The sequence below is a fragment of the Verrucosispora sp. WMMD573 genome (genome assembly GCF_027497175.1).
Classification (GTDB): domain Bacteria; phylum Actinomycetota; class Actinomycetes; order Mycobacteriales; family Micromonosporaceae; genus Micromonospora.
This window is the reverse complement of record NZ_CP114901.1, coordinates 5169889-5227559: the sequence shown is the minus strand read 5'-3', so window position 1 is coordinate 5227559 and position 57671 is coordinate 5169889. Positions and strand designations below refer to the sequence as shown.

The window sequence follows — 57671 nt, the reverse complement described above, 5'->3', positions numbered from 1 at the left end:
GGCTCCCGCCGGGTCCGGCACGGCCGACCCGGCACGGTCGGCGTCCTGGGTGGCGGAGTACGCCTGCTCGGCGAGTTCGATCCACTGCCGCAGCAGAGAGAGCACGGTCGTGCCGTCGGCCACGCAGTGCGGCATGGTCAGCAGCAGATCGTGCACCTCGTCGTCGGGCCTGCCGGTGCTGGCGGCCCGGGTGAGCACCACGGCCCGGCACAGCGGGCCGGCGCGCCAGTCGATCCGGTCGACGAGTTCGTACTCGTTGACCCGCCGCACCCAGCCTGGCGTCGCATCCGGCGAAACGGACCCCACGTCGGGTACCTGATGCAGCGGTATCGGCTGTTCGGCCGGCACGAACCGGGGGGACCGCCCGTCCGGCGCGGCGGTGATCGCCACTCGCAGCAGCGGATGCCGTCGGCGCAGGTGGTGCAGCGCGGCGCGGAGCACAGTGGCCGGTAGCGGCCCGCGTACCCGGACACGGGCGACCACGTTTAGCGGTGACACCTGGTCGGCGATCCAGTACCAGCGTTCGAGCGGGCTCAACGCCCGTCGTACCTCGGTCGTCGGCCCGATCATGTCGGGGTCGCCGTCGGGTCCGGGGAGCCGGGAAAGGTGAGCGCTATCTCGTTGCGCCGGTCGAGGAGGCGGTCGGGCAGCCAGCGCAGGTAGAGGCGGCGGCCCAGGTCGGCGATCGGGTGGGCCAACTGCTCGATCCGACTGAGCGAGTACGCTTCCCGGACCATCCAGCGGGTCCGATCCCGCCGCGCGGTCTCGTAGCGTCGCAGGGCCTGTGGCAGGTCGACCGCCTGACGGAGGCAGTGGGCGAGTACGACGGCGTCCTCCACGGCCAGCGCCGCGCCCTGGCCTAGGCTCGGCAACATCGGGTGCGCCGCGTCACCGAGCAGCGTCACCGGTCCATGGCCCCACCGTTCAAGGAACGGCCGGTCCCGGGCCGGCACGCTGATGATCGCCGACTCGGGCGTCTGGGCGATGGCGGCCCGGACCTCCTCGGCCCAGCCGGAGTAGACCCGCCCGATCTCGGCCTTGCCACCGTGCCAGTCACGGGCCACGGCCGGCGCCATGTTCAACGTGCCCCACCAGTAGACCCGGTCGCCGTCGAGTTGAATCAGGCCGAACCGCTGGCCCCGTCCCCAGTAGTGGGCGGCGTAGCCGTCACGGATCCTCGGGTGTCGCATCGGGAGGGTCGCCAGCCAGCAGATGTAGCCCGGTTCGCGGGGCCGCTCGGGTCCGGCAATCTGCCGGCGGACGGCCGAATGAAAGCCGTCGGCACCGATGAGCAGGTCCCCCTCGGCGGTCTGGCCTTCGTGGAAGTCGACCCGAACGCGGTCGCCGGTCACCTGGAACCGCCGAGCCATGGCGCCGAGCCGCACCGGTGGGTCGCCGGCGGCGGCGAGCAGAGCCCCGTGCAGCTCGGCCCGGTGGATGGCGACGTTCTGTGCCCCGAGTCGGTCACCGAGCCGCGCGAACGACACGGTCCTGATCGGATCGCCGGTGGCGGTGCACAGCCGCAGCGCCGGGTAGGCGCGGCCCCGCCGCTCGACGTCAAGGTCGAGGTCGAGGGTGCGCAGTGCGACGCGTGCGTTGGCGCTCAGCGACAGCGCCGATCCGCCGGGCCGCAGCTCACCAGCTCGGTCGTAGATCTCCACGTCGACACCGACGCGACGCAGGGTGGCGGCCGCCGCCAAACCGCCGATGCCCGCGCCGATGATGATCGCCTTGGGGCGTCGTCGCGCTGGGCGCCGCGTTCCGCCCGCTGCCGCGATCACCGGCCGCCGCCAACCGGACTGGCTCCGGTCTGGTCGGTCACCGGCGCGGTGGAACCGGCCAGCAGCTCGGCGATCCGGTGGGCCACGTCCACCACGTGTGGTGGGTCCATCAGGGCCAGATGGTCGCCGGGCACGTCGAGCACGTTGACCCGGCCCGTGGTCAGTTCACCCCACCCGTTGCGCGGGTCGAGGTGCAGCGACCCGGCGATGTCGTGCATGGGTTTGAGCAGCGGCGGCAGCGGTTCGGAGGCCCGCAGCAGGGTGATGTCCTGGTCGACGATGTCGGGACGGTAGGTGATGATGGCCTCCCAGTTGGCCTTGAACACCTCGAACAGCCGACGCACCGCCGCCGGCGAGTCGCCCGGACGTAACACTCCGGCGGCGCCGGCCCGGCGAGCGACGAAGTCCAGCCTCTCCTGCGGCGAGGCCAGATTTGACGGAATCGGCTCCAGCAGCGGCCGGTCCTGGTCGAGCGGCATCAGCTCCCAGAAGAACCAGTCGAGCAGCACGTCGTCGGTCACTGGCACCGGCTCGTCGGAGCGTCGAGCGATCGGGTCGATGAGGATCAGCTGTTCGACCGGACGGGCTCCGCTGGGGTCGAGCCGGCGGGCCGCTAGGTTGAGCTGGCGGGCCATCTCGAAGGCCACGACACCGCCGAACGACCAGCCGCCGATCGCGTACGGCCCGTGCGGCTGGATCCGGCGGATCGCCGTGAGGTAGCTGGCCGCCAGTGCCGGCACGGACCGCAGTGGCTTCGTCCCGGCGGTGATGCCGGCAGCCTGGAGCGCGTGGACGGGCTGCTCCCGGGGCAGGTGCCGGGCGAGCGGGAGGTAGCACAGCACGTTGCCGCCGATCGGATGCACGAGGAACAGCGGCGGTCGTTCACCACCGGCACGTATCGGCACCACCGGGTCGACCGAAGCCGGATCCGCGCCGCCCGCCCGAAGCAGTTCGGCGAGGCTGGACACGGTCGGGGCGGTGACGAAGGCGGCGACCGGCACGACCACTGCGTACCGCTTCTCGATGAGTGTGACCAGGCGCATCGCGGTGAGCGAGGTGGCGCCAAGCTCGAACAGGTTGTCATGGACGTCGACCTGCGGCAGGTGGAGCAGTTCCGCGACGATCTCCGCGAGGACGCGCTCGTACCGGTTGCGGGGCGCCGTTGGCCGCGGCGCTTCCACGCGCAGCGGAAGCTCGCGCAGCCGGCGGTCGTCGCGTTTGCCGCTCGGGGTCAGCGGCATCTCCGGCAGCCAGTGGAAGTGGGTCGGCACCAGCTGCTCGGGCAGCGTCTCCCGCAGCCGGCGACGCAGGTCGGCGAGGTCGACCCGGGCCGGCTCGCCGACGACGAAGGCGGCCAGGAAGGCATCGGCGTTGTCCGGGCGTCGCGCCACCACCGCGGCCTCGCGGATGCCCGGGTGGTGCGTGGCCAGCTTCATGAGCGCCAACTCGGCCTCCAGCGGCTCCACCCGGAATCCCCGGATCTTGGTTTGCGTGTCGGTACGCGCGAGCCAGACCAGGTCGCCGTCGGGCAGCACCCGGGCCAGGTCACCGGTGCGGTAGAGCCGCGCACCGGGCGTACCGAACGGGTTGGGCACGAACCGTTGTGCGGTCAGTCCGGGCTGGCGGTGGTAGCCCCGCGCCACCTGGACGCCGCCCAGGTACAGCTCCCCGGCGACTCCGGTCGGTACCGGACGCATCCGCCCGTCCAACAGGTACGGTTCGACCCCGGGAATCGCCGGCCCGATCGGTGGCAGACTGGGAAAACGCTCCGGGTCGCCGCTCATCGGGTACCTGGTGACCACGTGGGTCTCGGTCGGTCCGTACTGGTTCTCCAGGACCGCGCCGGCCGGCAGGGCCGCGATGAACCGGCGGATCTCGGCGGTCACCCGCAGCTGTTCCCCCGACGAGATCACCACCCGCAGCGCGCGGGGGTGGATCCCCAGGGTCACCGCGGCCTCGGCGAGCTGCTGGAGCATCACGTACGGCAGGGCGACCCGCTCGACGGATTCCCGGTCGAGCAGGCGCAGCAGCTCCGAGGCGTCCCGCCGCTGCCGCTCGTCGATGAGTTGGAGCGTGCCGCCGGCACTGATCGTGGTGAAGATCTCCTGGAACGACACGTCGAAGCTGAGCGGTGCGAACTGGAGGGTGACGCCTCCGGCCGCCGCGCTTGCCGCTTCCGTCTGCCACGCCTGGAGGTTGCCGAAGGCGGCGTGGGAGATGGCCACCGCCTTCGGGACGCCTGTGGAACCGGAGGTGAAGAGCACATAGAGCAGGTCGTCCGGCCGGATCCGGGGCAGCGGGGTCGGTGCGACGGCCCGCGGCGGTGCGAGCAGGTCCTCCACGACGAGCACGATCCCGGGTTCGCCCACCAGTTCGGCGTGCGGCCGGTCCGCGATGACCCGGACCGGGCGCGCCTGGGCGAGCATCGCCGCGATCCGCTCCGGCGGATAGGTCACGTCCAGCGGTACGCAGGCCGCGCCGGCGCGGGCGACGCCGTAGATCGACGCGATCATCTCGGGGGAGCGGCCCACCGCGATCCCGACCAGGTCACCCGGACGCACCCCGGCGTGGATGAGCGCGTACGCGATCCGGTCGACCTGCTGCCGCAACCGCGCGTACGTCCAGCGACGGGTGCCGGCGGCCACCGCCACGGCATCCGGCGACTGCCGCGCATGAGCGGCGAGGCGGCGGACGACGTCGCGGTGCGGCCCGGTCGTCGACGTGACCGGACCGGCCGTGACCACCGGCGTGGCCGGGGCCAGGAACCCGAAGTCCGGTGCGGCGTCCGGTTCGTCGGTGATCCGGGCGAGGATCCGCAGGTACGTCTCGGCGATCAGGTCGGTCTGCGCCCGGGTGAAGGTCCGGCGGTCGGCGTCGATCCGTAACGAGATGCGCTGCTCCGCCGGGTGGACGAGGACGTTCAGCAGCAACGCGAAGTTGGTCTCCTCCCAGGCGTCGAAGCCGAGCGGGGTGATCGAGGGAAGTTCGAGCAGCGGCGCCAGTACGTGCATGTGCACGTAGTTGAAGGCCAGTTCGAAGACCGGCCCGCCGCCCCGGTCGTGCTGGATGGCGTGCAGCGGGTAACGCCGGTACGGCTGACACTCCTGCTCCCGCTGGTGCACCTCGCGGATGGCTTCCCGCCAGGAGGGGTGCTCGGACCGTAGACGCAACGGCACCGTGTTGAGGAAGAGCCCTGCCAGCCGATCCGCCCCGTCCCGCTCGGGACGGCCGTGGGTGACCAACCCGACGGTCACATCCGTGGCGCCGGAGTACAGCCGCAGCGTCAGGCAGTAGGCGGCGAGAAACACCGACTTCAGCGGGAGTCCGTGATCATGGGCGAACGCGCGTAGCCGCCGTTCCAGACCCAACGGCAGCGGGACCGGCCGCGCCGGCGACTCATCGTCGCCCGGCGGCTCGTACTGCCGCCAGCCATCGAGCTGGGTCGGCTCGGCGCCGTCGAGCCGGTCGGCCCAGAATCGCCGGGCCGACGTCGAGGCGAGCGCGCGGCGTTCCTCGACGACGTACGCGGCCGGGCCGGGCAGCGTCGTCTCGACGACCGCATCGATTCCGGCGCCGATCAGGTGCAGGTAGTCGCGGAACAGCTCACCGACGACGGTGGCGACGCTCCAGCCGTCCAGCAGCACATGGTGGAAGCTGAACACCAGATCGACCACGCCGGAGGGGAGTACATGTGCCCGGAACAGGAACAGCGGCGGCCGGTCGAAGGCGTACCGGTGGCGGCGGCGCTGCCGCATGTGCGCCAGCACCTCGGCGCGGGCGGCCTCCGGATCGAGGGCACGCAGATCGGCGACGTCGAGGCCGCCGGCGATCCGGGTGTGCACGATCTGCAGCGGTTCGGTGCAGCCGCCCACGTCGAAGGCGGAACGCAGACCCGGGTGCCGGGCGACGAGCCGGTCGTACGCCGCGCGGAAGGCCTCCTCGTGCCACGGCATCCGGACCTCGTAGCGGAAGACGTCGTGGTAGGCGGTGGCCGTGTCGTGCTCACTGCTGTGGTACAGGAGCCCGAGTTGCAGCGCGGTGGCGGGGCAGGCGTCCTCCGCGTCGCCGAGCCGGGCCCGGTCGAGTGGGGACACGAGCGCGAACGGGGCCTCCGTAGCGGTCGGGATGGGCGGCAGGTCGGCCGGCGCGGCACGTCGGGCGTGCTGGGTCAGCGCCGCGATGGTCGGGTGTTCGGCCAGGTCGGCGAGGGTGAAGTGCAGGCCCTGCTGCTCCGCCTCGGCGCGGATGCGCAACGCCAGGATCGAGTCGCCGCCGATGGCGTGGTAATCCTGATGGATGCCGACCGACGGCAGGTCCAGCACCCGTGCCCAGATCGTGGCGAGCATGCGCTCCACGTCGTCGCGGGGCTCCTGCTCCGGCTCCTGATGCGGCCGTGCCACAGGTGCGGGCAACGCCGCGATGTCGAGTTTGCCGTTCGGGGTGAGAGGCATCCGGTCCAGCCGGCCGAAGAGGGCGGGCACCATGAAGTCCGGCAGGTGGCGCAGCAGGTGGCCGCGCAGCCGCAGCGGGTCGAGGTCCGCCTCCGCCACGTAGTAGCCGACCAGGTGGACGTCCCGACCGGCGGAGGTACGGGCGACGACTGCGGCCTCGCGTATCCCCGGGTAGCCGGTGAGCACCTGCTGGACCTCGCCGGGTTCGACACGGTTGCCCCGGATCTTCACCTGCCCGTCGATACGGCCGAGATACTCGAGATTGCCGTCGGTGAGCCACCGGGCGAGGTCTCCCGTGCGGTACATCCGGCCCTCGCCGCGCACCGGGTCGGTGACGAACCGCGTGGCGGCGTGCGGGTCGCCGTCGGTCCCCGTCGCGCCGGCTCCGGCGCGTCCCAGGTAGCCGCGGGCGACGGCGATCCCGGCGACGCAGAGTTCACCGGGTACGCCCACCGGCTGCGGCTGGTCGTCCAGACCGAGCACGTAGAGCCGGACGTTGTCGATCGGACGGCCGATCGGCACCCGTCGCGTCGGCCCGCCCGGATCGGGGTGGCACTCGTGATGCGTGACGTCGACCGTCGCCTCGGTCGGCCCGTACAGGTTGACCAGCCGGGGCCCGGCGGCGGCGGGGTCGGTGCCGGGCGGTCGGTGGAACAACCTGTGGAACTGGTCGACCCGTCGGGCGGGCAGTTCCTCACCGCTTGCGAAGACCAGCCGGAGCGGGTCGGCCTGCCGGCGCAGGTGTGGTGCCTCGGCCAGCAGGTCGAGGAAGGGCCCGAACATCGACGGCACGAAGTGGATGACCGTCACGCCGTGCCGCGCCACGGTGGTCAACAGCGTGCGGGGATCCCGGTGCGCCCCGGGGCGCGGCAGGACGAGCCGAGCACCCGCAAGCGCCCACCAGAACAGCTCCCAGACCGACACGTCGAACGATGTCGGCGTCTTCTGCACGAGCACGTCTTCGCCGTCGAGGGGGTAACGGCGCTGCATCCACGCCAGTCGGTTAACCACCGAACGGTGTTCGATCATCACTCCCTTGGGATCGCCTGTCGATCCCGAGGTGTAGATGACGTAGGCGAGGTCGGTGGGCCGGGCGGACGGTTCGACCGGGACGCTCGGGTAGGTCGCCAGCGTGTCGAGGCAGCGCACGGTCGGGCCCGGCGCGGCGTCCGGGCCACCGCGCGCAAAGGCCGGCTGCGCGACGGAGGTCAGCAGCACCTTCGCGCCGCTGTCGGCGAGCAGGTACCGGATCCGGGCGGGCGGATGGTCCGGGTCGATCGGAACGTACGCCCCGCCCGCCTTCAGGGTGCCGAGGATCGCGGCGATCAGCGACGCTCCGCGCTCGGCCAGGATGGCCACCCGGTCGTCGCGGCCGACGCCGTCGGCGCGCAACGCCTGCGCCACCTGGTTGGCGCGCGCGTCGACGTCGGCGTAGCTGAGCGTCTCGCCAGTACCTTCCACCACCACGGCGATCCGGTCGGGTGTCCGGGCCGCCTGCTCCTCGAACAGACCGTGCAGCGTCGCCTCGATCGAAGGGTCCGGGTCCCAGTCGCCGTGCGCCCCGGCGACCCGGTCGAGTTCGGCGTCGGTGAGCATCGGGATCCGGTTCAGGGGCGCGTCGGGCCGATCGAGCGCGTGGCCGATGAGGGTGACGAGGTGCCGGCCCAACGCCTCGGCGGTGAAGTCCTCGTCGAACACCTCACGGGAGTAGTCGAGGTCGACTGTCGACGTGCCGTCGTCGTACTCGTTGACGAGCACGGCCAAGGCATTCTGCTCGGGTACCCGACTGGCGCCCAGCGTCCGGTGGGTGATGCCGGGAATCGGCTCCGGACGCGGCCAGCGCAGCCAGGAGAGGGTCACGTCGTAGAGCTGACGGGGCCCGTGGGGTGGGATGACCTCACGCAGCAGTTCGCCCCGCGACAGGCGTTGATGGACACGCATCGAGCGCAGGGTCTGTTGCAGCTCGGCCGCCAGTGCGGGCATCGTACGGGTGCCGGACACCGTGACCGGCACCGGCAGTTCGTTGGCGAAGTGGCCGACGGTGTGCCGCTGCGCGTACGTGCTCCGGTTGAGCATCGGCACGCCGAGCACGACCTGCTCGGTCCGATGGACCCGGCCGAGGTAGACCGCGAGGGCCGCCGCGACGATGGTGAACGGCGACTGACCGGTGGCCCGGATTCGGTCGATGAGCCCCGGCCCCAGGGGGAAGCTGTGCCGGCCGGTCCGGTGCCGGCCGGTGCTCCGGCTGGCGAACAGGGCCGGGGTGATGCCGTCGAGGCAGCCGCGGAAGTGTTCCACGTCCCGCTTGCGCTGGACGGATCCGGCGTAGCCGGCCATGTCCCGCGCCAGGTCCAGGTAGGACGGGCGGGCGTCCGCGACCGCAGCCGTTCCCGCGACGGCCGTCGCGTACCCGGCGCAGACCTGCCGCAGCAGCAGCCGGGCGCCCCATCCGTCGACCACCAGGTGGTGGGCGTTGAGGTAGGCGTAGGCGACGGACTCGCTCTCCCGTAGCAGGGCCAGCCGGTAGAGCCGGGTGCGGTGCAGCTCGAAGGGTTGGGTGAACGCCTGTGCCATCCACGAATGGCACGCCTCGTGCGGTTCGGGGGCGCTGCTGAAATCGTGGACCTCGACCGCTGCCTGCTCAGGCTCCACCCACTGGAAGGGCAGTCCGTCCTTTTCGTCGAAGCGTAATCGCAGCGCGTCGTTGGACTCTATGGCCTGCCGCAGGCTGCGCAGCAGCAGCCCGTGATCGAGTGGACCGACGAACTGTTCCCATCCGCACACATTGAACTGTGGATTCTTCGGAGACAACCGACTTGCGACCCAGATGTCTGATTGGTATGTGGTTAACGGCGTAGCGCCCGGATTGATCATTGGTCACCTTTTCGCTCGCTACCGCACCGTCCGTAGATCGATGGCATTCGCAATCGTGCCCGGGACTACAGTGCGGATGGTGTCGCTGCGGTCGAGACTGGCCGCTACGGGCGAAGCGCGCGGCGGTGGAGGCCAGGTGAGGCCAGCCGCCTGTTCTTGGCGGCGGTTCCTGACGTGCGTGTGGCGAAGATTCCTGGCGTGGCTGTCGCGCCACCGCCTCTCCCGTTGATCACTTCGGGGCAGCGTAGCCGAGAGGTGGCGCCGTCTCACGGCATCATTCTGATGTCTGTCAACCTTCGGAAGCCGCGACTCATTCGCTCTACCGTATGGCTCGAATCGAGCAGCCGGACGCGGTCCCGGGCGTGATGATCGTTGCGTGCGCGGGTCGTTCCGCCGGATTTCAGGCGAGGGGATGAGGCGGGTGGACGCACCGGATTGGCGATCGGAGACAGGCATTTCACATCGGGCAGCGGGAGCGTGATGTCCGGGCCTGGAATCCTCCTGCGGTGGACGGCGCGACACGGCCTGCTACGGCTCGGCATCGCCGCCGCCGCACGTCGGGGCGACACGCAGGCCCGCTTCTTTCTCGACCCGGTGATCCGCGAGAACCCGTACCCGTTCTATCGCCAGATCCGCCAGACCGGTGCCCTCGTACGTGGCCGCCACATGTGGAGTGCCACCCGGCACGACGTGGTCACCGAGGTGCTTCGCCGCGACGCGTTCAGTGTGCATCCCGCCACGGTTCCTGCACCCCGTACACTCGCGCCGCTGCGCCGGCTGAGCCAACGGGGGATGCCGATCGGGCCGATCGATCCGCCCTCGATGCTCGTCACCGACCCCCCGGAGCACACCCGCTACCGTCGCCTCGTCGTCAAGGTTTTCACCGCCCGGGCGATCGAGGGTCTGCGGTCCCAGGTCGAGCGGCACAGTGCCGACCTGCTCGACGAGCTGGGTCGGGCGGCCCCGCGGCGCGGGTCGGTGGACCTGGTCGCGCACTATGCCAGCCTGCTGCCGGTCACCATGATCGCGGAGATCCTCGGCGTGCCGCCACAACTGCGGCAAAGCTTTCTGAGCTGGGGCTCCGCCATGTCGCCGGCGCTGGATCTGGGGCTATCCCTCGGCCAGTTCCGGCGCGTCGAGGCGGGGATCCGGCAGCTCAACACCTGGCTGCGGGGACACTTCGCCCGCCTGCGCGCCGACCCCGGCGACGACCTGCTGAGCCAACTCGTGCTTCAGGACAGCGACGGTGAACGGTTGACCGAGGACGAACTGGTCGCCCTCGCCGGCCTGCTGATGGCTGCGGGCTTCGAGACGACCGTGAATCTCCTCGGCACCGGCACGGCGCTGCTGCTGGCCCACCCCGAGCAACTCGCCCTGCTGCGCGTCGAGCCGCACCGGTGGCCGAACGCGGTGGAGGAGATCCTGCGCTATGACTCCCCGGTTCAAACGACCGCCCGGTACTGCCGGACCGACACCGAGGTGGCCGGGGTGCGGCTACGCCGGGGCGAGGTCGTGGTGCCGATGTTGGGCGGTGCCAACCGGGACCCGGCTGTCTTCGTCGATCCGGACCGCTTCGACGTGACCCGGGGCAACGCGCGTGACCATCTCGCCTTCTCCAGCGGGGCGCACTACTGTCTCGGCGCCAACCTGGCCCGACTCGAAGGTGAGATCGGACTGCGCAGCCTGTTCGAGCGGTACCCCGACCTGGCGCTGGACGGCGTACCGCGACGCCGGCCGACCCGGGTGCTGCGTGGCTACGACCACCTGCCGGTACGCCTGGAGCCATGATGCCGAGCCCGCAGCCACGTACCCGTGTCGACGTGTCAGGAGCAGAGGTGTCAGCAGCCGGGGCCGTGTCCCGCAGGCCGATCCTGTTTGCCAGCCCGTCCCATCCCGGACAGCTCAACCCGTTGCTGACCGTCGCCGCCGAGATGTCCCGCCGGGGCGAACCGGATCTGTGGTTCAGCGTCGACGTCGACGGCCGGCGCCGGGTCGAGGCGGCCGCGCTCGGCAGCCCGCTGCGATACCTGCCCGGTGCCGACCAGCCGGTGCGGATCGAGGGCGAGCTGTACGCGGCGATGGCCGGACGACCGCGTACCACCGCCGGCCTGGCGGCTCTCGCCCGGGCGGTGCGTACGGCCGACGCCACCGCTCAGGTCTACCGGCGCAATCTCGACCACATCGAGCGGGTCGGCCCCCGGCTGATGGTCATCGACGTGATGAACATCGGCGCACTCGACGCGGCGACCGCTGCGGGAGTGCCCTACGTGCTGAGCGTGCCGTATCCGATCAGCGCCGCCTATCTGAGCCGTCTGCCGTGGGACTACCCGACGCCGACCTCGGGGCTTCCGCGCCGGCTGACCGGGGCACAGAAGTTGACGAATGTGCTGTTCCGCCTACGGCTGCACATGGCGCTGCTGCGCGCGCTGACCGGGCCGACCTGGCGGCGCCGGGCCAACGGTATGGCCAACGCCTCCGGTGATCCCGCGGAGTACGCCGCCGCGGCGGTCGCCGTCTTCGGCTACACCGTGTTCGGGCTGGAGTACCCCTTTCCCGCGCCGGACCACCTGCGCCTGTTGGGCGCCATGGTGCCTGAGGAGCCCACGCCGCCCGAGCCTGGTAGCGACGAACTGACCGACTGGCTGGACCAGCAGACCAGCGTGGTGTACGCCTGCCTGGGTACCCTGGCCACTCTCTCCGCTGCCCAGCTCGACGCGTTCGCCGAAGCATTCGGCCGGATCGGTCCGGAACACCAGGTGCTGTGGAAACTGCCGCTCCGGCAACGGGGTGCGTTGACCAGGCCGCTGGCGGCGAACATCAGGGTCGAGGAGTGGATTCCGTCGCAACTGGCGGTGCTCGCTCACCCGCGCGTACGGGCCTTCGTCTGCCACGGCGGTGCGAACGGCTTCCACGAGGGCGTCCATTTCGGGCAGCCGATGCTGATCACCCCGTTCTGGCTGGACTGCTACGACATCGCCGCCCGGGCGGTCGACGCGGGTGTCGGGCTGGCCCTCGACCAACCACCCCGGGTGGACCCGGACGAGGTCACCGGCAAGCTGCGTCGGCTGCTGTCGGAGGACGGCTTCCGGCAGCGCAGCTGCCACTGGGGTGAGCAGAGTCGCAAGACGGGCGGGGTCGGCCGCGCCGCGGACCTGTTGCGCGACCTCGCCGGCCGCGACGAGCGGCCAGCGGGAGCTGTCGAACACCGGTGGCGGGGTGCGGTCGATCCGCAGCCCGCCACCGGGTCATCGATGGGTCAGGGGTTGGTGATGCCCAGCGAGTAGCTGCCGGAGCCGCTGTACGCGTGCACCTCGAAGCGGTAGTAGCCCGCCGTGCCGTTGTAGGTCAGCGACTCGTCCGGCCCGGGGCTGTAGGAGCCGGCCACGTCGACCCAGGCCGACCCGCTCCACTTCTGCAGGTAGAGGTCGAAGTCCACGCCGGTCGGCCCGTCCAGGCAGCCGCGGTGGGTGCCCGAGGAGGACGAGTAGTAGTAGCTGCCGTTGGGCTGGTACCGGCTCTGGCCGGAGGAGATGCTGCCGGTGTAGGTCGCCTCGTAGCCACTGCACCCGGTGGGCGGGGGCGGCGTCCCGCCACCACTGGTGCGCAGCGTCAGGCCGTACGCCGAGAGAATCTCGTTGACTGGCTGGAAGTAGGTGGTCCCGCCGGAGGAGCAGTTACCGGAGCCGCCCGAGGTCACGCCCTGGGCCTGCTGGCCGGACAGCCACGACCCGCCCGAGTCGCCCGGCTCGGCGCAGGCGTTGGTGCGGGTCAGCCCGCTGACCGAACCCTCGGCGTAGTTGACGGTCTGGTTCTTGGCCTGGATGGTGCCGCACCGCCAGCCGGTGGTCGAGCCGGAGCGGCAGACGGCCGCGCCGACGGCGGCCTCGGTGGAGCCGGCGACCGTCACGTTGCCGCCGGAGTAGTTGTTGACCCACGGCTGCGGCGTCCAGTTCGAGTTGGTCTGAACCCAGCCGTAGTCGTTGCCCGGGAACGACGACCCACGGAAGGTGCCCTGGGCCACCTGGTTGTAGCCCTGGGTGGCGGTGCCGGTACGGCCACAGTGCCCGGCGGTGACGAAGCCGCCGGTCACCGAGAACCCGACCGAGCAGCGCCCGCCCATGTAGTAGGCGTCGCCGCCACGGACGTCGTAGAGCAGCCGAGGAGCCTCGGTGGTGCTGACCACCCGGATCGCGGTGGCGTCGACGCGGCTCGTACGGACGAACTTTGCGGCCGCAGCGGTGTCACCGCTGGCGAGGACCACGACGGTGTTGGTCGTGACGTCGACATACCACCCGGGAACCGCGCCGGCCGGCGCCTTGGCGGCGTGGCGGTCCAGGGACGCCTTGATCCGATCCAGTTCGGCGCCGCTGCGCTCGACGATCGTCGCCCGTGCGCCGGCGGCCTTTACCCGGTTGGCTGCGGCCTTGCCGGTGACGGCGACGACCAGGCCGTCGGCGGTCATCCAACCACCGGCGTACGACGAACCCAGGGACCGGCGCAGACTGGCGTCCGTCCTGGTTCCCTTGTCGTCGCGGGCGATCCGGGTGCGCGCCTCGGTCGGGGTCAGGTCGAGGTCACGCTGCATCGCGGCGAGCATCTCCGACGATGCGGCGGCCACGGTGGCGGTGTCGGGGGTGGGCGTCGGGGCCGCTGCGGCGGGGGTTACCGCGACGGCGATGGCACCGACGGGCAGCAGGATCGCTGCTGCCGCGAAGGTGAGAACTCGTCTCATCTATTGCCTCCTGTGGAAACGGCGGCGCGGATCGGGGGTGCGCCGCGATCGGGGCGGGGGTCGTCCCGCCGCGCTCCGCCCTCGGGGTTTGGGCGACGGTGCTGCGGGTGTCGCAGCCCGTTGACCTGGCCGGCGCCGCTGCCGGGCGCCTCGGAGGAACGCCAGCCGGATCAGGTGGGCCACCGCCAACCTAACCGGAATCAATTGAGATGGATCTATACCAGTTAACTCATATTAAGGCGAGCGATGCTCGGTTCCCGGGCGACGTCGGCTGCTCAGTCGGGCTTGACCGCGTGCACGCGCTCGACGGTGCCGGCCTTCAACCGCTCGGCCTCGACGATCGTGAACCCCGTAGCCCGCACCAGTGGCAACTGACGGCGGGTGAGGTGCTCGCCGGCCGAACGAACCGTCAGCCGTTCAAGGAGCCACTGCGCGGCGTGAACCGGTGGCCACGTGCTACCGATGTGGTCCAGCAGGAGCAGCCGGCCGCCGGGCACGAGGACGCGCTTCATCTCGTCGATCGCTTGCGCCGGGTGCGGGATGCTGCAGAGTGAGAGCGCGCAGACCACGGTGTCGAACGACGCGGCGGTGAAAGGTAACGCCTCCGCGTCGCCCTCGCGCAGGTCGACCGCGCGGCCGAGGTCTGCGGCGCGTCGCCGCGCGATGTCCAGCATCGCCCGGCTCAGTTCGACGCCCACCACGGTCACGTCGGCGGGGTAGTACGGCAGGTTCCGACCGGTGCCGATGGCGACCTCCAACACCCGACCACGCGCGCGGACCCCCAGCCATTCGCGGCCACCAGCGAACTGGACCCGCTCGAAGAACGCGATCTGCTTGTCGTAGCTGGGTGCGGACCTGTTCCACACGCGTCGCTGTTTCGCGGTCGGCGTCTCGGCGGTCGTCCGCTGGGCGGGGCTGTTCATGATGATGGTCTTCCTGATCGCCGGGCGGCCGGGGTACTGGTGTGCAGCGGCAGATCGCGGTGACTTGACTGCGTCGTGGTGACCTGGCGCTCTGGACTCTTGTTGTTTCGCTCGGTCAAATCGTGACGGTGGTGGCCGTGCCGGGGGTGAGCCAGTGCAGGCTCTCCCGGACCGGGGACGGCGCGGCGGCGAAGGCGGCCTCGATTGCCGGTCGGCCCTCGCGGAAGTGCCCCCAGCCCTCGTAGTGCACGGGCAGCACCGTGTGGGCCTTGAGCAGCCCGCACAGTTCGGCGCCCTCGGCGGCGGTCATCGTGTAGCGCAGCGGCCCGGTGAGGCCGAACCGCACCGCCCCGAGGTGCAGCACCACGGTGCCGATGGCGAACCGGTCGGCGACCTGACGGACTCCGTCGTAGAGCACGGTGTCGCCGGTGATCCAGAGGGGACCGTGCCGCTGGCCGGGCCAACGCAGCACGAACCCGGTCACCTCGCCGACGACGGGCCGGCTCAGCGGCGGGCCGTGCCGGCACGGAGTCGCGATGACCTCGATGGTCGGGCGGCCGGGCGCGGTCAGCGTGGTGTGCTGCCACGGTGCCAGGCCGGTGGCGGCGGCACCGAGTCGCCGGCCGCCGGCCACGGTGGTGACGACCCGGCCCGCCGCCCGTGACAGGACCCGGCCGGTGTCGTCGAGGTTGTCGGCGTGGTGGTCGTGGGTCAGCAGCACCGCGTCGAGGTCGCCGAGCGACTCGGCGGCCAACGCCGGGCCGGTGAGCTTACGCGAGGCGGTACCCCAGCCGAACCGGTAGGTACGACCGGGCGCGTCGAAGGTCGGGTCGGTGAGCAACTGCCAACCGTCGACCTCGATCAGCACGGTCGGGCCGCCGACGTGCGTGATCCGTACGTCGGTCACGCCGCGTGCCGTACGGCCCAGTCGAGCACCTCGTCCGCGATCCGCTCCCATCCCTGCTGGGCCGGCAGCAGGTGGGCGTAGCCCGGGTACTCGCGGCGTTCGGTGACGGTGTCGGAGGTGTAGTGCTCCGCGTTCGATTTCTGCACGGCGGGCGGCATGATGTGGTCGGCGCCGCCGGACACGAACAGCAGCGGCGCGCGGTCATCGTTCTGGTAGTCGACCCAGGTGTCCTGGTGACCGGGCTGGAAGTTGGCCAGGACGCCGCCCCACACGATGCCGCCGGGGGCGGGAATGTGGTAGCGCTCGTAGAGCGCCCGCGACTCCTCGTCGGCGAACGTGTTGGTGAACGCGTACTTCCACTGGTCGAGGGTCAGGCCGACCGCCTTGTGCCGGTTGGCAGGGTTTCTGAGCACTGGGAACGTGGACTTGACCTGGGACAGGGGGACCACGCGTACACCCTCCGTGGGTGCCGAGTTGAGCGCCACTCCAGCCGCGCCGAGACCATGGTCGAGCAGGATCTGGGTGAAGGCGCCGCCGGCGGAGTGACCGATGATGATCGGAGGCTCCGGCAGCCCCCGCACGACCTCTTCGAGGTGGGCGATGATCTGTGGAACCGTCACCTGTGCGATCGGGGTCGGGTCGGCGTTGAGCGCCTCCACCTCGACCTCGAACCCCGGGTACGCGGGAGCCACCACCTGGTGGCCCTTGCTCTCGTAGTGGGTGATCCAGTGCTCCCAGCTGCGGGGTGTCACCCAGAAGCCGTGCACCAGGACGATCGGTCTCATGGCTGGTACTCCTCTGTAACACGTCCACAACTGCGCTTCATCGAACGCCGCACTGATGGAGAAACCCCGTCGTGCCGTTCGCGGTTGCGGCCCAGAGGCGAACGAGAAGACGAGGTTCAGCTCAGTATGCGCGTCGCCGAGGGGTAGGACAACGCCAACAGGGAGATTCAACATCTGCTATATATGGGAACGCTCCCAAGCTTGCCGCCACTTTGTCCTGGTGGAAGACATCTCCCTGGAGGGAACATGCGCAGCCTCCTTGCCACGTTGACCGCCCTGATGGCCGGCGTCACCGTCGGCACTGTCCCGTCCGACGCCGCGGATGCCTCCCACCGAGGCTCCTGCACCCGGCACATGCTCTTCTGCGAGGACTTCGAGCGCCTTCCGCGCGGTGGCGCCAGCACCCTGGACTGGGGCATCGACACGCGCAACGGCACGCTCACCGTGGAACGTGCCGGCCGGGGCAACCAGGTGTTGCACGTCCACACCGTCGACAACGGACGTGCCTTCCTGCGCGTCGACGATTTCGCCGCGCCGGGCAACCGTTTCTACGGTCGGATGCGGCTGCGCGTCGACGCCTTCCCCACCGGGCCGGACTGGGCGCACTTCACTCTGGTCGAGGCGACCGGCACCGGTAGTTCGGAGATCGTCCGTCCGGTCGGCGGGCAGTACGCACCCACGGTCCCCGGAATCTTCTGGGGGGTCGGCGCCGACGGCGGGCCGACCGGCGACTGGACCAACTGGCGCGAGTCCGCCCCGGTCGTCGAGGACACCTGGCAGTGCTTCGAATGGCAGCTCGACCCGGCGGACAACCGGGTCGCGGTGTGGATCGACGGGGTGGCGAACCCGGAGCTGACCGCCTCCACCACCGAACACGGCGGCAACGACGTGCCGTTCGTCCTGCCGACGGTGAACACCGTGAAGATCGGTTGGCAGCTCTACCAGGGCGGCACCACGCCTGGCGAGTTCGACCTCTGGATCGACGACATCGCGCTGTCCACCAGGCGCCTCGGCTGCTGACCCCCACGGCGGCCGACACGCCGCTCGGAGCCCGCGCGGGCGTCGCGATATTGGGCGGCGCGCGGCGACGAATCTCCCTACGGTCCACCCGATGGATGGCGTGCTGCCGACTGTGGTCAGCCGGCGATTGGGGAATGCGATGACGGGTCAGCTTGTCGCGGTGTGTTTCGACGCGAGCGGGCCGCTGCGGCTGGCGCAGTTCTGGGCCGGCCTGCTCGGCCGGGAGGTCGTTCACGATGCCGGCGGCGGTACGTTTCTCCCCGGCACGGACACACAGCTCGGCCTCCGGTTCGCGGAGAGCCGCGCAAGGCGGGTGGGGAAGAACCGGGTGCACCTGCATCTCACCAGCGCCAGCCTCGCTGACCAGCAGCAGACGGTGGCCAGGGCACTCGCCCTCGGCGCCGGCCACGTCGACGTCGGACAACGCCCGGAGGAAGGGCACGTCGTCCTGGCCGACCCGGACGGCAACGAGTTCGGTGTCCTGACCCCCCGATAGCTCGCCTGGCCTGCGACACGGCAGCCCGTCGACCGCCCGGAGATCGCTCCGGGTCACAAGTGGGTGGCGGACCTCACGGGGCGGTCGGCGGAGGCGGTGCCGCGGGTGGGGCGGCGGGTCAGGACCCGGGGGCCGGAATCCGTTATTGCGACCGTGTGCTCGGAGTGGGCGGTGCGGGAACCGTCCGCCGACCGGATGGTCCAGCCGTCCTTGTCGTACCTGATCTTGTCGGTGGAGTGGCAGAGCCAGGGTTCGATGGCGATGGTGAGGCCGGGTTCGAGTTTCAGGCCGCGACGGGGACGGCCGCTGTTGGCCACGTGCGGGGCCTCGTGCATGGTGCGGCCGATGCCGTGGCCGCCGAACTCGGCGTTGACCCGGTAACCGTAGGTTTGGGCGACCTCGCCGATCGCGGCGGAGACGTCTCCCAGGCGGCCGCCGGGCTGGGCGGTCTTGATGGCGGCTTCCAGTGCGACCTCGGTGGCCTCGATCAGCCTCAGGTCGGCCGGGTCGGGGGTGCCGACGACGACCGAGAGCGCGGAGTCGGCGACCCAGCCGTCGATGCCGACCGCCATGTCGATGCTGAGCAGATCGCCGTCGCGCAGGACGTAGTCGTGGGGGAGACCGTGCAGCACCGCGTCGTTTACCGACAGGCACAGCACGTTGCGGAACGGACCGCGGCCGAACGAGGGGGCGTAATCCCAGTAGCAGGACTGCGCGCCGCGTTCGTCGATGCGGCGACGAGCGTAGTGCTCGAGGTCCATCAGGTTGACGCCGACCGCGGCGACCCCGCTCAGTTCGGCGAGCAGCTCGCCGACGAACTGGCCGGTCACCGCCATCCGCTCGATCTCCTCGGCCGACTTGAGCTCGATCATGAAAGCCTCCCTCATCCCCCGCGGTATTTTTATACCACGTCACGATGGTGCTGCGCGGGAGGGGATATCCTGCTGGCATGGTTCGCCAACCGCTCACCGCCGAACAGATCGCCGCGGGCCAGCGTCTCGGAGCCGCCCTTCGGGCCGCCCGGGCCGGCCGTAGCCTCGTCGACGTGGCCCTGGCGGCCGGCATCTCTCCGGAGACGCTGCGCAAGATCGAGGCGGGTCGCCTCCCCGCGCCGGCGTTCGGCACGGTGGTCTGCCTCAGTCAGGCCCTGGGCGTACCCCTCGGCGACCTGGCCGAGGTCTGGCGGGCCGACATGCCCATCCGCCAGGCGTCCTAGGGTCGCTGTCGGACGCCGTGCGCTCGTCGAATGTCCGGCCCACGGTGCGCCTCGTCGTACGCTGCCTCGGTGGGTGACGAGCAGGGGGCAGAGATGGCCGGAACGCCGCTGACCGGGACGACAGTAACGCAGGTGATGGCTGAGTTGGCCGAGCTGGCGGACCCGAGGACGCGCGAGGTCAACGAGAGGCACGGTGACGACCACGGTGTGAACCTCAGCAGGCTGCGCGCCCTCGCGAAGCGGCTGAAGACCCAGCAGGATCTCGCGTGGCAGCTGTGGCAGACGGGTGACACCGCGGCGCGACTCCTGGCGATTCTGATCTGCCGTCCAAAGGCGTTCGAGCGCGACCAGTTGGACACCATGCTGCGCCAGGCGCGTCGACCCAAGGTGCACGACTGGCTGGTGAACTACGTGGTGCGGAAGAGCCCGCACGGTGAGGACCTGCGCCGGGCGTGGTTGGTCGATCCTGACCCGGTCGTCGCCAGCGCCGGCTGGGCGCTGACCACCGACCGGGTGGCCGCGAAGCCCGCGGGCCTCGACCTCACCGGGCTGCTCGATGCCATCGAGGCGGAGATGAAGGACGCCCCGGACCGCCTGCAGTGGGCGATGAACCACTGCCTGGCGCAGATCGGGATCGAGCACGCAGAGCACCGCGCCCGCGCGATCGGCATTGGGGAGCGTCTGGGGGTGCTCAAGGACTACCCGACCTCGCCGGGCTGTACCTCTCCGTACGCGCCGACCTGGATCACCGAGATGGTGCGCCGACAGCACGACAGTTGAGCACACCTCGTCGGGCGCGACGAGGCGGAAGAGACGTCCCGGCCAACGCGGGACCGAGGCGAGCCGCGGCGTGTGTGTCCCCGCACGGACCACTTAGGATGACCGGCGCATGGCGAGCAAACCGGGACGGCGCCGCCGACCGAACACACTTCGAGGTCTGGCTACACTCGGATCCGGCGCTCGATCCAGCGGTTCGACCGACCGCGATCTGATGTGGACGAGGAGACGAGCTGTGGCGAGTCAAGAGGCGGCACCGCCCGGGGTGGACATGAGTGTGCCGAGCATCGCCCGGGTGTACGACTTCATGCTCGGCGGCAAGGACAACTTCGCGGTGGACCGCGCTGTGGCCGAGCACGCGCTCAGGATCACGCCGGACGGCCCGCAGGCGGGCCAGGCGAATCGGGCCTTCCTGCGTCGGGCGGTGCGTCTCCTCACCGAGCAGGGCATCGGCCAGTTCCTCGATCTCGGCTCCGGTCTGCCCACCCAGGGCAATGTGCACCAGGTGGCCCTGCGCCACGATCCGCAGGCGCGGGTGGTCTACGTCGACAACGATCCGATCGTGCTGGCGCACGGTCGGGCGCTGCTGGCCGACGCCGGAACCGCGACGGTGGTCCAGGCCGATATCCGGTCGCCGGAGGCCATCCTGGAACACCCGGAGGTCCGCCGGTTCCTGGACTTCGACCGTCCCGTCGGGCTGCTGCTCTTCGCGATTCTGCATCACCTGACGGACGACGAGAACCCAAAGGCGGTGGCGGCGAGGCTGATCGACGCCCTGCCGTCGGGCAGCTTCGTCGCGATCTCCCACTTCCGTGATCCCGGTGACCGGCAACCCGATGCCTCCCGGAAGGCGCGCGAGGTCGAACGCATCTTCAACGAGTCCCTCGGCACCGGTCGGTGGCGTACCGACGAGGAGATCCTCTCCTTCGTCGAGGGCCTGGAGGTGCTGGAACCGGGCCTGGTGCCGGTGGCCGCGTGGCGACCGGACCCGGATGAGGCCGCGCCGGAGCAGAGCGACACTTACCACACCTTCGTCGGACTCGTCGCACGCAAACCGTGATGTCCCACTCGGGCCCACCTGCGGGTGGCCGCATCGACTGCGGCCGCCTACCTGGGTGCCGTCACCGCCACACGGTGACCTGACTGGCCACCAGTGCCTTCTGCCCTTCGAACGGGCGGTACGCCGTGGGGTCGGTCAGTTGGTGGCGGGTCGCGAGGCTGCGGTACGAGAAGCGGACCACCGTTCCCTCCATGCTCACCAACTGCGGCGGGGCCGCCTCCACCGCCTGCCGGGTCAGCACCAGCAGGGTGCGATCGGCCAGGTCGACATCGCGTACGACGAGCGCGCGCTCGTCGATGACCTGGTCGACGGTCGCCGTCACGGTCAGCGAGTCACCGACGTCGACCTTCGCGAGGGTGTTCGGCGGGCTGGTGCCGGTGGCGGGCGGTGGCGGTTCCGCCACCGGCTCGGGGGCGCAGCCGGTGACGGCGAGTACGGCCGCCAGCGCGGTGGCGACCGCCGCGTGCCGTACACCGGGCCGGGCGGCTCCTCGGCCGGCGCGCGCGGCCGGCTGGACTGCGGGGTCGTAGGCGGCGCGCAGACGCCGCGTGGCCCAGGTGGCTATAGGTCGGTCGCGCATGTCGTCGCCTCCTCGAAAGAGTGCCTGTTCCCAGAGATGCCCTGCGGGATGACGAGTGCCGCGCGAACGTGTGACGGTCACGTGACATCACGGATCGAGGCGCACCAACTCATTGACCAGGGGTTTTCCCGCCTGCGGCCGGGGGTAGCGCGATAGTCGACCAGGGCGGTGACCGGACACGATCCGCCGACGGACACCCCTACCGGGGGTGCGCGACCGGAGCGGGAGGTTGGGCTCGTGCGATGTCTGCAGCGGCGTTACCGGCTCGACGAACCGGTCGGCCGGGGTGGGATGGCCACCGTCTGGCGCGGCTACGACCTGCGATTGCAGCGTACCGTCGCGGTGAAGCTGCTGTCGGCGCCGCTGCTGGGTGACCCGGCGGCCCGCGACCGCATCCGCCGCGAGGCGCTGGCCGCCGCACGGCTGGACCACCCGGGCGTCGCCCGGGTCTACGACTACGGCGAGCAGCGGCACCTGACCCGCACACCCACCCCGTTCCTGGTGATGGAGTTCGTCGCCGGATCGACGCTGGCCGCTCGGCTGCGTGCCGCCGGCCCGCTGCCCCCGGTCGAGGCGGTGCGGATCGGTCGGGAGGTGGCGGCGGCTCTCGCCGCCGCGCACGAGCAGGGCATCGTGCACCGGGACGTCAAGCCCGGCAACATCATGCTCACCGAGAGCGGCGTGAAGGTCGTCGACTTCGGTATCGCGGCCGGCGCGGGTGACGACCCGGCGGAGCCGGACGGGCAGTTGTGGGGAACCCCGAGCTACCTGCCGCCGGAGCTGACCGCCGGAGCGGAGGCGGTGCCGGCCGGTGACGTGTTCGCCCTCGGCGTCGTGCTCGCCGAATGCCTCACCGGTCAGGCTCCTCGACGCTCTCCGAACGAAACGGTGGCCGTCCCCACCGTCGAGGGACTGTCCGACTCTCACGCGCAGCTGCTCGGTCGGTGTCTGGCCACCGATCCGAATCGGCGTCCGGAGGCGGCCGAACTTGCCGAGGCACTGGCCGGGGTGACCACGAACGTGCGGCCGGCGTCGGGCTCCACAGCCACTCATGTCGTACCCACCCGGGCGGTCGCCGGCCCCACCCGGCCGGCCGGTGGACGGTCCCGACGGTCGGCGGTCGCCGGGCGGCGCCGCGGGCTGCTGTTCGCCGCGCCCGCCGCGGCGGCAGCCGCGCTGGCCGGGGTTTTGCCGGGGCTGCTCACCGCCGAGGAAGGCTCGGCCGACCCACCGGCCGCCGAGGCCGGCTGCACGGTGCGGTACCGGGCACAGCAGGCGGCCGATGGTCACTTCCTTGCGCAGATCAACGTGACGGGAAGCGGGCAACCCGCGGCCGGGCAAGGGGCACTGACCTTCACCCTGCCGGCCAGTCAACACCTCCTCGACGTGCGCGGCGCCACCTGGACGCACGACGAGCAGCGGGTGACCCTCCGGCTGGCCGAGCCGTCGGAGCCGGGCACCGGCGTCACGGCAACCCTGCACGGCCGGGTCGAGTCCGGTGGGCACGAGACACCGGAGCGGTTCAGTCTGTCGGGTGTCGCCTGCGAGCATGCCGGCACGCACGTACGGACAGCGGTCCTGGCCTCCGCGTCGGCCGAGCCGGCGGCGTCGACGGAGCCGGCGGCGTCGAAGAAGGAGTCCTCCCGAGGTCGGTCGGGCACGCCGGACGGGGGCAGCCGGTCTCCGGACGGCGGCGGGGGCGGATCGGGTCAGCCCGATGCCCGGCCGTCGGGCGCACCATCGCCGACGCCATCGGGCGGGCCGACCAGCTCGACACCGCCCACATCCGATCCGTCGATCTCGCCGAGCCCGTCGGCGACGACCAGCCCCACGCCCGACCCGTCGGCGACGACCAGCCCAACGCCCGACCCGTCGGCGACGTCGAGTCCGTCGGCGACGTCGCGCCCACCCAGCCCGTCTGCGCCGCCCGAACCGACTGCGGCGCCGACCACGGAACCTGCCGAAACCACAGCGCCGACCCCCGAACAGACGCCGATCACCGCCTCGGTGACCTCCGTCACGCCGACGGCCGCGGACCAGGGTGGGGAAACCGACGACACGAAAGCCTGATCACTCGAAAACTTGATTGATTCCAGAAGAGTCGAGTAGGTTCGTCGGCATGACGGCCGACTTCGAGGCGCAGCTGCGGGCGGTCTCGTTGCGCGTGACCCGGCCCCGGTTGGCGGTGCTCGCGGCGCTGCGCGACCACCCGCACGTCGACACCGACACCGTGATCCGGCTGGTCCGCGCCGATCATCCCACCGTGTCCCACCAGGCGATCTACGATGTGCTGCGGGCGCTCACCGACGCCGGTCTGGTACGGCGCATCCAGCCCACCGGAGCGATCGCCCGCTACGAGTCCCGGGTCGGGGACAACCACCATCATGTCGTCTGCCGCTCCTGCGGTGTGATCGCCGACGTGGACTGCGCCGTCGGCTACGCCCCCTGTCTGACCGCCTCCAACGACCACGGGTTCGTGGTCGACGAGGCGGAGGTCGTCTACTGGGGCACCTGCCCCGACTGCGCGACCGCCCGCACCACAAGTGAACCGCCAGGTCGGAAGGAAGCACATTGAGCAACGCAGAGCACGACGCCCCGTCCAGCGCCCAGGGCGTGGACGCCAAGGCAGCCGCCGGCTGCCCGGTCGCGCACGACTCCGTGACCGCCCACGGCAGCGAGAGCGAGAACCCGGCGATCGACTCGCCGACCCCGAAGACCGGCGGTCGTCCGCGGACGAACCGGGACTGGTGGCCCAACCAACTCGACCTCTCGGTGCTGCACGCCCACTCGTCGAAGGGCAACCCGCTGGGGGAGGACTTCAGCTACGCCAAGGAGTTCGCCAAGCTCGACGTCGAGGCGCTCAAGCGGGACATCACCGAGGTCCTCACCACCTCGCAGGACTGGTGGCCGGCCGACTTCGGTCACTACGGCGGCCTCATGATCCGGATGAGCTGGCACGCCGCGGGCACCTACCGCATCGAGGACGGACGCGGTGGCGCCGGCGACGGCGGTCAGCGCTTCGCCCCGCTCAACAGCTGGCCGGACAACGCCAACCTGGACAAGGCCCGCCGCCTGTTGTGGCCGGTGAAGCAGAAGTACGGCCAGCAGATCTCCTGGGCCGACCTGCTCGTGCTCGCCGGCAACGTGGCCCTGGAGTCGATGGGCTTCAAGACCTTCGGGTTCGGCTTCGGCCGCGAGGACGTCTGGGAGCCCGAGGAGATCTTCTGGGGTCCGGAGGACACCTGGCTCGGTGACGAGCGCTACGTCTCCGAGAAGGAGATGTCGCAGGGCGTCGGCGCGACCGAGATGGGCCTGATCTACGTCAACCCCGAGGGCCCGCGCGGCAACGCGGACCCGCTCGCGGCGGCACACTTCATCCGGGAGACCTTCGCCCGGATGGCGATGAACGACGAGGAGACCGTCGCGCTGATCGCCGGCGGCCACACCTTCGGCAAGACCCACGGCGCGGGTGTCGCCGACAACCACGTGGGCCCGGAGCCCGAGGGCGCGCCGCTGGAGTCGCAGGGCCTTGGCTGGCTGAGCACGTACGGCAGCGGCAAGGGCGCCGACACCATCACCAGCGGCCTCGAAGTCACCTGGACCGACCGGCCGACGCAGTGGAGCAACCGCTTCTTCGAGATCCTCTTCGGCTACGAGTGGGAACTCGCCACCAGCCCCGGCGGTGCCAAGCAGTGGGTCGCCAAGGACGCCGAGGCGATCATCCCGGACGCCCACGACCCGTCGAAGAAGCACAAGCCCACGATGCTCACGACCGACCTGTCGCTGCGCGTCGATCCGGCGTACGAGAAGATCTCCCGCCGGTTCCTGGAGAACCCGGACGAGTTCGCCCTTGCCTTCGCCAAGGCGTGGTTCAAGCTGCTGCACCGCGACATGGGCCCGGTCAGCCGGTTCCTCGGACCGTGGGTGCCGGAGCCCCAGCTGTGGCAGGACCCGGTGCCGGCCGTCGACCACGAGCTGGTCGGTGACGCCGATGTCGCGGCGCTGAAGGCGAAGGTGCTGGAGTCCGGTCTCACCACCGCCCAGTTGGTGAGCACCGCCTGGGCCTCGGCCGCGAGCTTCCGGTACACCGACAAGCGCGGTGGTGCCAACGGCGCCCGGATCCGCCTCGAACCGCAGCGCAGCTGGGAGGTCAACCAGCCGGAGCAGCTCGCCACGGTGCTGAGCACCCTGGAGGGCATTCAGCAGGAGTTCAACGCGGCGGGCGGAGCCAAGATCTCCCTCGCCGACCTGATCGTGCTGGCCGGTTCGGCCGCCGTCGAGAAGGCCGCGCGCGACGCCGGTGTCGAGGTCACCGTCCCATTCCACCCGGGTCGTACCGACGCCAGCCAGGAGCAGACCGACATCGAGTCGTTCCGGGTCATGGAGCCGCGTGCCGACGGGTTCCGCAACTACCTGCGGGCTGGCGAGAAGACCCAGCCGGAGGTGCTGCTGATCGACCGGGCGTACATGCTCAACCTGACCGCGCCCGAGATGACCGTCCTGATCGGCGGCCTGCGTTCCCTCGGCGCCAACGTCGGCGACAGCCGGCACGGCGTGCTCACCGACCGGCCCGGCGTGCTCACCAACGACTTCTTCCGCAACCTGCTCTCCACGGGCGCGCGGTGGAAGGCGTCGGAGTCCGACGAGCACGTGTACGAGATCCGTGACGTGGCCACCGACCAGGTGAAGTGGACCGCGACCGCGGTCGACCTCATCTTCGGCTCCAACTCCCAGCTCCGGGCGCTCGCCGAGGTCTACGCCAGCGACGACGCCCGTGGCAAGTTCGTGGCCGACTTCGTGGCCGCCTGGACCAAGGTGATGGAACTGGATCGGTTCGACCTCGCCTGATCCGGCACCCGCACCACGAGCCCCGGGCGATCAGCGACGATCGCCCGGGGCTCGCCGCACCTGAGGTCCGCGCGGGTGCGCGTCAGCCCTTCAGGCCGGTGTGGGCCAGGCCCTCGATGAACTGCCGTTGCGCGATCACGAAGATGACCAGGATGGGAATGGCGGTCATCGAGGCCGCCGACAGCTGCACGTCCCACATCGGCCCGCCGTAGGCGTCGACGAACTGGGTCAACGCCTGCGGCAGGGTGAACTTCTCCGGTGTGGAGAGGAAGACGATCGGCTCCAGGTACAGGTTCCAGCTGTGCAGGAACGTGAAGATCGCCACCGCGCCGAGCGCCGGGCGGGCCAGCGGCAACGCGATGCGCCAGAAGGTGGCGAAGCGACCCAGCCCGTCCACCCGTGCCGCCTCCTCCAACTCGGCCGGGAGGGTGATGAAGAACTGCCGCATGATGAAGGTGGCCAGCACGCTCGGCGCGCCCAGGATCGGCACCAGGATCAGCGGCCAGTGGGTGTCCACCAGGCCCCAGGAGTTGAACATCCGGAACAGCGGGACGATCGTCACCTCACTCGGGATGAGCAGCCCGACCAGCACCACCACGAACAGCACCTGCTGGCCCCGGAAGCGGATCCGGGCGAAGGCGTACCCGGCCAGCGACGACACGGCCAGGGTGCCGACGGTGACCACCGCCGCGATGTACCCACTGTTGAGGTACTGCTGCGCGAACGGTTGCAGCTCGAAGACCCGACGGTACGCGGAGAGGCTGGCCTCGGTCGGGATCAGCGACGGCGGGAAGGCGAAGATGTCGCCCACCGGTTTCACCGACGAGGTGACCATCCACCAGGTGGGGAAGACGAACGGCAGGGCCAGCAGGCAGAGCGCGCCGTAGAGCGCGAGCCTGGCCCGTACGGAGAGCCTACTGTTCATGGAAGACCCACCTTCTGCGCATCCGCCACTGCACGACGGTGAGCACCAGCACGATCAGGAAGAGCAGCACCGACAGCGTGGCCCCGTAGCCGAACTGGTGGAACTGGAACGCCCGCTGGTACAGGTAGTAGACGAGCACCGTGGTCGAGGTGCCCGGTCCGCCCTGGGTGAGCACGGCGATCTGGGCGAACACCTGCAACGACCCGACCACCGTGATGATCGAGGTGAGCAGGATGGTCGGGCTGATCAGCGGCACGGTGATCCGCCGGAACCGGGTCCAGGCGTTGGCGCCCTCGACCCGGGCCGCCTCGTACAGCTCCGCCGGCACGCCCTGGAGCGCGGCCAGGAACAGGACCATGTTCAGGCCGACGTTCTTGACCACCTGCACCACGATCACCGACAGCAGTGCCGTCCAGTCGCCGCGCAGCCAGTTCGGCCCGTCCACGCCGGCCACGCCCAGCGCCCCGTTGACGCCGCCGTTGTCCTGAAGCAGGAACCCCCACACGATCGTCCAGGCGACAAGCGAGACGACCACCGGGGAGAAGAACAACGTCCGGAACACGACGGTGCCGCGCAGTCGCTGGTTGAGCAGCACCGCGAGCAGCAGGGCCAGGCTGAGGTTGAACATCACCAGGCCGACCGAGAACAGCGCGGTTACCCGTAGCACCGACGGAAGGTTGGGGTCGTCGGCCATGGCCTGGTAGTTGCCCGCGCCGACGAACTCGAAGGTGCCGGCGAGCACGTTCCACTCGTGCAGGCTGTACCAGACGACCAGCCCGAGTGGGATCAGCACGAACAGCACCGAGCCGGCGAGTTGCGGTGCGACGAAGAGTAGCCCGGCGAGCTGGTCGCGGCGGCGGGTCGTCCACCAGCCGCGCCGCCGGCGCGGTGCGGACTCGCCGGGGGCGGACCGGTCACCGGCCCGCCCCGTGGTGTCCCTGGTCAGGACCGACATGACACGGGCCCTACTTCGCCAGCAGCGGGTTGATCGCGGTGCAGACGCCGTCGAGTACCCCCCGCACGTTCGCGTCCGGCCGCCACAGCGGGTCCAGCGCGGCCCGGACCGCCTGGTTCAGCTCGGCCTGGCCGGTGTGGCTGGGCTTGACCACCCCCTCGGCGATCCCGTCGATCACCACCGCCTGCAACTGCTCCGGGCTCAGCAGCGGGTTGGTTTTCGCGAGCGTTTCGGCGGTGAGCAGTGAGGTACGCGGCGGCGGGAAGAACTGCGCCAGCTTCGCCGAGTTGGCGGGGTTTGTCAGGTAGGCCAGGAAGTCGACGGCGGCCTCGGCGTTGCGGCCCTGCTTGAGCACACCCATGCCGCCCTGGCCGATCACCGCGTACTCACCCTTCGGCCCGGCGGGCAGCGGCACCAGGTCCCAGCCGAACTTCTGCCCCTCCAGCAGGGAGGCGCGGGAGATCTGGGTGATGGTCATGCCGGCGTCACCGGCGAAGAAGTCGGCGGTGGTACCCGGGCCCGGCAGGGCCTTGTCGACGAAGATCCCCCGGTGCAGGACGGTCATCGCCTCGACCATCTCGGCCGAGTTGAAGCCGCAGGTGCGGCCGTCCTCGCTCCACGCCTGCGCTCCCCAACCGGTCCACACCGTGGACAGGAAATCCCAACCCTTGTAGTCGAAGTCGCGGACCACCAGACCCGCCTTGCCGGTCTCCGCCTGTACCGTCTTCGCGGTGGTCAGCGCGTTCTGCCAGGTCCACTGGCCGGCGGCGATCAGCTCGGCCGGGCTCTGCGCGCCGGAGGACTTCACCAGGTCGGTGTTGACGAACACCCCGAACGGCGAGGTGGAGAAGGGGTACGCGTACAGCTTGCCATCGGCCTGCCACAGCTTCGTCGCGGCCGGTGCCAGCTCGTCGAAGCCGTACCCCTCGGTGCCCTTCAGGGTGTCGTCCAGCGGTACCAGCGCGCCGGAGGTGACGAAGTCGGGCGCGGAGTTCTCCAGCACCCAGGCCAGATCGGGCGGGTTGCCGCCGGCGATCTGGGTGGTCAGGGTGGTGGTGTAGCTCTCGAACGGAATCGGGTCGAAGGTGATCCCGGCGACGTCCGGGTTCGTCGCGGTGTACTCGGCGGCGATCTCGTTGAACAGCTTCAGGTGGGCCTCGTTCGCCGACCAGGTGGTCATCCGCAGCGTGACCGGGCCGTCGGACTCGGCGGACTCGCCGCCGCAGGCGCTCAGGCCGAGCAGCGCGGTGAGCGCGACGACGGCCGTCAACCGGTTCCTCATGGGTTATGTCCTTCCTCAGTAGCCGGCGATGTCGGGCCAGCGCAGCTCGACACCGGAGTCGGCGAGGCGGTTCTGGAAGTCGGCCAGCAGGCCGGGGGTGTAGCGCACCGCGCGGGGGGTGATCCGCCGGGCCAGGCAGAAGTCCGCGAGCAGACCGGCGACCTCGCCGACGTTCCACTCCACGGGATGCAGGCGGTAGGAGCCGTTGGTGATGTGCGTGGTGCCGATGTTCTTGCCGGCGGGCAGCAGGTTCTCCACCCGGCGGGGGATCAGGGCGCCGAGCGGGATCTCGAAGGGGCAGGAGGCCACGTCGATGTAGTTGTCGCCGCCGGTGGAGGGGTGCAGGTCGATGCGGTACATGCCGACCCCGACCGAGTCGGCGTAGCTGACCGCGCCCTTGTCGCCCCGGATCTCCAAGGAGAGGTCCTGCTCGACGACCGTGTACTCGGCGCGGATGCGGCGCGACTCCCGGATGTAGGGCGCCTGGGCCAGGCCGCTGTGGGTGACGTCCCCGCCGGTGGCGGCGGTGCCGGTGCCGGTGACGTCGCCGCGTAGCCGCAGCCCGGGGAAACCGGTCCCACCGTCGGTGCGCGGTGCCTCGGTCTGGAGCCAGTACAGCACCGACAGGGACAGCTCCCGGGCCGCGGCGATGCCGGCGTCGGCATCGGGTACGTCGATCACCGGCCGCTCGAAGTAGTCGATCATCGGCCAGTTGACCAGGCAGATGTCGCTGTCGTACGCACCGGGGGCGAAGTTGCGCCGGGCGGCGATCCGGCGGAATGTCCACAGGTTCCCGTCACCCGGGTTGACCCGCTGGTCGGCCTGGACCAGCCAGGGGTCGTCGTCCGGATTCGGCGTGAAGCTGCGTTCGGAGATTGCCAGGGTACGCGGGTTGGGGGAGCGGAACGACAGCATCCGGTCGCCCCAGAACGGCGGCCGGTACGCCCGCCAGAAGTCGTACGCCGTCGGCTTGTCGATGGTGTGGTCGCCGTCGACGTGGTCGACCGCGAAGCACACCGACACCGCCTGCATGTTCGCCGGCTGTGCCTGCTCCGGCGCGCTCGGCTCACCGGTGTCGGCCCGCGATTCGAAGCCGGTGACGTACTCGGTGTCGGTCAGCGGCAGCAACTCGCCGGTCTCGGTGGCGTCCAGCACGTACGGCGCGGACAGGTGCACCCGCTCGCCGGTATGCCGGTGCGCCACGGTGACGCCGGTGACCCGGTCGCCGTCGGTGTCGGCCGCCACCGGCCGGTACGGCTGGAGCACCCGCAGCCGCCCGGATCCCCGGTACGGCCCCAGCATGGCCTCCAGCACCGTCACCGCGACCCGGGGTTCGTGGCAGAGCCGACTGACGTGCCCGGCTCCCGGGTTGAGCGCGGTGGTGCGCCGGGCCCGGTCGGTCAGCGGATACCACCGTCGGTAGTGCTCCCGGATGCCGTCACGCAGTGCCCGGTAGCTGGCGGTGACGCCGAAGCGCTCCACCCAGGAGTGCTCGTCCGGCGGTACGGCCTGGCTGGTGAGCTGCCCGCCGAGCCAGTCGTACTCCTCGGTCAGCAGCACGCTGCGGCCGGCGCGCAGCGCGGCCAGGGCGGCGGCCACGCCACCGAGCCCACCGCCGACGACAAGTACTTCGGCCTGCATTTCGGGCACGGTCGGTCCTCTCATGGAACGGTCCAGGGTCGCCGGGGCGGGCGTGGCGACCGGGGGTGAGCTGGGTCAGGGTCGGGGCGGCAGGAGGGTCACGCCGTCGACCGGCTGGCACGGCAGCAGCCGCTGGGTCACCGTGCCGGGCACCCCGGCGAGCAGCCCGGTGAGCACCTCGACGGCCTGCCATCCCATCTCGCGGCGGGGGATCCGGAAGCCGGTGAACTCCAGATCGCTGGTCGTCGGTCGGGTCGGGTCGCCGAGGGCGAGGATGGACAGGTCGGAGGGCACGGTCCGGCCGCGCTCGGCGGCGACGGCGGCCAGGGCAACGCCGTCGGCGTACTCTTCGACCACCACGGCGGTGACTCCGCTGGCGAGCAGCGCGTCGAGCAGCTCGGCGGGGGAGCGGTCGGTGGGTTCGTGCCGGGTCGGCAGTCCTGCCGCGTCGAGGGCGGCCCGGTATCCGGCGAACCGGTCGGTGTGTGATTCCGGGCCCGCGCCCTGGCCGAGGTACGCCAGCCTGCTGTGGCCGGCGTCGAGGGCGCGCCGGACCACGTCGGCGGTGGCGGTGGCGTAGTCCGCGCCGACGTACGGCACCGGTCCGCCCGCGTCGTCGCGTCGGCCGACGGAGACGAACGGGTGCCCCTCGGCGACCAGCCGGCCCAGCTCGTCGCGGTCCAGCGAGCGACCGAGCAGGACGCAGCCGTCGGCCAGTCGCAGCCGGTTGTCGTCGTGGAAGATCCGCCGCCGGCCGTCGGTGACCGGTGCGCTGGTGAGCAGCAGCAGGTCGCAACCGAGGCGCTCGGCGGACTCCTCGATACCGACCAGGAACGGGTGGTAGAAGTCGCCGGTGCCGGCCGGGAACACCGGCTCGTAGGTGAAGACGCCGAGGATCCGGTTGTGCCGGGCGGCGAGCCGCCGGGCCACCGGGTCGGCGACGTACCCGGTGGCCCGGATGGCGCCCAGCACCCGTTCCCGGGTCTCCGGGGCGATCCGGACGCTGCCGTCGTCGCGGCCGTTGAGCACCAGCGAGACCGTCGCCTGGCTGACGCCGGTCATCCGGGCGATGTCCTGCTGGGTCACCCGCCTACGCGATCCGGTCACTTTCCGTGTCCAATCGTTTCTGCGCTAATACGCATTAGCTACGTTGGTGTGAAATCCTGCGACCGGCAACCGCCTGCCGTCAACCCCCGTGGTCGGAAAATCTCTCCGGATAATCGGCGTGATAATTCGTATTAGCACCTTGACCCGGGCTCGTCGCCGACCGCAGACTCATCGATCACAAGGTCTGCTCCCTCATGGAGCCCGATCTCACGCACGGTCACCGGCAATCGATGCCGCGACCGCCGTTCACGCCGGCCACCACCGACCTGCCACGTCCCAGCCGGCAGCGCGTTCCCACCACCGTCCCCAGCTCCGCCATCGACGAGCGTCCCACGCACGATCGGAGACCCGCATGCACGACCGGTCCATACCCCGACCCGCCCCGGTGACCCGCCGTGGCCTGCTGCGCGGCGCCGCCCTGATCGGCACCGCCACGGCCGCCGGCACCGCGCTCGGCGGCACCCTCGCCGCCGCTCCCGCCCTCGCCGGCCCGGCCGGCTTCCCCAGCTACCGGTATGTCCGCGACGCGTTCGCCACGCCGCTGCGGTACAACCCCACCGGCGAAATGATCTTCCCCTGCGTACGTGGGGTCTACGACAAGATCTCCGGTGCCCGGGGGCGGTACTACCTCTACTACGCCCCGCACGACGCGCCCGGCGGCATCTGCCTGGCCTACGCCGACCGGCTCGAAGGCCCCTACACCGAGCACCCCGGGAACCCGATCGTCGACCGGGTGCTGCCCACCACGACGGTCAGCCACGTCTCCTCACCGCATGTGGTGTGGAACGCCTCCTCCAGGGAGTTCTTTCTCTACTTCCACGGGGAGAACTTCACCACCCGGGTGGCCCGCTCCCGCGACGGCATCACCTTCACCAACGAGACGCCGATCCTGAGCACCCGCCTGGTGCCGAACACCACCGAGACCTCGTACGCCCGGGTCTTCGAACACTCCGTCGCCGGGAAGAACAACAAGTACGTCATGCTCTTCATGGGGGCGCACACCGTCGGCCCCGGCACCCGCAAGATTTTCTGGGGTTGGTCACCGAACGGCTGGGACCAGTGGCAGTTCGCCCCGAACCCGTTGATCTCGCCGGCCGGCGACGGGTTGACCGACATCTCCAGCCCGCACCTGCTCAAGCGCAACGGCACCAGCTACGTCGCCTACCACGGCAACGACGGACGGATCCGGCTCACCGAGGTCGGCAACAACTTCGACCGGGAGGTCCACCTCGGGGTCTTCCACGCCCCGATCGCCTCGGACAACGGTCGGGTCGCCGCGCCGGCCTTCGGCACCGACGGCGGCGTCTCGTACATGATCTACGAGGCCGGGCCGAGGCTCGACGCCCGCATCTGCATCGCCCGCGCCGTCTGACCGGTGCGGGCTACCCCGCGCCGGCACCTCAGGTCCGCTGCCGGCTGGTCACTGCCGCCGAACGGCGACGAACCCACCGACCGCCGCGGCGGCGACGAAGGCGACGACCACGACCGATGCTTGACCCAGGGTGGCGCCGTCACCCTGGGTCCGCTCCGCGCCGCCGGCCAGCGGTGGCGCGGTGGTCGTCCCCGGCTGGGCGGCGAGCACGGCGTTGGTGGCGATCAACCGCGGTGCGGGATGATCACTGTCTGCCGTGATGTCGATCCAGTCGTACGAGCCGCCGTCGGCGCATCGTTGCAGCACCGGGAAGATGAGGGTGTCCCCGGCTCGGGCCACGATCCGGGCGGTAACGCCCACACTGGCGGTCTCCAGGCCGGGTCCGGTGAACGTGACGCGATCGCCGGCGACCGCGCCGGACCAGCCCTCCGGTGCCGCGACAGCGGACGCGGTCACCCCGTCCGGCAGGGCGACTACCAGTTCGGTGGTGGGGGAGTCGTCGCAACTGTGGTCGAAGCTGAACGTCAGGGTGGCGGTGCCGTCACCGTTCGGCCGAGCCTCCGCCACCTCGACGTGCGCGGCAGCGGGCACCGCGCCCAGTACGAGATAGCCGAGCACGCCGGCCACCGTCACGACCGCTGCCCTGGCCCACCGCCGTCGCCTCATCGAACGTCCACCGTGAACCGGGCAATCGGACTCTCGTACTTGGAGGTCCGCACGCTCGCCTGCACCACCCACGAGCCAGCGAGCGGCAGGTCGACGACCGCCTCGTAGCGCCCCGGACCGGTAGGCGTCAATGTCCGTTCCAGGGGGCCGACAGCCATCGCCGGCAGCAGGACCGTCAGCTTCGGCTCCGCCACCGGTACAACGGGCTGGCCATCGGCGTCGACGAGCTCCAGTTCCATCGAGTTGACACCTACCTCTCCGGGGGTGAACCGGGCGACCGCACGCCCGGAGCCCAGCGGCGCCTCCACCACGAGCGGGCCGCTGCCGGCCTCCACCGCCGGCTTCGGTGCGGTCTCGATGACCGGGCTCTGGGTGACCAGGATCCCGGTGGCGACAACAACACCTACCAGCAGCACGGCCTCGACCCGGACGGTACGCCGCAGCAGGCGCCACGCCACCACGGAACCATCGTCACGGTCAGCGGCGAGGACGCGGGGCACCAGGCGGAACCGGTTGTGGGCGGCGACGACGAGCACCACGATGGTCAGCCCGACCTTGGTGAGCAGGGCGAGGCCGTACGAGGTCGCCCACAACGGCTCCCAGGACCGCAGGATGCGCCACGCGACCAGCAGGCCAGCGGCGCTGAGCAGGCCGACGAGGACGGCGGCGGTACGGGAGAACGCGGCCACCGTTCGGACGGCCGCGTCGGCCGATAGGTCGGCGGACCGGGTCAGCGCCCAGGGCAGCGCCACCAGACCACCCAGCCACACCCCGGCGGTGGTGACGTGCAGGATGTCTGCCGGGACGACCAGCCAGGCCGGACCGTAGGTGCGGGTGTGCCCGACCAGCGCGACCGCCCCCCAGGCGAGGGCGACACCGGCGAAGGCCAGCGCGGCCAGCGCGGCGCGCCGGGCCGGCTGACCGGCGACGGCCGGCCCCGTCTTCGCCCCCACGGTCGCGGTGGCCCACAGCGCGGCGCCCAGCCCGAGGACGACAAGCACCGAACTCAGTGCCTCCTCCGACCGTAGACCGGTCAGCCACTGGGCCCCGTCGAAGATGGCGGTCAGTCCGCGCCCGTCCTGCCAGGCGGGGACGGCCGGCACCAGCACCAGCCGGGCCAGCACGGTCAGTCCCGCCGACCAGCCGGCGAGCCGCAGCAGCCGACGCCGCAGGACCGGTGCCTCGGCGCGGAGCAGGACGAGGAGGAAGACCAGTAGGCCCGCACCGACAAGCAGGCCCAGATAGGCCACCGCCTCGGCCCCCTGGCGCAGGAGGTCCAGTGCGCGGGTCGGACGACTCTCCGGTACCGCTACCGTCGCACTGCTCGGCGCGCCGACGGCGAAACTGAACCCGCCGGAGACGGGATGGCTGTCCGCGGAGATCACCCGGAACGCGACGATGTAGGTGCCATCGGCGAGGTCCGGTGGGACGGTCAGGACCACCGTCGTGTCCACCGACCGGCTGTCGGTGGACAGTTCGTCGCCGGCCGCGTCGAGCAGTCGGACCCCACCCGAACGCACGGTCACCGGTTCGTTGAAGGTCAGCGTGACCTCGGCCGGGACCGTCGTCAGCACCGCTCCGTCGGCCGGGTCGGTACCCACCAGCACCGCATGAGCGGCCGCCGGCGCTGCCGGGGCGACGGCAGCCAACAGGCCGAGCAGGGCGGCGAGCGCGGCGGCACACGCCCGCCGCGCCCACCCACCCGGGACCGATCGCGCTGCCGCCCGAGTGCCGCGCGATCTCACCCGCAAGGTCGTCCGCCCGTCAGCCGGCCTTGCGGGTACGCAGCAGCGCCAGCCCGCCGGCCACCAAGCCCAGCGCACCGAGCACCAGAGCGATCCACCCGACCACTCCGGTGCCGCCGGCGGGCTCCTCGGTGGTCTGCGACACCGGCTGCACGGCCGCCTCGGCGCCCTCGGCGTCGGCCTTCGCGGTCAGCACGAACGCCGGCGCCGGGTGTTCCAGTTCGTCGGCGTCCTGACCGGCGGCGGGCATCTCCACCCACGGCGTCTCACCCTGCTCGCAGGTCTGCACGGCGGGGAAGGCCAGCGTCTCGCCGGCCGCGTCCGGCAGCTTCAGCGACAGTTCGAACGTGTCCCGCAGGTCGGCCGGCAGCGGCGTCTTCGCGGTGTAGACCACCTCGGTGACCCGCTGCGTGATCTCGTTGCCGTGGCCGTCCTTGACCGGCGGATTCAGCTCCGCCATCACCTTCTGCACGGTCCAGTTCGAGTTGACCGTCGGTGTGACCGAGACGATCTGCTCCGGCATCTTGATCGACACCTTCGTGGTGGCCGACGTGTCGCAGCCGTGCGGCACACCGAACGTGAGGACGGTGTAGGAACCGGCGGTGGTGACCGACGGGCTGACCGTGACGTGCGCGGCGGCCGGCGCTCCGGTGAGCGCCACTGCGGCGGCGGTGAAGAGTCCGAGGGTGGCAGCCTGCGCGACCCTGCGGCGTCTGAGATCCAGCATTGCACGACCTTTCGGAGGGGCGGCCCGCGTTCTGCGCGGCACGTCACAGGTATGTGGTCGGCCGCCGGGGGTCCGAAGTTCCCGGGGACCTGTCATTCCCATGATTCGGACGAGGCGTCCGGCAGGTGGACGGCGCCCGAAGGTCCGGAGCGCGGACATACAGATGGTGGCCACCGCGCAGAACGAGCGGTGGCCACCACCGGAGCTACCTCACCGGCCCCGGCCTGTCAGCGTGGTCGGCCGACGTGGCCCGGGCCGGGTGTCACAGGTTGGCGCAGTAGCCGATGCTGAAGGTGCTGGCGCCGGCCGCCAGGGTCCGGTTCCAGTTCACCCCCTTGATCCGGTAGCTGCCGTCGACGAGCTGCTCCCGTTTGAAGTTCCAGGCGGTGTACATGTCACCCTCCAGGTCGACCACCGCGGTCCACTCGACGGGCTTGTCGCCGTTGTTGGTGGCGGTGATGGTGGCGCAGTAGCCGCCGCCGCTGTCGGAGTTCCACCGGGCGATCCGCTCCATCGCGATCTCCACGTTGGAACCGGCGACCAGCCGGCCCACGCCCCAGCGGGCGGTGGTCTGGTAACCCTCGCCGTTCTGTTCCGCCCAGTTTCGGATCGACGTGCGTGCGCCGTCGGAGGCGTCGTTGACCTGGAAGTCCAGGCCGTGGAACGTGCCGAGGCCACCGTATTCGAGCAGACTGATCGCCGCCTCGACGGTGTATCCGGTCTCGGTACGCACGGCAGCGCTCTCCAGTCGTCCGGCCTGGAACGCCTCGTCACCGGTGCCGAACGACACGACGTTGTCGGCGTTGATCCGGATCTGGGTGTCGTCGTAGCGGAACGGACCGTTCTTGGCGTTGCCGGCGTCGACGTAGATCTCGACCGAGTCCTGGGTCCACGGGTCGGAGCCGGAGACATCCACCACCGGGTCGGTGACCTCGGCCAGCACGTACAGCGTCTGGCCCTGCCAGAGGGTACGGACGTTCGCGGTCGCGCCGTCGGTGCCGGAAACCTGCTTGGCGGTGGTGACCGACGTGGCCTGGGACCAGCCGGCGTCCACCGTGCCGTCGATGACCGGCGCGGTGGCCGTCTCCCGTACCTCCAGGTATGACAGCTCCTCGACCAGGCTCAGGGTGCCCACGGCGCCCGGGGTGTTCCAGCCGGAGGTCGTGCCGTTGTCGGTCACCCGTACGTCGAGGGTGCGGGTGTCGCCCTCGGCGGCGTCGACCAGCGGCAGGTGAGCGACCAGGTGGTAGCCGCCGTCCCGCTCGGCTGCCACGGCCGGCACGTCGCCGCTGCCGTCGCGGGCGACCCGGTAGGTCTCGTCGCCGAGCGCGAAGGTGACCTGGTCGTCGTCGGACACCGCGGCGTCGTCGACCGTGACGTACGCGGTCAGGTGGTCCGGCGCCCAGCGCAACTGGAACCGGGCCGTGTCCTCGATCGGGTGCAGGGGCAGTTTGCGCCAGGTCAGGTCCTTCGGCGCGGCGGCCGTGAGGGCCAGGTCACCGGCGAAGACGTTGGCTGTACGCAGACGCGCCGGCAGGTCACCGTCGACCGCCCCGTAGTAGGCCGGCTTGGCCCGCAGGTTGTCGTCGAACAGCAGCGGCGCGTTGGCTGCCCGCCACGAGCGGCCGTCGGTGAGCCCCCACACCGTGACGGCGAACAGGTCGTCGGTGTGCTCCCGGAAGATCCGGAAGGCATCCCGGTAGAAGTAGCCCTGCTCGATGAGCCGCGCCTGGGTCACCGGGGTGCCGGTGGTGACGTCGAGTTCGGTGACGGCCTGGGTCAGCGGCAGCTCGGCGAAGGCGTCCAAGGTGGCCGCCAGGCTGCTGACCGGCGTGGCCAGCGAGACGTGGAACTGGTGCCCCACCCCGTCGATCGGCACGTCCCGGTCGACCAGCCGCTGCACCAGCGCCCGGTAGCGGGCCTGCTTGCCGCTCTGCTCGGTGTTGTAGTCGTTGATGAACAGGGTCACCGGGTCGCTGCCGGGTACGGCGTGTACGTCGTTGAACGCCTCGTGCGCGTACTCGAACGACAGGTCGATGAAGTTCTCGCCGAGAATCCGGTACCACTCGCTGCGGCGCAGGCCGTCGGCGTACTCGCCGCTGTCGCTGATCACCTCGTTGACGACGTCCCAGGCGTACAGCGGGTTGGTGGGAGAGCCGAACGGACCGTAGCGCTCGGACAGTGATTCGGCCACGTCGAAGATGTGGGTACGCAGCCGGTCGCGCAGCAGCTGCTGGTGTTCCGCAGACGTGGTGAGCGGCTGGCCCTCGGCATCCTGGAAGAACCAGGTCGGGGTCTGGCTGTGCCAGACCAGCACGTGACCGTAGACGCGCAGGTCGTTGTCGCGGGCGAAGTCCATCACGGCGAGCGCCTGCTCGTGGGGCCGGAAGTTGCGCTCGTCGTCGTACCAGGCCTCGGGCTTCATGTGGTTCTCGTGCGTGACCTGGTTGAAGTGCCGGTTCAGCAACTGTGCGGGGCCGCCGACGGTCTCCCGGGCGTCGATGGCCACGCCGACCGGGAAGTCGGTGGTCTCGTGAATGGGGGTGAGGTCCTCGATGACGGGCGGTTCGGGCACCCGGACGATGATGTCGTCGATCAGGAAGTCGCTGGTGTTGCCGGTCACGTCCGCGCCCTGCCAGCGGGTCTCGAAGTAGAGCAGGGCCTCGTCGGAGGCAGGCATGGTGAACCGGGCGCTCACCTCGGTCCATCCCGTGTTCGTGATGGACTCGAACTGGGCGAGGGTGCTGAACGACTGGCTGCCACCGGAGGTGCTGGCCAGGCTGAGCCAGATCTGGTCGGTCGGCTGGCCCTCGGCGAACCGCAGCCAGGCGCTGAACTCGTAGGTGACGCCGGCCTCGAACAGGCCGGCGACGTCGCGCCCGAGCCCGGCACCCTGGTTGACCCGGTCGGTGACGAGCGCCGCTGCCGTCCCACCGTGCGCGACGTCGCTGATCTCGACGGTCGGGGCGCCGGGACCGCTGTCGCGCGGACCCCAGCCGTCCAGTCCGTCCTCGAAGTCGGTGTCGATGACGACGGTGCCGGGTTCAGGTCCGCCCGGTCCGCCGTCCGGTCCGGTGATCAGCACGTCGTCGAGGAGGAACGGGGTGCTTTCCGCAGCCTCTACGTAGAGGGTGGCGGCGCTGAGCCCGTCGGGCAGCGTGTAGGTGCCGCCGATCTGCACCCAGCTCTCGGCGGTGGCGGGGACGTCGCCGCCGATCCAGGTGTAGGTGTTGTCTCCGCCGTCGGCCGGGGTCGCCTCGACGGTGAAGTGCACTCCGGCGGTGCCCTCGGTGCCGGCCGGCAGCTTCACCCAGGCGGTGACCGAGTACTGCGTACCGGGCCGGAACAGCGCCGTCGCGCTCGTCGCCGCGCCCTGCCAGTTCGCCGTACGGCCGGTGACCGACAGGCTGCTGTCGCTCTCGTGTCCCTCGTCGGCGATGGCGAGGGTGATGTCGCCGCGTGGTCCCCACGGCGCGTACGAGCCGGACTCGAAGTCGTTGGCGAGGACGGTCTCGGCGGCGGCTGCCGGTGCGGGTGCCACGGCGACCGCCGTGACGAGCGCTGCGGAGCAGAGCAGCGCGACGGTTCGGGATCGGCGTCGTGATCGATGGGAGAGGTTCCAGAGGCGCATCGAAATCCCTCTACTTTGTGTCGGTGCTGGCGGGGTGTGTCTGATGTGGCCCTTCGGACGGATTCAAGCGCGTGCATGTTATGTCGACAGCACAGCCCTGGCCACAACTTCCGGAAGTTTTCGGTAACGACGCAGCGGCGGCGGCTGGCGAATCAAACGGCGGCCGGCGCTACCGCAGTGGCTGGCCGGCCGGCCGGTGCGGTGCCGTCGGGCGGGCAGACGCGCCGGCCCGGTACCGGAAGACGTGCCGGTAGGTCTGCGGGGTCATTCCGCTGATCCGGCCGAAGTGCTGGCGCAGGTTGGCGCCGCTACCGAAGCCGGTACGGTGCGCGATCCGCTCGACCGGATCCTCGGTGGTCTCCAGCAACTCCTGTGCCAGCCGGACCCGCTGCTCCAACAGCCACTGCAACGGCGTCGTGCCGAGCGAGTCGCGGAACCGGCGGGCCAGGGTACGCGGGCTCAGGTTGGCCGCGCGGGCCAGGTCGTTGACCGACAGCGGCCGGTCGAGGCGTTGCCGAGCCCACTCCAGCACCGGGCTCAGATCGGCCGGGGACGTTCCGCGCACCGGCGGCGCCGGATACTGGGTGTGCTCGGCGCCCCGCTGCGGCGCCACCACCATCCGCCGGGCCACCTCGGCGGCCACCGCGGCACCGTGGTCCAGCCGCACCAGGTGCAGGCACAGGTCGATGGCGGCGGCCGTACCGGCCGAGGTGAAGATGGTGCCCTCCGCCACATAGAGCACCCGGGGGTCGAGGTCGACCAGCGGGAACCGGCCGGCGAAGTCCTGCGCGTTCATCCAGTGCGTGGTGGCGCGGCGGCCGTCGAGCAGGCCGGCTGCGGCGATCGGGTACGCGCCGGTACAGATGCCGACGATGCGGCTGCCCCGCGCGTACGCGGTGCGTAGCGCCTCGACCAGCTCTGCCGGCGGACTGGTCTGGATGGGCCGCGCGCAGCCGGGCACCAGCACGGTATCGGCCTCGACCAGATCGTCCAGGCCGTACGCGGGATCGAGCCACGAGCCACCCGTGGTACGCAGCGGACCCGGCTCGGCCGCGCACAGGCGCATCTCGTACCACGGGTCGACGATGTCCCGCCGGTCGGTGCCGAACACCTCCTGCGGGACGGCCAGCTCGAAGAGCGGCAGGTTGTCGGTCACCGCCACCGCGACGACGTGCGGACGCATGGCAGGAATCTAACGCAGCTCGGCATCAATCCTGCTGTCCCGGCCGGCCGGTCTGGACGACGGTGATCACATGACCCTGACCCATGCCACGCCGGTGACCGGCGGTCGGCTGACCGCCGCCCAGGGCACCGCTCTCTACGTCGGTGCCGTACTGGGTACCGGCGTGATCGCGCTGCCCGCGCTGGCGGCCGAGGCCGCCGGCCCCGCCTCGCTGCTCGCCTGGCTGCTGCTCGTGATCGTCTCCGCTCCACTGGCCGCCACGTTCGCCGCGCTCGGTTCCCGCCACCCGGATGCCGGTGGCGTGTCGACGTACGCCCGGATGGCCTTCGGACCGCGGGCGGCGGCCGTCGTCGGTTGGTGCTTCTACTTCGCGGTGCCGCCGGGCGCATCCGCGGCGGCGCTGTTCGGCGCCGCCTACGTCGAGGCGGCGGTCGGCGGCGGTACGCTGACCATCGCGGTCACGGCGGCGCTACTGATGATCGCGGTCACCGCCACCAACCACGCCGGTGTGCAGGTCGCCGGCCGGGTGCAGCTCGCGCTCGCCGGAGCGCTTGTCGCGTTCCTGCTGTTGGCCGTGCTGCTGTCGCTGCCACACGCGGACGCCGCGAACCTCACGCCCTTCGCCCCGCACGGCCTGACCGCCGTCGGTCCCGCGGCGGCGCTGCTGATGTGGAGCTTCGTCGGTTGGGAGGCGATCACCCACCTGACGGGCGAGTTCCGCCGTCCGGGGCGGGACCTGACCCGGGCCACCGCCGCGGCGGTCGTCGTGGTCGGCACGCTGTATCTGGCGGTGGCCTTCGCGACCGTCGCCGTGCTCGGCTCGGCTGCGGCGGACTCCACGGCACCGCTCGGCGAGCTGTTCGCGGTCGCGCTCGGCGGCGACACCCGCTGGTTGGTCGCCGGGGCGGCGCTGCTGCTGACCTTCGGCGCGATGAACGCCTACTACGCCGGAGCGGCGAAGCTCGGTGCGGCGCTCGGCCGCGACGGTGCGCTGCCGGGCTGGCTCGCCCGGGGCAGCGTGGCCGGCGAGGTGCCCCGCCGCAGCCTCGCCGTCACTGCCACCCTGGCGTTTCTCGCGCTGGGCGCGGTCCTGGTCACCGGCCTCGGCACCCATCCGCTGGTGCTGCTCACGACCGGTTCCTTCAGCACCGTCTACGTGATCGGTGTCGCGGCGGCGCTGCGGCTGCTGCCCCGCCGCAGCGCCGCCTGGTACGCCGCCGCCGCGACCATCGGCGTGGTGCTGTTCCTCCTGGTCATGACCGGCGGGTACCTGCTCTGGCCGGTGGCGGTGACCGGGGCGGCGCTGCTGTATCTGCGGGCGCGGGGCCGGATCCGGGCCTGATCGGTGACCCACCCGCCGGGGTTCGGGGCTCGGCGGGTGTCCCGGTTCGGTGCCGACCGGACCGACACTTGCTAGGCTTACCCAGCGGATCAACCGCCAGGTACGAAGCGAGGAGCGCTCGGCATGCTTTCGGGGGACGACGACATCTCAGGGTGAGCAGCCCTGCCGCCGGAACGGCGGCCTGTCGTGTCGTGGCCCTGTCTGCCTGACCGGGGCGTTGTGTCCCCGGCTTCTCATCCGAGGTCTTCTTCGATGTCCGACGTCTGTGTCGTCTGCACCAACCTGTCCTTTTCCTGGCCCGACGACACCCCGGTTTTCCAGGACCTGTCATTCACCGTGCCGCCGGGTCGCACCGGCCTGGTCGCGCCGAACGGCGCCGGCAAGTCGACGCTGCTGCGCCTGATCGCCAGCGATCTCGTACCCACCGGGGGCGGCGTGACGGTCGAGGGGGAACTCGGCTACCTGCCGCAGAACCTTCCGCTGACCGGTGACCTGATCGTCGCGGAGGTACTCGGCGTCGCCCCGGCGTTGACCGCGTTGCGGGCGATCGAGGCCGGCGACGCCAGCGAGGAGAACTTCGCCACGGTCGGTGACGACTGGGACGTCGAGGAGCGCAGCCGCGCCGAACTCGACCGCCTGGGTCTGGGCGAGGTGGCGTTGGATCGTCGCCTGCACACCCTCAGCGGCGGGCAGGTCGTCTCCCTCGGCTTGGCCGCCCAGCTGCTCCGGCGTCCCGACGTGCTGCTGCTGGACGAGCCGACCAACAACCTCGACATCGACGCCCGGCACCGGCTCTACACGGTGCTGGAGAACTGGTCCGGCTGCCTGCTGCTGGTCAGCCACGACCGGATGCTGCTGGACCGGATGGACCGCATCGCCGAACTCGACGGCGGGCAGGTGCGCATGTTCGGCGGCAATTTCACCGCCTACGAGGAGGCGGCGAGGGCCGCCCGTGAGCTGGCGGAGCGCCAGGTCCGCAGCGCCGAGTTGGAGGTCAAGCGGGAGAAGCGGGAGATGCAGCAGGCCCGCGAACGCGCCGAACGGCGAGCCGGCAACGCAGCCCGCAACCTCGGCAACGCGGGCCTGGCCCGCATCGTGGCCGGTGGGCTCAAGCGCAGCGCCCAGGAGTCGGCGGGCCGGGCCCAGCAGGCGCACGCCAGCCGGGTCAGCGACGCGCAGTCCCGGCTCGACGAGGCCGGCCGGGCGCTGCGAGACGATCAGACGCTGGCGGTGGATCTGCCGGAGACCGACGTCCCGGCCGGCCGGACCCTTGTCGAGGGGCAGCGGATGCAGGTCCGGTACGGCGACCGGGCGCTGTTCGCCGGGGACGGCGTCGACCTGACCATCCGCGGCCCGGAACGGATCGCGCTGACCGGTCCCAACGGCGTTGGCAAGTCCACGCTGCTACGCCTGCTGCTCGGCGAGCTGGACCCGGAGGGTGGTCAGGTGCGTCGGGCCGACGGCCGGGTGGCGTACCTGTCGCAGCGGCTGGACCTGCTCGACGCGGACCGCACCGTGCTGGAGAACCTCACCGCGTACGCTCCGGACCGCCCGCAGTCGGAGCGGATGAACCTGCTGGCCCGGTTCCTGTTCCGGGGTGCCCGCGCCCAGCTGCCGGTCGGCGTCCTCTCCGGCGGCGAGCGCCTGCGCGCCACCCTGGCCTGTGTCCTGTACGCCCAGCCGGCACCGCACCTGCTGCTGCTCGACGAGCCGACAAACAACCTCGACCTGGTAAGCGTCAGTCAGCTGGAGAACGCGTTGCACGCCTACCGGGGCGCGTTCGTGGTGGTCAGCCACGACGAACGCTTCCTGCGCGACATCGGCGTAGACCGGTGGCTGCGCCTCGACGAGGGCGGTCTCCGCGAGATCCCCGCCCCCGAGCCCGACTGAGTCTCAGTTGCCGGCCGGGCCGCGCCCCTGACCTGGGCCGTCTCCGGCGGGCAGCACGAAACGGCGCAGGGTGACCCTCGAGCCGTCCGGCGCATTCCACCTGGCGGTCTCGGTGACAACGTGTCGCCAGCCCTCCCGTTCGTACAGCGCGACGGCTGGTGACCGGTCCTGGTCGACGACCTCCAGGGCCAGGTCCAGGTGTTGCTGCGCGGCCCACTGCCGCACGTGCCGCAGCAGGTAGGCACCGACCCGACGGCGACGGAAGGTGGGTGCGACGAACAGCCGGGCGACCTCGGCCGGGGGACGGCCGGAAGCGCCGTGTCCGGTCGGCGGGGTGCGGTGGACGGCGAGGTGCCCCACCAGGCCGCCGCCAGTCCCGGCGACCCACGCCCGCCACAGCTCCGGCGGGCACAACCAGCGGGTCGGATCGCTCGGCCAGTTGAGCGGATAGCCGTCGACACGGTGCACCTCGGCCAGCAGGTCGACGCATCCGGGCAGGTCGGCTGGCTGGCGTTCGCGGATGGTGAGCGAGGTCATCAGATCATTCTCAGGTGTCTCGCAGGATTGCGGCGATGGAGGGCTTGCCGGGCGATTGAACAAGTGTTTAATCTGGTGTCGTGACGTCCCTGGGCGGAGCTTCGGAGGAGCGCGGCGGCGAGTTGGCCACCGCGAGCCGCATCCGTGACGCCGCCATCGCTCGTTTCGCCCGCGACGGCTTCCGGGTCGGGCTGCGCACCATCGCCGCGGACGCCGGGGTGACCGCCGGTCTGATCGTGCACCATTTCGGCTCGAAGGAGGGGCTCCGCCGCGCCTGCGACGAGCAGGTGCTGGAGGTCATGCGCCGGGAGAAGAAGAAGGCGCTCACCGACGGCAGCGGGACGATGCTGCTGGCGCAGATGGCCCAGGTCGAGCAGTTCGCGCCGATGGTGCAGTACCTGCTGCGCAGCATGCAGGCCGGCGGGGAACTGGCCGCCCAGCTGATCGAGCACATGATCAGCGACGCCGAGGCGTACCTGTCGGCGGGGGAGGCGGCCGGGGTGGTGCGGCCCAGCCGTGACCGGGCCGCTCGCACCCGTTACCTGGCGTACCAGGCGACCGGCAGCATGCTGCTCTGGTTCACCCTGCACGGTGCCGACGCGGAGCCCGAGAAGTTTCCCGCCCTGTTCCGCCAGTACATGGACGAACTGGCGCTGCCGGCGCTGGAGTTGTTCACCGAAGGGCTGCTCGTCGACCGGTCGATGCTCGACGAATACCTGATGTACGTGCCGGATCCGCCGTCGGCCGCATCGAACGCCGCCGACCCCGACGGTACGGCGAGCTGAACCGCCACCACGCCGCGGCGTGGCCCCACTCATCCGCGCACCAGCGCGAACCACACCGGATCCGTGCGGTGCCGCCCCGGATCCGTTGACCGATCACATCGCTCCCCGGGACGCCCGGGGCTACCTCGAATGAGGTCAACCACCATGACTGCTGCCATCGACATTCACCACCTCGACAAGTCCTTCGGCCGGGTCAAGGCACTTGACGGACTCGACCTGCGGGTCGGCTCCGGCACCGTGCACGGCTTCCTCGGCCCCAACGGCGCCGGCAAGTCCACCACCATCCGGATCCTGCTCGGACTGCTGCGCGCCGACGCTGGCCAGGTCCGCCTGCTCGGCGGCGACCCCTGGGCCGACGCGGTCGCCCTGCACCGACGGCTCGCCTACGTGCCCGGCGACGTGGAGCTGTGGCCCAACCTCACCGGCGGCGAGGCGATCGACCTGTTCGCCCGGCTGCGCGGCGGCACCGACCCGGTCCGCCGGGACGAGCTGTGCCAGCGCTTCGACCTCGACCCGAGCAAGAAGGGCCGCACCTACTCCAAGGGCAACCGGCAGAAGGTGGCGTTGATCGCGGCACTGGCCAGCGACGTCGAGCTGCTCCTGCTCGACGAGCCGACCGCCGGGCTGGACCCGCTGATGGAGGCGGTCTTCCAGGAGTGCATCCGCGAGGTCAAGGACGCCGGACGCACCGTGCTGCTGTCCAGCCACATTCTCGCCCAGGTCGAGGTGCTCGCCGACCAGATCTCGATCATCCGGCAGGGAAAGATCGTCGAGACCGGTTCGCTCACCGAACTGCGCCACCTCACCCGTACCTCGGTCGAGGCGGTCACCGACCGGCCGGCCGACGGCCTGGCCAACCTGGCCGGCGTGCACGGCCTGCGCACCGACGACGGCCAGGTCCGCTTCGAGGTCGACGGCGACCAACTCGCCGTCGTGGTACGCGAACTCGGTGACCTCGGTGTGCAGGGGCTGACCGTCCGGCCGCCGACGCTGGAGCAGCTGCTGCTGCGGCACTACGGTGACCAGCTCGTCGGCAACCGTGCCGGGAAGGTGGCGTGATGACCGCGACGACGCTCGACCGTGCGGCACCGGCCGGTACCGGCACGGGCACCGCCGTCGCCGGGACCGGCAGCCTGCTGAGGTTCATGCTGCGCCGCGACCGGATCCGGCTGCCCGCCTGGACGCTCGGTCTGCCGCTGCTGATGACCTACTTCGCCACCGCGCTGGACACCATCGCGCAGACTCCGGAGGATCTGGCGGGGCTGACCGCCTTCACCAGCAGCCCCGCCGGAGCCCTGTTCGGTGGACCCGGCTTCGGTTTCGACGACCTGACCATCGAACGTTTCCTCGCCGGCCAGTACGGCCTCTACGTGCTGATCGGCGCCGGTCTGATGGGCCTGCTCACCGTGGTCCGGCACACCCGGACCGAGGAGCGGACCGGGCGGGCCGAGCTGGTCCGCGCCAACGTGGTCGGTCGGCACGCCCAACTGACCGCCGCGCTGACCCTCACCGCCGTGATGGCGGTGCTGGTCGCCCTGCTGATCGGTGCGATGCTGACCGGCCGCGGCTTCGACCCGGGTGGCTCCATGCTGTTCGGTGCCTCCGTCGGTGCGGTGGCGCTGGCCTTCGCCGGCATCGCCGCGGTCACCGTCCAGTTGTCGGAGTACCCGCGGGCTGCCTCCGGCATGGCCGGGGCGGCGCTCGGGGCCGCGTTCGTGTTGCGCGGCCTCGGTGACATGGCAGCGGTGCAGGGCAGCGGACCGTCCTGGCTGTCGTGGCTGTCGCCGATCGGCTGGTCCCAGCAGACCGCCGCGTACGTTTACGACCGCTGGTGGCCGTTGGCCGTCTCACTGGCCTTCGCGGCGGCGACCGCCGCCACCGGCTACGTCCTGTCGGCGCGACGCGACTTCGGCGCCGGCCTGGTGCCGCCCCGACCGGGCTCGCCACGGGCCGCGAGCTGGCTGGCCGGCCCGCTCGCGTTCGCGTTCCGGCTGCACCGGGCGAGCCTGATCGGCTGGAGCGTGGCGCTGCTGACCGCCGGCGTGGCCTACGGCTCGTTCACCCAGCCCCTGCTGGACGGCTTCGAGGACGCGCCCGAGGACCTGGTGGAGGTCATGGGTGGTGGTTCTGGTGACCTGCTCGCCGGCTACCTGGGCATGATGGGACTGACCATGGCGCTCGTCGTCGGGGTCTACGCGGTACTCGCCGTGCAGTCGCTGCGCGCCGAGGAGACCGAGGGACGGGCCGAGCCGGTGTTGGCGACATCGGTGAGCCGGACCGCCTGGCTCGGCAGTCACATCGCCGTGGTGGCGCTCGGCGTACCGTGGCTGCTGCTGGTCGCCGGCATGGGGATGGGGGTCGGCGCGGCGGCGAGCACCGGCGATGCCGGTCTGTTCGGTGACGTGCTGGTCGGCCACCTCGCGCACGCCCCGGCGGTCTGGGTGGTCCTCGCGGCCGCTGCCCTGCTCTACGCGGCGGCACCGAGGACGCTGCCGGTGATCTGGGTGGTGCTCGGCTACGGGCTGATCGCCGGCTATTTCGCCCCGATCCTGGAGCTACCCGAGAACGTGCTGCGGCTGTCGCCCTTCGAGCACGTGGGGGAGTACCCGCTGGAGGACATCAGCGTGGTCGCGGTGGTGGTGCTGACCGTGCTCGCGGGCGCCCTCGTCCAGGCGGCCGTGGCCGCCTTCCGCCGACGCGACCTGGCTGGCGGCGCCTGACCCGGGTACGAGCCTGCCGACGTGCGTGCGGCGCGTCGGCAGGCTCGGCACGGCCGGTGCCCGCTGCCGCCGGTGCGGACAGTTGACTGTCAGTCCCGGTGCGGCATCGGAAAGCCCGCCACCACGATGCCGTACAGCAGATGGTCGGCGACCAAGGCCAACTGTTCGTGCCAGTCGGTCAGCCGTCGATCGATGCCGAGGGCCGGCGCGATTGTGGTGTGGAAGCTGAGCAGCAGCGCCATGCCGTAGAGCGGGCCGACCCAGATCCGATGACGTAGGCGTTTGGGCAGCGCGCCGAAGGCGAGCCCGGCGCCGAGCCCGTAGCCCCAGTGCGCGACCGCCAGGGCCGCCGGGTGCTGATTGCCGGGCAATCGGTCGAGCAGTCCGGGCGCCAGCTTCTCCATCACCGACTTCGGCGGCGAACTCTGCACGAGATTCAGGGAGGTGGTGGCCTGGCGTAACCCGGACATCGCCATCGCGGCGATGACCCCTCGGATGCCGCTGCGCATGATGATCGTCGTGCGTGCCGACAGCTCCATGCTCCGTTCCAATCCGTAGCCGCAGTAACGCGGCTACCCGGACCTCGCGACGTCAAACGTGCCGGTCACCGCGAGTACCCCCGCGCTGGGCGGCCGGCAGCTCACTGTCGGAGGTTGTCCCGCACCCAACCGGCGAGGATGCGGGCGCAGCCGTCCACCGACTCCTGCCAGCTGCGCTCAGCCCCGTCGCCGGCCTCGTCGCTGACCTGCTTCACCACGCGGACCGGTACGCCGAAGGCGTGCGCCGTCGACGCCACCGCGTACCCCTCCATGTCTACCAGATGGGCACGACGGGCCAGGGCCGCGCGGGCCTCGTCGTCGGCGATGAACCGGTCACCGGTGGCCAGCGTCGGGCCGTCGCCCAGGGCCAGCGGCGCGCCGACGGTCTGACCGGTGAGGCGGCGGATGAACTCGGTGTCCAGGTCGTGCTGGAGGACGCTGCCGATCTCGTGGGTGCCGGTCCAGGCCGGGCGCAGTGCGCCCGCGGTGCCGAGGTTGACCAACACCGACGGCAATGGGAAGCGGGCCAGCGTCGCCGCGACGGCGGCCGCGGCGTTGACCTTCCCCATCCCGGTCAGCAGCACCGGAAGCTCCGCGTCGAGGTATGCGGCCTCCTCGGCGATGGCCAGGACGAGCAGTGGACGGTCCGGGCTGATCGTGCCGCGAAGATCCATCGGGCGATGGTAGCCGCTACCCGTGACGCTCCCGTTGCGGCGCGGTGCCACCGGCCCTCGGCCGGGTCCCGGCCGCACGACGTACGCTGCCCGGGTGGAGCATGAGGACCGGATCGCCCTGTTTCTGGACTACGAGAACCTGGCGCTGGGAGTGCGCGACCACCACGGCGGGGCGATGTTCGACTTCCGACCGATCGCCGACGCGCTGGCCGAGCGCGGCCGGGTGGTGGTGCGTCGGGCGTACGCCGACTGGTCGTACTTCGACGAGGACCGCCGGATGTTGACCCGCTCGCACGTCGAGCTGATCGAGATTCCGCAGCGGATGGGTGCCACCCGCAAGAACGCCGCCGACATCAAGATGGCCGTCGACGCGATCGAGCTGGCCTTCGAACGTGGGTACATCTCGACCTTCGTCCTGTGCACCGGCGACAGCGACTTCACGCCGCTGGTGCACAAGCTCCGCGAACTCAACAAGCAGGTGATCGGTGTGGGGGTCGAGAAGTCCACCTCGGCCCTGCTGCCACCGGCCTGCGACGAGTTCCTCTACTACGACCGGTTGGAGGGCGTCGACATCCTGCCGACGCGGGGGCGGCGGGGCCGTCCGGCCCGGCTGCCCGAGCCGGAGCCGCAGCCCGCCGAGCAGGTGGAGATCGAGGCGACGCCGAGCGAGGAGCCGGCCCGCGACGCCGACGCCCTCGCCGTCCTCGTCGCGCAGACCGTCGCGGGTCTGCAGGGCGGCTCCGGCGGGGAGGTGACCGCCTCGCGGTTGAAGCGGACGCTGTTGCGCAAGGATCCCACCTTCAGCGAGTCCGACCACGGGTTCCGCACCTTCGGTGAACTGCTGCGCCACCTCGCCGAACTGCGTGTGATCGAGCTGGCGGAAGGCCCGGCAAAGGGCGACCCGGAGGTCTCCCTGCCGGAACACGGCGACCGGGAGACGGCGTTCGCGCTGCTCAGCTCCGTCATCCGTGATCTCGGCGGGGAGACCGGGGAGGTGGCCCTGTCCGGCCTGAAGAACCAGCTTCGGCGGGTGCGGCCGGACTTCAGCGAGAAGAAGCTGGGCTACCGGGGCTTTCTGCAGTTCTGCAAGGCCGCCGCCACGGAAGGGGCCGTGGGCCTGCGGTGGAGCACCGAGGCGGACGACTACCTGCTCACCGCCGAGCCGTCCTGACCGACCGACCGACCGGTCGGTCGGTCAGGACGGGCGTCCGGCCAGCCGGCGGGCGCGTTGTGGTCCATCGGTGGCGGTGACGGGTCACTCCCACCGGAACAGCAGACCCGCGACCACTGCTGCGACGACGACCGTCGTGCCGAGGCCGATCAGGTTCGCCGCCGGTACCGCGGTGCCGGCCCAGGCGGACGACAGGGCCTCGACGGCCGCGCCGAACGGCAGCCAGCCACCGATCTCGGCGAGCGGCTCGGGCAGGGAGTCGCGACCGCCGAACATGCCACCGACGGCGCCCAAAACGAAGAAGCCGACCAGACCGATGGCGACGGCGGAGTTGGGGGTGGGCGCGACCGCCGCGACGATCATGCCGGTGCCGTACATCGCGGCCATCGCCAACGCGACCACTCCGGCAGCGGTGGCGAGGTCGGCGGGCGGGCTGGCGCCGAAGGCCAGGAACGCCACGACCAGAGCGGCCGCGATACCGACGAGCGCCTGGAGAACGCTGACCACGGCCTGGGCGGCGAGGACCATGGCCGGCGACGCGGGGGTGACCCCGAGCCGGCGGAGGATCCCGGAGCGTCGGTAGTAGGCGAGGAAGCTCGGCATGTTGATGATGCCGATGATCGCGACGACCATGGTGAACACGAGTGGCAGGACGTAGAGGTCCAACGCGGTGCGACCGTTGGTGACGACGGTCCGGCTCGCGGAGGAGGCGCTGGTCAACATGATCAGCAGCGGCAGGCAGAGGGGGACCACCAGTCCGGCCGTGTCCCGGACGACCATCTTCGCCTCGCAACCGATCAGGGTGACCAGCGAGCGCAGCCCGGGCCGACGGGCCTCGACGAGCGCGTTCATGCGGGCTCCTCCGCCAACTGCCGGCCGGTGAGGGCGACGAACGCGTCGTCGAGGGTGGCGGTCCCGGCGCGTGTGATCAGGCCCGCCGGGCTGTCGAGCGCGACGACCCGGCCGGCGTCGAGCACCACGACCCGGTCGCAGAGCCGCTCGACCTCCTCCATGGCGTGACTGACGAGCAGCACGCTCACCCCTTCGGAGCTGAGTCGCTCGACCGTGCCCCACATCCGGCGTCGTGCCGTCGGGTCGAGCCCGGTGGTCAGTTCGTCGAGGATCACCACGCGGGGTCGTCCGGCGATGGCGAGGGCGATGGAGAGCCGCTGCTGTTGCCCGCCGGAGAGCTTGTCGAAGCTGGTCCGGCGCTGTTCGGTCAGCTCGACGAGGTCCAGCAGTTCCTCGGTGGACCGGGGATCGGGGTAGAAGCTGCGGTAGAGGTCGACCAGCTCGGTGACCCGGAGCGCGTGGTGCAGCTGGGCCTGCTGCAACTGCACGCCGAGGATCTGTCGCAGCCGCGCCCGGTCCCGGCGCGGATCGAGACCGAGTACGCGTACCCGCCCCTGTTCGGGTACGCGTAACCCGGCGATCATCTCGACGGTCGTCGTCTTGCCCGCGCCGTTGGCACCGACCACACCGACCGTCTCACCGACCTCGACCCGCAGACTCACATCGACGACCGCCCTCGTATCGCGGTAGCTCTTGGCGAGGTGCTCGGCGAGGATCGCCGGTTCGGTGCTGTGCATGCCTCGACGCTACGAACCCGTCCGGCCGGTGTCGTGTCCCGAAAGTCATCACCCGCCGGCATTACTTCCGGCACAGGTGGGCTCGCCACGGCCCGACCTAGAGTGGGGATCATGCGACGGGTCGGGACAGACGAGTGGTCCGGCCTCGCGATGCTCGTGGTGGCGGTCGCCGTCGCTGGTCCCGGCCTCTTCGGCGCCATCGGGACCACGATCGGGCGCGGCTGGTGGATCGCGCTGTTCGCCTGCTACCTGGTCGCCATGCTCGTCTCGGTGGCCACCCGCGTGTCCCGGCTGGTCAGGTTCGCGGCGTTCGCCGCGAGCGTCGTCGCCGCCTGGGCCCTGCTGCTGACCGCATCCACCCTGGGGCTGTTGCCGGTGCTGCTGGTCCTCACCGCGGCGGTGAGCGTCTACGTGGTGCCGCTGCCGGTGGGGCTGGCGGTCGTGGTCGCCAACACACTCGTGATCACCTTCGGCGCGGCGTCGATGACGCGGGCTCCGGCCGACGGTGTCATGCTTCTGATCTTCTACCTGCTCATCCAACTGGCGACGCTGCTCAGCTCGGTCACCCTGCTGCGGGAGCAGCGGATGCGCCGCGAGCTGGCCGAGGCTCATGTCGAGTTGCAGGCGGCCAGCGTCCTGCTGTCGGACTCGGCTGCCACGGCGGAACGGCTGCGCATCTCCCGCGAACTGCACGATCTGATCGGCCATCAGCTGACCGTGCTGACCCTGGAGCTGGAGACCGCCCGCCACCTGGAGGGGCCGGCGGTGCGTACCCACCTTGAGCGGGCCGATCAGGTGGCCCGGGAACTGCTCGGCGACGTGCGGACCACGGTCGGACGGCTGCGCACCGAAAGTCCCGATCTTGAGCAGGCGTTGCGTCGGGTGACGCAGGACCTGCCCGGTCTCGACGTGACCATCGACGTGTCCCCGGCGGTGCGCGTCGACGAGGACGACGGCGCGGCGTTCGTCCGGGCCACTCAGGAGATCGTCACCAACACCATCCGGCACGCCGACGCGCGTACCCTGCGGATCTCGGTGACCGGCGACGAACGGGGGACCGTGCTGGACGCCCGCGACGACGGCCGGGGCGCACCGGAGCCGACGTTCGGCAACGGGCTGCGTGGCCTGGGTGAACGGTTCGCCGCCCTCGGCGGTGAGCTGTCGGTCGACGGAGGCGAAGGGTTCCGGGTGACCGCGCGGGTGCCGGCGCGATGACCCGGGTGGTGGTGGTCGACGACCAGACCCTGATCCGGCAGGGCATCCGTGGACTGCTTGAGGTCGCCGGAATCGACGTGGTCGGCGAGGCCGACGACGGCCGGGCCGCGCTCCCGGTCGTCGCGCGTACCGCCCCCGACGTGATCCTGCTCGACCTGCGGATGCCCCGCTTCGACGGCATCTGGGCGCTGGAACGGCTGCGTGCGGACGGCGTCGACATCCCGGTGCTGGTGCTGACCACGTTCGACGACGACGAACTCGTGCTGGCGGCGTTGCGCGCGGGCGCCCGGGGCTATCTGCTGAAGGACGTCACGCTGGAACAGCTCACCCGGGCCATCCGCACGCTCGCCGGCGGTGGCACGCTCATCGCTCCGTCGATCACCGACCGGATGCTGCGGGCGATCCGCTCCGGGCCGTCCCCGGCCGGACCGCAGGCGCCGCCGGTGCAGCGCCTCACCGAACGCGAGCAGGAGGTGTTGCGGCTCGTGGCGCACGGCTACAGCAACCGGGAGATCGCCGACGGGTTGTTCCTCGCCGAAGGCACCGTCAAGAACCACGTCTCCACGATCCTGACCAAGCTCGGCGCGCGGGACCGCACGAACGCCGTGCTCCGCGCGCTGCACGAGGGCATTCTCGGTTGAGCGTCCGCTGCCCGGCCGCCGGTCGGGGACGGCGACCGGGGGACGGTACGGCTATCGGGTGGTGAGTCCCAGGCTGATCGTCCTGGTCAGGGTTGCGCGGTCGTCGTCGCCGTCGAGCGACCAGATCATCGCCCCGCCCAGGCCGGCCCGGCGGACGTAGAGCGTCTTCTGCAGCACCACCACCGGATCGTCGTACGTCCAGAAGGTCGTGCCGTCGAACAGCCAGGCGTGCCCGGCGCGCAGGTCGCGGTGGACGGTGAAGCCGTCCCGGGCGAGGTTCTTGAGCTGCTTGTAGTCCTCGAACCCGGCGGCGTGGGTGGCCGGCGCGGGCCCGGTGGCCGCCTGGAACAGCCCGTTGCCGTCGCCGGTGACGCCGGTCCAGCCCTGCCCGTAGTAGGGGATGCCGAGGACCAGCTTGTGCCGGGGTGCCCCACGGGCGATCCAGCCGTCGATCGCCACCTCGACCGAGAAGTCCGGGTCGTCCGGCGCGCCCTTGGGTACGCGCAGCGCCGACTGCTGATTGGTCACCGCTTCCCAGGTGCCGTGGAAGTCGTAGCCCTGCACGGTGGCGAAGTCGAGGTACTTGAAGATCTTGCGTCCCTCGTAGCCGGCGTCCATGGCGGCCGGGTTGGCCGGGAGGAAGGCGGTCAGTGGGTGATGCCGCCGCGTCTGCCGGCCGTACGCGTCGAGCTGCCGGCGGAACTCGGCGAGCAGTTTGGTGAAGTTCTCCCGGTCCTCGGGGCGGATGACGTTGCCGGGCTCACCCGGCCAGTTGGGCCACTCCCAGTCCAGGTCGATGCCGTCGAACACCCCGGCGGCGGCACCGGGACCGCCGCTGCCGCCGTCCAGGATCGGCAGGTTTCCCCTGAGGTAGAGGTCGATGCAGGAGGAGACGAAGGCCCGACGGGCGGCGTCGGTGCGGGCGGCGTTGGAGAAGTACGTGGACCAGCTCCACCCGCCCAGCGAGATCATCACCTTCAGCTCGGGGTGCTTGGCCTTCAGCTTGGCCAACTGGCCGAAGTTGCCGTTGAGTGGTTCGCCCCAGGCGTCGGCGAAACCGTCCACGCTCTCCTCCGCCGGGACGGGACGCTGGTAGTCGGCCCAGGCGTCGCCCTCGCCCGGACCACCGTCCACCTGGCACCGTCCGTCCTCGCTGACGTTGCCGAATGCGTAGTTGACGTGGGTGAGGCGGCTCGCCGCGCCGGAGGTGTCGAGTTTCTTGACCGGGAACGCCCGGCCGTAGATGCCCCACTGGGTGAAGTAGCCGACCCGGTGGTAGCCGTCGCTGCGGCCCGGCTTGCCGCTGGCGTGGGCGGAGTTCGGTGGCGCGGCGGTGACGAGCAGGGTGGTCAGGGCGACGAGGGCGGTGAGACGGCGGGGACGTGATGATCGCATCGGCACTCCCGGGCGGGGTGGGCGAAATCAGTTAAGAGACCTTCCTGATCGATGAAGCTAAGCCGATCACGGTCCGCGGTCAAGGGTCGTCGCCGGCTCACCGCCGCCCGGAGTCGAGTTCGACCGGATGCGCCAAGCGTTGACGGAGGGACTGTCGGGGGTGGCCAATAGCATCGGCCTACCGCCGATGAAGGGGCCGACCATGACCGAAACCGGGCTGCCAGCCGAGCGTGCCGACCTGCTCCAGGCCCTGCGCCAGCACCGCTTCCTGCTGCGCAACACGGCACGGGAGCTGACCGACCAGCAGGCCGCCGAGCGCAGCACGGTGAGCGAGCTGTGTGTGGGCGGCGTGATCAAGCATGTCGCGCACACCGAACGCGACTGGGTCGGCTTCATCCTCGATGGTCCGGCGGCGATGGGCAGCTCCGACGACCCGGGCGCCAACGAGCGTCACACGCAGTCGTTCCAGATGCTGCCGGGAGAGACCCTGGCCGGCATCCTGGCGGCCTACGACGAGGTGGCGCGCCGCACCGACGAACTCGTCGCCACCCTGCCCGACCTCGACGCCGGTCACCCGCTGCCGGAGGCCCCCTGGTTCGAGCCGGGTGCCCGCTGGTCGGCCCGCCGGGTGCTGCTGCACATCATCGCGGAGACAGCCCAGCACGCCGGGCACGCCGACATCATCCGCGAGGGCATCGACGGCGCTAAGTCGATGGGCTGAGCTGCGCCGTGGGTCCGGTCCTGGAGGCGACACCTGTCATCCGGCTATTGTCCGGTCCGCTGAATCGGGGCGGTTGTATCGAGAAACGTCGACTGGGAGACTCAGGCTCATCGACCGCGTCCGGGGAGCCGATGCGGTCGCTCGACGGGCGTGGGCGGGCCGTGGATGCCCCGCGTCCGGGCAGCCCTCTCGCGCGCGTACCGCCACCGTGACGTCTGCTGTCGACGCTGTCAGCGGTCCGTTGGCCGGTGCCCGACACCTACCGGCCGTCGGCTGACTCAGCCGATCCGCCGGTCACCGTACCTCGGAGGTAACGGATGCTACGTACGCTCGGCGTGGTGCTGACCGCCGTGACCCTGGCCGCAGTCGCCGGGGTCACGGCGGCCGGTGCCGCCGACGCCCCGGCCGCCCAGACCCCGGTGCCCCTGTGGACCCCGAGCCCGAGTCCGACCCCAAGCCCGACCCCGACACCTACCCCGACGGTGGCCTGCCCGCCGGCACTGCCGATCAGCGCCATGATCACCGGGGTGACCGCCACCACCGTCACGATCAGCTACTCCCTGATGTTCAGTGGCCCACCCTGCGGCTACGAACTGCCGATGACCGTCCTGCTCTTCACCAGCCGTGACGACGCGGCGAACTGGCGGAATCCGGTAGCCGAGGCGGTCACCGGGCTGGAGCGCAACGGGCAGGTGACGCTCGACGGGCTGACCCCGGACACCGAATACTGGTTCCGGTTCAGCGACGTCGAGGCCCGGCGTGATCCGT

46 protein-coding genes and 1 pseudogene (2 of these 47 only partly in view) are annotated in these 57671 nt (G+C 71.0%); 22 read left to right on the top strand and 25 right to left on the bottom strand.

Annotated features, from left to right (window positions below):
• The 3 genes in view from O7601_RS23750 to O7601_RS23740 are tightly spaced (each overlapping or abutting the next) and all read right to left on the bottom strand, a layout consistent with a single transcriptional unit that may run on beyond the window.
• Positions 1 to 570: the 5' end (the start) of a hypothetical protein gene (locus O7601_RS23750; RefSeq protein ID WP_281563302.1), read on the bottom strand. It extends 861 nt beyond the left edge of the window; the window shows 570 of its 1431 coding nt (coding positions 1–570); the start codon lies at positions 568 to 570; its stop codon lies off the left edge, out of view.
• Positions 567 to 1781: an FAD-dependent monooxygenase gene (locus O7601_RS23745; protein WP_281563301.1), complete on the bottom strand. Its 1215-nt coding sequence runs from the start codon at positions 1779 to 1781 to the stop codon at positions 567 to 569. Before O7601_RS23745 ends, O7601_RS23750 begins: the two co-directional genes overlap by 4 nt.
• Positions 1778 to 9106, bottom strand: a complete 7329-nt coding sequence (locus O7601_RS23740) for a non-ribosomal peptide synthetase (RefSeq protein WP_281563300.1) — start codon at positions 9104 to 9106, stop codon at positions 1778 to 1780. The genes O7601_RS23745 and O7601_RS23740 overlap by 4 nt, the downstream gene beginning before the upstream one ends.
• A 480-nt stretch (positions 9107 to 9586) precedes the next feature.
• Between O7601_RS23740 and O7601_RS23735 the strand changes: the two genes are divergently transcribed.
• Entirely contained in the window at positions 9587 to 10894 is a 1308-nt protein-coding gene (locus O7601_RS23735; protein ID WP_281563299.1) for a cytochrome P450, read from the top strand.
• 47 nt (positions 10895 to 10941) lie between these two features.
• Positions 10942 to 12390 carry a glycosyltransferase gene (locus O7601_RS23730; protein WP_281563298.1) on the top strand — a complete coding sequence of 483 codons (1449 nt, stop codon included), beginning with the start codon at positions 10942 to 10944 and terminating at the stop codon, positions 12388 to 12390.
• On the opposite strand, the gene O7601_RS23725 is transcribed toward O7601_RS23730, so the two are convergent.
• The 4 genes from O7601_RS23725 to O7601_RS23710 all read right to left on the bottom strand — a co-directional run bounded on the left by O7601_RS23725 (position 12363) and on the right by O7601_RS23710 (position 16453).
• Positions 12363 to 13838, bottom strand: coding sequence for a S1 family peptidase (locus O7601_RS23725; protein ID WP_281563297.1), 1476 nt, complete (start codon positions 13836 to 13838; stop codon positions 12363 to 12365). The two genes, O7601_RS23730 and O7601_RS23725, sit on opposite strands and share 28 nt — an antisense overlap.
• Before the next feature lie 275 nt (positions 13839 to 14113).
• Complete coding sequence (locus O7601_RS23720) at positions 14114 to 14761, bottom strand: class I SAM-dependent methyltransferase (RefSeq protein ID WP_281563296.1); 648 nt, start codon at positions 14759 to 14761, stop codon at positions 14114 to 14116.
• A 115-nt stretch (positions 14762 to 14876) separates the two neighbouring features.
• The gene (locus O7601_RS23715; RefSeq protein ID WP_281563295.1) at positions 14877 to 15668 is read right to left on the bottom strand and encodes an MBL fold metallo-hydrolase; all 792 of its coding nucleotides are present in this window, start codon (positions 15666 to 15668) and stop codon (positions 14877 to 14879) included.
• Positions 15665 to 16453 carry an alpha/beta hydrolase gene (locus tag O7601_RS23710; protein WP_281563294.1) on the bottom strand — a complete coding sequence of 263 codons (789 nt, stop codon included), beginning with the start codon at positions 16451 to 16453 and terminating at the stop codon, positions 15665 to 15667. Before O7601_RS23710 ends, O7601_RS23715 begins: the two co-directional genes overlap by 4 nt.
• 246 nt (positions 16454 to 16699) lie before the next feature.
• On the opposite strand from O7601_RS23710, the gene O7601_RS23705 reads away from it, so the two are divergent.
• Both O7601_RS23705 and O7601_RS23700 read left to right on the top strand, forming a co-directional pair.
• Positions 16700 to 17473 (top strand): hypothetical protein, encoded by a 774-nt coding sequence (locus O7601_RS23705; protein WP_281563293.1) that lies wholly within the window; start codon positions 16700 to 16702, stop codon positions 17471 to 17473.
• Between the two features lie 139 nt (positions 17474 to 17612).
• Positions 17613 to 17969, top strand: a complete 357-nt coding sequence (locus O7601_RS23700; RefSeq protein ID WP_281563292.1) for a VOC family protein — start codon at positions 17613 to 17615, stop codon at positions 17967 to 17969.
• Between the two features lie 53 nt (positions 17970 to 18022).
• On the opposite strand, the gene map is transcribed toward O7601_RS23700, so the two are convergent.
• Positions 18023 to 18841 carry a type I methionyl aminopeptidase gene (gene map, locus O7601_RS23695; RefSeq protein ID WP_281563291.1) on the bottom strand — a complete coding sequence of 273 codons (819 nt, stop codon included), beginning with the start codon at positions 18839 to 18841 and terminating at the stop codon, positions 18023 to 18025.
• Between the two features lie 77 nt (positions 18842 to 18918).
• Between map and O7601_RS23690 the strand changes: the two genes are divergently transcribed.
• The 3 genes from O7601_RS23690 to O7601_RS23680 all read left to right on the top strand — a co-directional run bounded on the left by O7601_RS23690 (position 18919) and on the right by O7601_RS23680 (position 21022).
• Positions 18919 to 19185 (top strand): helix-turn-helix transcriptional regulator, encoded by a 267-nt coding sequence (locus O7601_RS23690; RefSeq protein ID WP_281563290.1) that lies wholly within the window; start codon positions 18919 to 18921, stop codon positions 19183 to 19185.
• A gap of 93 nt (positions 19186 to 19278) precedes the next feature.
• Positions 19279 to 19965 (top strand): DNA alkylation repair protein, encoded by a 687-nt coding sequence (locus O7601_RS23685; RefSeq protein WP_348650271.1) that lies wholly within the window; start codon positions 19279 to 19281, stop codon positions 19963 to 19965.
• A 232-nt stretch (positions 19966 to 20197) separates the two neighbouring features.
• Positions 20198 to 21022 (top strand): SAM-dependent methyltransferase, encoded by an 825-nt coding sequence (locus O7601_RS23680; RefSeq protein WP_281563288.1) that lies wholly within the window; start codon positions 20198 to 20200, stop codon positions 21020 to 21022.
• Between the two features lie 61 nt (positions 21023 to 21083).
• Here the strand turns inward: O7601_RS23680 and O7601_RS23675 are convergent, their stop codons facing one another.
• Positions 21084 to 21602, bottom strand: coding sequence for a hypothetical protein (locus O7601_RS23675; RefSeq protein WP_281563287.1), 519 nt, complete (start codon positions 21600 to 21602; stop codon positions 21084 to 21086).
• A 237-nt stretch (positions 21603 to 21839) separates the two neighbouring features.
• Here O7601_RS23675 and O7601_RS23670 point away from each other — a divergent pair, with 237 nt between their 5' ends.
• From O7601_RS23670 to katG, 3 genes are read left to right on the top strand one after another with little or no spacing between them, the layout of a single operon-like run.
• On the top strand, positions 21840 to 23672 hold the full coding sequence (locus O7601_RS23670; RefSeq protein WP_281563286.1) for a protein kinase: 1833 nt from the start codon (positions 21840 to 21842) through the stop codon (positions 23670 to 23672).
• 49 nt (positions 23673 to 23721) lie between these two features.
• Positions 23722 to 24177 carry a Fur family transcriptional regulator gene (locus tag O7601_RS23665; RefSeq protein WP_281563285.1) on the top strand — a complete coding sequence of 152 codons (456 nt, stop codon included), beginning with the start codon at positions 23722 to 23724 and terminating at the stop codon, positions 24175 to 24177.
• Positions 24174 to 26450: a catalase/peroxidase HPI gene (katG, locus tag O7601_RS23660; RefSeq protein WP_281563284.1), complete on the top strand. Its 2277-nt coding sequence runs from the start codon at positions 24174 to 24176 to the stop codon at positions 26448 to 26450. Before O7601_RS23665 ends, katG begins: the two co-directional genes overlap by 4 nt.
• An 82-nt stretch (positions 26451 to 26532) precedes the next feature.
• Here the strand turns inward: katG and O7601_RS23655 are convergent, their stop codons facing one another.
• From O7601_RS23655 to O7601_RS23635, 5 genes are all read right to left on the bottom strand, one after another.
• Complete coding sequence (locus O7601_RS23655) at positions 26533 to 27375, bottom strand: carbohydrate ABC transporter permease (protein ID WP_281563283.1); 843 nt, start codon at positions 27373 to 27375, stop codon at positions 26533 to 26535.
• Positions 27365 to 28330 carry a sugar ABC transporter permease gene (locus O7601_RS23650; RefSeq protein WP_281563282.1) on the bottom strand — a complete coding sequence of 322 codons (966 nt, stop codon included), beginning with the start codon at positions 28328 to 28330 and terminating at the stop codon, positions 27365 to 27367. Before O7601_RS23650 ends, O7601_RS23655 begins: the two co-directional genes overlap by 11 nt.
• A 10-nt stretch (positions 28331 to 28340) precedes the next feature.
• A complete protein-coding gene (locus O7601_RS23645) occupies positions 28341 to 29612 on the bottom strand; it encodes a sugar ABC transporter substrate-binding protein (protein ID WP_281563281.1) in 1272 nt (423 codons plus the stop codon).
• 15 nt (positions 29613 to 29627) lie between these two features.
• On the bottom strand, positions 29628 to 31253 hold the full coding sequence (locus O7601_RS23640; protein WP_281567014.1) for an FAD-dependent oxidoreductase: 1626 nt from the start codon (positions 31251 to 31253) through the stop codon (positions 29628 to 29630).
• Positions 31254 to 31328: 75 nt separating this feature from the next.
• A complete protein-coding gene (locus tag O7601_RS23635) occupies positions 31329 to 32339 on the bottom strand; it encodes a LacI family DNA-binding transcriptional regulator (RefSeq protein ID WP_281563280.1) in 1011 nt (336 codons plus the stop codon).
• Positions 32340 to 32712: 373 nt separating this feature from the next.
• Between O7601_RS23635 and O7601_RS23630 the strand changes: the two genes are divergently transcribed.
• Positions 32713 to 33732 carry a hypothetical protein gene (locus O7601_RS23630; protein ID WP_281563279.1) on the top strand — a complete coding sequence of 340 codons (1020 nt, stop codon included), beginning with the start codon at positions 32713 to 32715 and terminating at the stop codon, positions 33730 to 33732.
• 48 nt (positions 33733 to 33780) lie between these two features.
• Here the strand turns inward: O7601_RS23630 and O7601_RS23625 are convergent, their stop codons facing one another.
• The 5 genes from O7601_RS23625 to O7601_RS23605 all read right to left on the bottom strand — a co-directional run bounded on the left by O7601_RS23625 (position 33781) and on the right by O7601_RS23605 (position 41684).
• Entirely contained in the window at positions 33781 to 34398 is a 618-nt protein-coding gene (locus O7601_RS23625) for a DUF1775 domain-containing protein (protein WP_281563278.1), read from the bottom strand.
• The gene (locus O7601_RS23620) at positions 34395 to 36143 is read right to left on the bottom strand and encodes a FixH family protein (RefSeq protein WP_281563277.1); all 1749 of its coding nucleotides are present in this window, start codon (positions 36141 to 36143) and stop codon (positions 34395 to 34397) included. Before O7601_RS23620 ends, O7601_RS23625 begins: the two co-directional genes overlap by 4 nt.
• Before the next feature lie 19 nt (positions 36144 to 36162).
• Positions 36163 to 36870 (bottom strand): YcnI family protein, encoded by a 708-nt coding sequence (locus tag O7601_RS23615; RefSeq protein ID WP_281563276.1) that lies wholly within the window; start codon positions 36868 to 36870, stop codon positions 36163 to 36165.
• A gap of 262 nt (positions 36871 to 37132) precedes the next feature.
• Entirely contained in the window at positions 37133 to 40501 is a 3369-nt protein-coding gene (locus tag O7601_RS23610) for an endo-1,4-beta-xylanase (protein WP_281563275.1), read from the bottom strand.
• Between the two features lie 169 nt (positions 40502 to 40670).
• Positions 40671 to 41684 (bottom strand): helix-turn-helix domain-containing protein, encoded by a 1014-nt coding sequence (locus O7601_RS23605; protein WP_348650211.1) that lies wholly within the window; start codon positions 41682 to 41684, stop codon positions 40671 to 40673.
• Between the two features lie 70 nt (positions 41685 to 41754).
• Between O7601_RS23605 and O7601_RS23600 the strand changes: the two genes are divergently transcribed.
• Positions 41755 to 43026 carry an amino acid permease gene (locus O7601_RS23600; protein WP_348650210.1) on the top strand — a complete coding sequence of 424 codons (1272 nt, stop codon included), beginning with the start codon at positions 41755 to 41757 and terminating at the stop codon, positions 43024 to 43026.
• Positions 43027 to 43278: 252 nt separating this feature from the next.
• Positions 43279 to 44916: a ribosomal protection-like ABC-F family protein gene (gene abc-f / locus O7601_RS23595; RefSeq protein ID WP_281563274.1), complete on the top strand. Its 1638-nt coding sequence runs from the start codon at positions 43279 to 43281 to the stop codon at positions 44914 to 44916.
• Positions 44917 to 44919: 3 nt separating this feature from the next.
• Here abc-f and O7601_RS23590 read toward each other — a convergent pair whose 3' ends face one another.
• On the bottom strand, positions 44920 to 45453 hold the full coding sequence (locus tag O7601_RS23590; RefSeq protein ID WP_281563273.1) for a GNAT family N-acetyltransferase: 534 nt from the start codon (positions 45451 to 45453) through the stop codon (positions 44920 to 44922).
• Between the two features lie 80 nt (positions 45454 to 45533).
• On the opposite strand from O7601_RS23590, the pseudogene O7601_RS29520 reads away from it, so the two are divergent.
• The 4 genes and pseudogenes from O7601_RS29520 to O7601_RS23575 form a co-directional block, all read left to right on the top strand.
• A pseudogene (locus O7601_RS29520) lies at positions 45534 to 45719 on the top strand (helix-turn-helix domain-containing protein); the annotation flags it as partial.
• 33 nt (positions 45720 to 45752) lie between these two features.
• Positions 45753 to 46238: a hypothetical protein gene (locus tag O7601_RS23585; protein WP_348650270.1), complete on the top strand. Its 486-nt coding sequence runs from the start codon at positions 45753 to 45755 to the stop codon at positions 46236 to 46238.
• A gap of 144 nt (positions 46239 to 46382) precedes the next feature.
• Positions 46383 to 47297, top strand: coding sequence for an ABC transporter ATP-binding protein (locus tag O7601_RS23580; RefSeq protein ID WP_281563271.1), 915 nt, complete (start codon positions 46383 to 46385; stop codon positions 47295 to 47297).
• Positions 47297 to 48958, top strand: coding sequence for an ABC transporter permease (locus O7601_RS23575; RefSeq protein ID WP_281563270.1), 1662 nt, complete (start codon positions 47297 to 47299; stop codon positions 48956 to 48958). Before O7601_RS23580 ends, O7601_RS23575 begins: the two co-directional genes overlap by 1 nt.
• A gap of 89 nt (positions 48959 to 49047) precedes the next feature.
• Here O7601_RS23575 and O7601_RS23570 read toward each other — a convergent pair whose 3' ends face one another.
• Both O7601_RS23570 and O7601_RS23565 read right to left on the bottom strand, forming a co-directional pair.
• Entirely contained in the window at positions 49048 to 49497 is a 450-nt protein-coding gene (locus O7601_RS23570) for a hypothetical protein (RefSeq protein ID WP_281563269.1), read from the bottom strand.
• A 101-nt stretch (positions 49498 to 49598) separates the two neighbouring features.
• Positions 49599 to 50171, bottom strand: coding sequence for a nucleosidase (locus O7601_RS23565; protein WP_281563268.1), 573 nt, complete (start codon positions 50169 to 50171; stop codon positions 49599 to 49601).
• 94 nt (positions 50172 to 50265) lie between these two features.
• On the opposite strand from O7601_RS23565, the gene O7601_RS23560 reads away from it, so the two are divergent.
• Positions 50266 to 51342, top strand: a complete 1077-nt coding sequence (locus tag O7601_RS23560; protein WP_281563267.1) for an NYN domain-containing protein — start codon at positions 50266 to 50268, stop codon at positions 51340 to 51342.
• Between the two features lie 84 nt (positions 51343 to 51426).
• On the opposite strand, the gene O7601_RS23555 is transcribed toward O7601_RS23560, so the two are convergent.
• Both O7601_RS23555 and O7601_RS23550 read right to left on the bottom strand, forming a co-directional pair.
• Positions 51427 to 52194, bottom strand: coding sequence for an ABC transporter permease (locus O7601_RS23555; RefSeq protein WP_281563266.1), 768 nt, complete (start codon positions 52192 to 52194; stop codon positions 51427 to 51429).
• Positions 52191 to 52931 carry an ABC transporter ATP-binding protein gene (locus O7601_RS23550; protein ID WP_281563265.1) on the bottom strand — a complete coding sequence of 247 codons (741 nt, stop codon included), beginning with the start codon at positions 52929 to 52931 and terminating at the stop codon, positions 52191 to 52193. The genes O7601_RS23555 and O7601_RS23550 overlap by 4 nt, the downstream gene beginning before the upstream one ends.
• Before the next feature lie 111 nt (positions 52932 to 53042).
• Between O7601_RS23550 and O7601_RS23545 the strand changes: the two genes are divergently transcribed.
• On the top strand, positions 53043 to 54146 hold the full coding sequence (locus tag O7601_RS23545; protein ID WP_281563264.1) for a histidine kinase: 1104 nt from the start codon (positions 53043 to 53045) through the stop codon (positions 54144 to 54146).
• Positions 54143 to 54787: a response regulator transcription factor gene (locus O7601_RS23540; RefSeq protein ID WP_281563263.1), complete on the top strand. Its 645-nt coding sequence runs from the start codon at positions 54143 to 54145 to the stop codon at positions 54785 to 54787. The genes O7601_RS23545 and O7601_RS23540 overlap by 4 nt, the downstream gene beginning before the upstream one ends.
• Before the next feature lie 51 nt (positions 54788 to 54838).
• On the opposite strand, the gene O7601_RS23535 is transcribed toward O7601_RS23540, so the two are convergent.
• Positions 54839 to 56182, bottom strand: a complete 1344-nt coding sequence (locus tag O7601_RS23535; RefSeq protein WP_281563262.1) for a glycoside hydrolase family 18 protein — start codon at positions 56180 to 56182, stop codon at positions 54839 to 54841.
• A gap of 202 nt (positions 56183 to 56384) precedes the next feature.
• Here O7601_RS23535 and O7601_RS23530 point away from each other — a divergent pair, with 202 nt between their 5' ends.
• Both O7601_RS23530 and O7601_RS23525 read left to right on the top strand, forming a co-directional pair.
• Positions 56385 to 56903: a DinB family protein gene (locus O7601_RS23530; RefSeq protein ID WP_281563261.1), complete on the top strand. Its 519-nt coding sequence runs from the start codon at positions 56385 to 56387 to the stop codon at positions 56901 to 56903.
• Positions 56904 to 57220: 317 nt separating this feature from the next.
• On the top strand, positions 57221 to 57671 hold the 5' portion of the coding sequence (locus tag O7601_RS23525; protein ID WP_281563260.1) for a cellulose binding domain-containing protein. 335 nt of this gene lie beyond the right edge of the window; only the first 451 of its 786 coding nucleotides appear in the window; the start codon lies at positions 57221 to 57223; its stop codon lies beyond the right edge, outside the window.

Excerpts from the sequence above, each read along its gene's own strand:
- O7601_RS23740 (WP_281563300.1), bottom strand. The coding sequence starts at position 9,106 with ATGATCAATCCGGGCGCTACGCCGTTAACCACATACCAATCAGACATC.
- O7601_RS23735 (WP_281563299.1), top strand. The coding sequence starts at position 9,587 with ATGTCCGGGCCTGGAATCCTCCTGCGGTGGACGGCGCGACACGGCCTG.
- O7601_RS23725 (WP_281563297.1), bottom strand. The coding sequence starts at position 13,838 with ATGAGACGAGTTCTCACCTTCGCGGCAGCAGCGATCCTGCTGCCCGTC.
- O7601_RS23720 (WP_281563296.1), bottom strand. The coding sequence starts at position 14,761 with ATGAACAGCCCCGCCCAGCGGACGACCGCCGAGACGCCGACCGCGAAA.
- O7601_RS23710 (WP_281563294.1), bottom strand. The coding sequence starts at position 16,453 with ATGAGACCGATCGTCCTGGTGCACGGCTTCTGGGTGACACCCCGCAGC.
- O7601_RS23705 (WP_281563293.1), top strand. The coding sequence starts at position 16,700 with ATGCGCAGCCTCCTTGCCACGTTGACCGCCCTGATGGCCGGCGTCACC.
- O7601_RS23700 (WP_281563292.1), top strand. The coding sequence starts at position 17,613 with ATGACGGGTCAGCTTGTCGCGGTGTGTTTCGACGCGAGCGGGCCGCTG.
- map (WP_281563291.1), bottom strand. The coding sequence starts at position 18,841 with ATGATCGAGCTCAAGTCGGCCGAGGAGATCGAGCGGATGGCGGTGACC.
- O7601_RS23690 (WP_281563290.1), top strand. The coding sequence starts at position 18,919 with ATGGTTCGCCAACCGCTCACCGCCGAACAGATCGCCGCGGGCCAGCGT.
- O7601_RS23685 (WP_348650271.1), top strand. The coding sequence starts at position 19,279 with ATGGCCGGAACGCCGCTGACCGGGACGACAGTAACGCAGGTGATGGCT.
- O7601_RS23675 (WP_281563287.1), bottom strand. The coding sequence starts at position 21,602 with ATGCGCGACCGACCTATAGCCACCTGGGCCACGCGGCGTCTGCGCGCC.
- O7601_RS23665 (WP_281563285.1), top strand. The coding sequence starts at position 23,722 with ATGACGGCCGACTTCGAGGCGCAGCTGCGGGCGGTCTCGTTGCGCGTG.
- O7601_RS23655 (WP_281563283.1), bottom strand. The coding sequence starts at position 27,375 with ATGAACAGTAGGCTCTCCGTACGGGCCAGGCTCGCGCTCTACGGCGCG.
- O7601_RS23650 (WP_281563282.1), bottom strand. The coding sequence starts at position 28,330 with ATGTCGGTCCTGACCAGGGACACCACGGGGCGGGCCGGTGACCGGTCC.
- O7601_RS23645 (WP_281563281.1), bottom strand. The coding sequence starts at position 29,612 with ATGAGGAACCGGTTGACGGCCGTCGTCGCGCTCACCGCGCTGCTCGGC.
- O7601_RS23640 (WP_281567014.1), bottom strand. The coding sequence starts at position 31,253 with ATGCAGGCCGAAGTACTTGTCGTCGGCGGTGGGCTCGGTGGCGTGGCC.
- O7601_RS23630 (WP_281563279.1), top strand. The coding sequence starts at position 32,713 with ATGCACGACCGGTCCATACCCCGACCCGCCCCGGTGACCCGCCGTGGC.
- O7601_RS23625 (WP_281563278.1), bottom strand. The coding sequence starts at position 34,398 with ATGAGGCGACGGCGGTGGGCCAGGGCAGCGGTCGTGACGGTGGCCGGC.
- O7601_RS23615 (WP_281563276.1), bottom strand. The coding sequence starts at position 36,870 with ATGCTGGATCTCAGACGCCGCAGGGTCGCGCAGGCTGCCACCCTCGGA.
- O7601_RS23610 (WP_281563275.1), bottom strand. The coding sequence starts at position 40,501 with ATGCGCCTCTGGAACCTCTCCCATCGATCACGACGCCGATCCCGAACC.
- O7601_RS23605 (WP_348650211.1), bottom strand. The coding sequence starts at position 41,684 with ATGCGTCCGCACGTCGTCGCGGTGGCGGTGACCGACAACCTGCCGCTC.
- O7601_RS23600 (WP_348650210.1), top strand. The coding sequence starts at position 41,755 with ATGACCCTGACCCATGCCACGCCGGTGACCGGCGGTCGGCTGACCGCC.
- abc-f (WP_281563274.1), top strand. The coding sequence starts at position 43,279 with ATGTCCGACGTCTGTGTCGTCTGCACCAACCTGTCCTTTTCCTGGCCC.
- O7601_RS23590 (WP_281563273.1), bottom strand. The coding sequence starts at position 45,453 with ATGACCTCGCTCACCATCCGCGAACGCCAGCCAGCCGACCTGCCCGGA.
- O7601_RS23585 (WP_348650270.1), top strand. The coding sequence starts at position 45,753 with ATGCGCCGGGAGAAGAAGAAGGCGCTCACCGACGGCAGCGGGACGATG.
- O7601_RS23580 (WP_281563271.1), top strand. The coding sequence starts at position 46,383 with ATGACTGCTGCCATCGACATTCACCACCTCGACAAGTCCTTCGGCCGG.
- O7601_RS23575 (WP_281563270.1), top strand. The coding sequence starts at position 47,297 with ATGACCGCGACGACGCTCGACCGTGCGGCACCGGCCGGTACCGGCACG.
- O7601_RS23570 (WP_281563269.1), bottom strand. The coding sequence starts at position 49,497 with ATGGAGCTGTCGGCACGCACGACGATCATCATGCGCAGCGGCATCCGA.
- O7601_RS23565 (WP_281563268.1), bottom strand. The coding sequence starts at position 50,171 with ATGGATCTTCGCGGCACGATCAGCCCGGACCGTCCACTGCTCGTCCTG.
- O7601_RS23555 (WP_281563266.1), bottom strand. The coding sequence starts at position 52,194 with ATGAACGCGCTCGTCGAGGCCCGTCGGCCCGGGCTGCGCTCGCTGGTC.
- O7601_RS23550 (WP_281563265.1), bottom strand. The coding sequence starts at position 52,931 with ATGCACAGCACCGAACCGGCGATCCTCGCCGAGCACCTCGCCAAGAGC.
- O7601_RS23545 (WP_281563264.1), top strand. The coding sequence starts at position 53,043 with ATGCGACGGGTCGGGACAGACGAGTGGTCCGGCCTCGCGATGCTCGTG.
- O7601_RS23540 (WP_281563263.1), top strand. The coding sequence starts at position 54,143 with ATGACCCGGGTGGTGGTGGTCGACGACCAGACCCTGATCCGGCAGGGC.
- O7601_RS23535 (WP_281563262.1), bottom strand. The coding sequence starts at position 56,182 with ATGCGATCATCACGTCCCCGCCGTCTCACCGCCCTCGTCGCCCTGACC.
- O7601_RS23530 (WP_281563261.1), top strand. The coding sequence starts at position 56,385 with ATGACCGAAACCGGGCTGCCAGCCGAGCGTGCCGACCTGCTCCAGGCC.